The organism is Saccharopolyspora sp. NPDC049426, assembly GCF_040676935.1.
Lineage (GTDB): Bacteria > Actinomycetota > Actinomycetes > Mycobacteriales > Pseudonocardiaceae > Saccharopolyspora.
The window spans coordinates 57,672-112,171 of sequence record NZ_JBFAPZ010000014.1 but is presented as its reverse complement, the minus strand read 5'-3'; the positions used below and the strand labels follow the sequence as shown (position 1 = coordinate 112,171).

55 protein-coding genes and 1 riboswitch (2 of these 56 cut by a window edge) are annotated in these 54,500 nt (G+C 70.2%); of the genes, 22 read left to right on the top strand and 33 right to left on the bottom strand.

The window, feature by feature from the left end:
* The 6 genes in view from AB0J78_RS27100 to gvpJ are tightly spaced (at most 15 nt apart) and all read right to left on the bottom strand, a layout consistent with a single transcriptional unit that may run on beyond the window.
* Window positions 1–685, bottom strand: partial view of a GvpL/GvpF family gas vesicle protein gene (locus tag AB0J78_RS27100; RefSeq protein WP_363793763.1) — the 5' portion only. It extends 95 nt beyond the left edge of the window; only the first 685 of its 780 coding nucleotides appear in the window; the start codon lies at window positions 683–685; the stop codon falls past the left edge of the window.
* Entirely contained in the window at window positions 678–1,061 is a 384-nt protein-coding gene (locus AB0J78_RS27095) for a gas vesicle protein (RefSeq protein ID WP_363793761.1), read from the bottom strand. Before AB0J78_RS27095 ends, AB0J78_RS27100 begins: the two co-directional genes overlap by 8 nt.
* 15 nt (window positions 1,062–1,076) lie before the next feature.
* Window positions 1,077–1,511, bottom strand: a complete 435-nt coding sequence (gvpO, locus tag AB0J78_RS27090) for a gas vesicle protein GvpO (protein WP_363793759.1) — start codon at window positions 1,509–1,511, stop codon at window positions 1,077–1,079.
* A gap of 6 nt (window positions 1,512–1,517) precedes the next feature.
* On the bottom strand, window positions 1,518–1,763 hold the full coding sequence (locus AB0J78_RS27085; RefSeq protein ID WP_363793757.1) for a gas vesicle protein GvpG: 246 nt from the start codon (window positions 1,761–1,763) through the stop codon (window positions 1,518–1,520).
* A 1-nt stretch (window position 1,764) separates the two neighbouring features.
* Entirely contained in the window at window positions 1,765–2,541 is a 777-nt protein-coding gene (locus AB0J78_RS27080) for a GvpL/GvpF family gas vesicle protein (RefSeq protein WP_363793755.1), read from the bottom strand.
* On the bottom strand, window positions 2,538–2,957 hold the full coding sequence (gvpJ, locus tag AB0J78_RS27075; protein WP_363793753.1) for a gas vesicle protein GvpJ: 420 nt from the start codon (window positions 2,955–2,957) through the stop codon (window positions 2,538–2,540). Before gvpJ ends, AB0J78_RS27080 begins: the two co-directional genes overlap by 4 nt.
* A 362-nt stretch (window positions 2,958–3,319) precedes the next feature.
* Here gvpJ and AB0J78_RS27070 point away from each other — a divergent pair, with 362 nt between their 5' ends.
* Together AB0J78_RS27070 and AB0J78_RS27065 are read left to right on the top strand one after the other, a co-directional pair.
* Entirely contained in the window at window positions 3,320–4,135 is an 816-nt protein-coding gene (locus tag AB0J78_RS27070; RefSeq protein ID WP_363793751.1) for an Abi-alpha family protein, read from the top strand.
* A 79-nt stretch (window positions 4,136–4,214) separates the two neighbouring features.
* Window positions 4,215–5,450, top strand: coding sequence for a DUF445 domain-containing protein (locus AB0J78_RS27065; protein WP_363793749.1), 1,236 nt, complete (start codon window positions 4,215–4,217; stop codon window positions 5,448–5,450).
* Between the two features lie 67 nt (window positions 5,451–5,517).
* Here AB0J78_RS27065 and AB0J78_RS27060 read toward each other — a convergent pair whose 3' ends face one another.
* The gene (locus AB0J78_RS27060) at window positions 5,518–6,135 is read right to left on the bottom strand and encodes an acyltransferase (protein WP_363793747.1); all 618 of its coding nucleotides are present in this window, start codon (window positions 6,133–6,135) and stop codon (window positions 5,518–5,520) included.
* A 325-nt stretch (window positions 6,136–6,460) separates the two neighbouring features.
* On the opposite strand from AB0J78_RS27060, the gene AB0J78_RS27055 reads away from it, so the two are divergent.
* The gene (locus AB0J78_RS27055; protein WP_363793745.1) at window positions 6,461–6,622 is read left to right on the top strand and encodes a DUF4236 domain-containing protein; all 162 of its coding nucleotides are present in this window, start codon (window positions 6,461–6,463) and stop codon (window positions 6,620–6,622) included.
* Window positions 6,623–6,690: 68 nt separating this feature from the next.
* On the opposite strand, the gene AB0J78_RS27050 is transcribed toward AB0J78_RS27055, so the two are convergent.
* Together AB0J78_RS27050 and AB0J78_RS27045 are read right to left on the bottom strand one after the other, a co-directional pair.
* Window positions 6,691–6,885, bottom strand: coding sequence for a hypothetical protein (locus AB0J78_RS27050; RefSeq protein WP_363793743.1), 195 nt, complete (start codon window positions 6,883–6,885; stop codon window positions 6,691–6,693).
* A 372-nt stretch (window positions 6,886–7,257) separates the two neighbouring features.
* On the bottom strand, window positions 7,258–8,025 hold the full coding sequence (locus AB0J78_RS27045; RefSeq protein ID WP_363793741.1) for a helix-turn-helix transcriptional regulator: 768 nt from the start codon (window positions 8,023–8,025) through the stop codon (window positions 7,258–7,260).
* Between the two features lie 31 nt (window positions 8,026–8,056).
* On the opposite strand from AB0J78_RS27045, the gene AB0J78_RS27040 reads away from it, so the two are divergent.
* Complete coding sequence (locus tag AB0J78_RS27040) at window positions 8,057–8,182, top strand: hypothetical protein (RefSeq protein WP_363793739.1); 126 nt, start codon at window positions 8,057–8,059, stop codon at window positions 8,180–8,182.
* A complete protein-coding gene (locus AB0J78_RS27035) occupies window positions 8,179–8,310 on the top strand; it encodes a hypothetical protein (protein ID WP_363793737.1) in 132 nt (43 codons plus the stop codon). Before AB0J78_RS27040 ends, AB0J78_RS27035 begins: the two co-directional genes overlap by 4 nt.
* A gap of 7 nt (window positions 8,311–8,317) precedes the next feature.
* Here AB0J78_RS27035 and AB0J78_RS27030 read toward each other — a convergent pair whose 3' ends face one another.
* The gene (locus AB0J78_RS27030) at window positions 8,318–9,121 is read right to left on the bottom strand and encodes an SAM-dependent methyltransferase (protein ID WP_363793735.1); all 804 of its coding nucleotides are present in this window, start codon (window positions 9,119–9,121) and stop codon (window positions 8,318–8,320) included.
* 53 nt (window positions 9,122–9,174) lie between these two features.
* On the bottom strand, window positions 9,175–11,040 hold the full coding sequence (gene recQ, locus AB0J78_RS27025) for a DNA helicase RecQ (protein WP_363793733.1): 1,866 nt from the start codon (window positions 11,038–11,040) through the stop codon (window positions 9,175–9,177).
* Window positions 11,041–11,237: 197 nt separating this feature from the next.
* Between recQ and AB0J78_RS27020 the strand changes: the two genes are divergently transcribed.
* The 3 genes from AB0J78_RS27020 to AB0J78_RS27010 all read left to right on the top strand — a co-directional run bounded on the left by AB0J78_RS27020 (window position 11,238) and on the right by AB0J78_RS27010 (window position 14,422).
* Entirely contained in the window at window positions 11,238–12,341 is a 1,104-nt protein-coding gene (locus AB0J78_RS27020; RefSeq protein ID WP_363793731.1) for an LLM class flavin-dependent oxidoreductase, read from the top strand.
* Window positions 12,338–12,940, top strand: a complete 603-nt coding sequence (locus tag AB0J78_RS27015; protein WP_363793729.1) for an FMN reductase — start codon at window positions 12,338–12,340, stop codon at window positions 12,938–12,940. The genes AB0J78_RS27020 and AB0J78_RS27015 overlap by 4 nt, the downstream gene beginning before the upstream one ends.
* 102 nt (window positions 12,941–13,042) lie before the next feature.
* Window positions 13,043–14,422, top strand: a complete 1,380-nt coding sequence (locus tag AB0J78_RS27010) for a glutamine synthetase family protein (RefSeq protein ID WP_363793727.1) — start codon at window positions 13,043–13,045, stop codon at window positions 14,420–14,422.
* Between the two features lie 79 nt (window positions 14,423–14,501).
* On the opposite strand, the gene AB0J78_RS27005 is transcribed toward AB0J78_RS27010, so the two are convergent.
* Window positions 14,502–15,848, bottom strand: coding sequence for a DUF2252 domain-containing protein (locus AB0J78_RS27005; protein ID WP_363793725.1), 1,347 nt, complete (start codon window positions 15,846–15,848; stop codon window positions 14,502–14,504).
* A 306-nt stretch (window positions 15,849–16,154) separates the two neighbouring features.
* Between AB0J78_RS27005 and AB0J78_RS27000 the strand changes: the two genes are divergently transcribed.
* From AB0J78_RS27000 to AB0J78_RS26985, 4 genes are all read left to right on the top strand, one after another.
* On the top strand, window positions 16,155–17,336 hold the full coding sequence (locus tag AB0J78_RS27000; protein ID WP_363793723.1) for a TetR family transcriptional regulator: 1,182 nt from the start codon (window positions 16,155–16,157) through the stop codon (window positions 17,334–17,336).
* A gap of 222 nt (window positions 17,337–17,558) precedes the next feature.
* A complete protein-coding gene (locus tag AB0J78_RS26995; protein WP_363793721.1) occupies window positions 17,559–19,199 on the top strand; it encodes an acyl-CoA carboxylase subunit beta in 1,641 nt (546 codons plus the stop codon).
* Window positions 19,200–19,222: 23 nt separating this feature from the next.
* On the top strand, window positions 19,223–19,462 hold the full coding sequence (locus AB0J78_RS26990) for an acyl-CoA carboxylase subunit epsilon (protein ID WP_363793719.1): 240 nt from the start codon (window positions 19,223–19,225) through the stop codon (window positions 19,460–19,462).
* Window positions 19,463–19,532: 70 nt separating this feature from the next.
* On the top strand, window positions 19,533–21,296 hold the full coding sequence (locus AB0J78_RS26985) for an acetyl/propionyl/methylcrotonyl-CoA carboxylase subunit alpha (protein ID WP_363793883.1): 1,764 nt from the start codon (window positions 19,533–19,535) through the stop codon (window positions 21,294–21,296).
* A gap of 122 nt (window positions 21,297–21,418) precedes the next feature.
* Here the strand turns inward: AB0J78_RS26985 and AB0J78_RS26980 are convergent, their stop codons facing one another.
* From AB0J78_RS26980 to AB0J78_RS26960, 5 genes are all read right to left on the bottom strand, one after another.
* A complete protein-coding gene (locus AB0J78_RS26980; protein WP_363793717.1) occupies window positions 21,419–22,222 on the bottom strand; it encodes a class I SAM-dependent methyltransferase in 804 nt (267 codons plus the stop codon).
* A complete protein-coding gene (locus tag AB0J78_RS26975) occupies window positions 22,219–23,982 on the bottom strand; it encodes a choline/carnitine O-acyltransferase (RefSeq protein ID WP_363793715.1) in 1,764 nt (587 codons plus the stop codon). Before AB0J78_RS26975 ends, AB0J78_RS26980 begins: the two co-directional genes overlap by 4 nt.
* A gap of 103 nt (window positions 23,983–24,085) precedes the next feature.
* Entirely contained in the window at window positions 24,086–24,931 is an 846-nt protein-coding gene (locus AB0J78_RS26970; protein ID WP_363793713.1) for an arpA protein, read from the bottom strand.
* The gene (locus AB0J78_RS26965) at window positions 24,928–26,781 is read right to left on the bottom strand and encodes a CocE/NonD family hydrolase (protein ID WP_363793711.1); all 1,854 of its coding nucleotides are present in this window, start codon (window positions 26,779–26,781) and stop codon (window positions 24,928–24,930) included. Before AB0J78_RS26965 ends, AB0J78_RS26970 begins: the two co-directional genes overlap by 4 nt.
* Window positions 26,782–26,830: 49 nt before the next feature.
* On the bottom strand, window positions 26,831–27,484 hold the full coding sequence (locus tag AB0J78_RS26960) for a FadR/GntR family transcriptional regulator (RefSeq protein WP_363793709.1): 654 nt from the start codon (window positions 27,482–27,484) through the stop codon (window positions 26,831–26,833).
* Between the two features lie 201 nt (window positions 27,485–27,685).
* On the opposite strand from AB0J78_RS26960, the gene AB0J78_RS26955 reads away from it, so the two are divergent.
* Complete coding sequence (locus tag AB0J78_RS26955; RefSeq protein WP_363793707.1) at window positions 27,686–28,702, top strand: MBL fold metallo-hydrolase; 1,017 nt, start codon at window positions 27,686–27,688, stop codon at window positions 28,700–28,702.
* A 176-nt stretch (window positions 28,703–28,878) separates the two neighbouring features.
* Window positions 28,879–29,157: a DUF3040 domain-containing protein gene (locus AB0J78_RS26950; protein WP_363793705.1), complete on the top strand. Its 279-nt coding sequence runs from the start codon at window positions 28,879–28,881 to the stop codon at window positions 29,155–29,157.
* 4 nt (window positions 29,158–29,161) lie between these two features.
* Here the strand turns inward: AB0J78_RS26950 and AB0J78_RS26945 are convergent, their stop codons facing one another.
* From AB0J78_RS26945 to AB0J78_RS26930, 4 genes are all read right to left on the bottom strand, one after another.
* Window positions 29,162–29,362 (bottom strand): DUF2795 domain-containing protein, encoded by a 201-nt coding sequence (locus AB0J78_RS26945; RefSeq protein WP_363793703.1) that lies wholly within the window; start codon window positions 29,360–29,362, stop codon window positions 29,162–29,164.
* Between the two features lie 57 nt (window positions 29,363–29,419).
* Window positions 29,420–31,240: a transketolase gene (locus tag AB0J78_RS26940; RefSeq protein ID WP_363793701.1), complete on the bottom strand. Its 1,821-nt coding sequence runs from the start codon at window positions 31,238–31,240 to the stop codon at window positions 29,420–29,422.
* A gap of 180 nt (window positions 31,241–31,420) precedes the next feature.
* Window positions 31,421–31,930 (bottom strand): ATP-binding protein, encoded by a 510-nt coding sequence (locus tag AB0J78_RS26935; RefSeq protein WP_363793699.1) that lies wholly within the window; start codon window positions 31,928–31,930, stop codon window positions 31,421–31,423.
* Between the two features lie 375 nt (window positions 31,931–32,305).
* Window positions 32,306–33,556: an aspartate aminotransferase family protein gene (locus AB0J78_RS26930; RefSeq protein ID WP_363793697.1), complete on the bottom strand. Its 1,251-nt coding sequence runs from the start codon at window positions 33,554–33,556 to the stop codon at window positions 32,306–32,308.
* A 311-nt stretch (window positions 33,557–33,867) separates the two neighbouring features.
* Here AB0J78_RS26930 and ssuE point away from each other — a divergent pair, with 311 nt between their 5' ends.
* Window positions 33,868–34,428, top strand: coding sequence for an NADPH-dependent FMN reductase (ssuE, locus tag AB0J78_RS26925; RefSeq protein WP_363793695.1), 561 nt, complete (start codon window positions 33,868–33,870; stop codon window positions 34,426–34,428).
* Here ssuE and AB0J78_RS26920 read toward each other — a convergent pair.
* A complete protein-coding gene (locus AB0J78_RS26920; protein ID WP_363793693.1) occupies window positions 34,425–35,000 on the bottom strand; it encodes a TetR family transcriptional regulator in 576 nt (191 codons plus the stop codon). The genes ssuE and AB0J78_RS26920 overlap by 4 nt on opposite strands.
* Window positions 35,001–35,010: 10 nt before the next feature.
* Window positions 35,011–36,462 carry an MFS transporter gene (locus tag AB0J78_RS26915; RefSeq protein ID WP_363793691.1) on the bottom strand — a complete coding sequence of 484 codons (1,452 nt, stop codon included), beginning with the start codon at window positions 36,460–36,462 and terminating at the stop codon, window positions 35,011–35,013.
* 236 nt (window positions 36,463–36,698) lie between these two features.
* On the opposite strand from AB0J78_RS26915, the gene AB0J78_RS26910 reads away from it, so the two are divergent.
* Window positions 36,699–37,358, top strand: a complete 660-nt coding sequence (locus AB0J78_RS26910) for a hypothetical protein (protein ID WP_363793689.1) — start codon at window positions 36,699–36,701, stop codon at window positions 37,356–37,358.
* A 19-nt stretch (window positions 37,359–37,377) separates the two neighbouring features.
* Here the strand turns inward: AB0J78_RS26910 and AB0J78_RS26905 are convergent, their stop codons facing one another.
* From AB0J78_RS26905 to AB0J78_RS26895, 3 genes are all read right to left on the bottom strand, one after another.
* Window positions 37,378–38,790: an amidase gene (locus tag AB0J78_RS26905; RefSeq protein WP_363793687.1), complete on the bottom strand. Its 1,413-nt coding sequence runs from the start codon at window positions 38,788–38,790 to the stop codon at window positions 37,378–37,380.
* Window positions 38,791–38,851: 61 nt separating this feature from the next.
* Complete coding sequence (locus tag AB0J78_RS26900; protein ID WP_363793685.1) at window positions 38,852–39,652, bottom strand: exodeoxyribonuclease III; 801 nt, start codon at window positions 39,650–39,652, stop codon at window positions 38,852–38,854.
* A gap of 38 nt (window positions 39,653–39,690) precedes the next feature.
* Window positions 39,691–39,915 carry a hypothetical protein gene (locus tag AB0J78_RS26895; protein WP_363793683.1) on the bottom strand — a complete coding sequence of 75 codons (225 nt, stop codon included), beginning with the start codon at window positions 39,913–39,915 and terminating at the stop codon, window positions 39,691–39,693.
* Window positions 39,916–40,078: 163 nt separating this feature from the next.
* Between AB0J78_RS26895 and ligD the strand changes: the two genes are divergently transcribed.
* From ligD to AB0J78_RS26875, 4 genes are all read left to right on the top strand, one after another.
* A complete protein-coding gene (gene ligD / locus AB0J78_RS26890) occupies window positions 40,079–40,930 on the top strand; it encodes a non-homologous end-joining DNA ligase (RefSeq protein WP_363793681.1) in 852 nt (283 codons plus the stop codon).
* A gap of 64 nt (window positions 40,931–40,994) precedes the next feature.
* On the top strand, window positions 40,995–41,480 hold the full coding sequence (locus AB0J78_RS26885) for a 2Fe-2S iron-sulfur cluster-binding protein (RefSeq protein ID WP_363793679.1): 486 nt from the start codon (window positions 40,995–40,997) through the stop codon (window positions 41,478–41,480).
* Entirely contained in the window at window positions 41,477–42,463 is a 987-nt protein-coding gene (locus AB0J78_RS26880) for a xanthine dehydrogenase family protein subunit M (RefSeq protein WP_363793677.1), read from the top strand. Before AB0J78_RS26885 ends, AB0J78_RS26880 begins: the two co-directional genes overlap by 4 nt.
* Window positions 42,460–44,532, top strand: coding sequence for a xanthine dehydrogenase family protein molybdopterin-binding subunit (locus tag AB0J78_RS26875; RefSeq protein WP_363793675.1), 2,073 nt, complete (start codon window positions 42,460–42,462; stop codon window positions 44,530–44,532). Before AB0J78_RS26880 ends, AB0J78_RS26875 begins: the two co-directional genes overlap by 4 nt.
* Before the next feature lie 54 nt (window positions 44,533–44,586).
* On the opposite strand, the gene AB0J78_RS26870 is transcribed toward AB0J78_RS26875, so the two are convergent.
* The 4 genes from AB0J78_RS26870 to larE all read right to left on the bottom strand — a co-directional run bounded on the left by AB0J78_RS26870 (window position 44,587) and on the right by larE (window position 47,707).
* Window positions 44,587–45,021, bottom strand: a complete 435-nt coding sequence (locus tag AB0J78_RS26870; RefSeq protein ID WP_363793673.1) for a VOC family protein — start codon at window positions 45,019–45,021, stop codon at window positions 44,587–44,589.
* Window positions 45,022–45,096: 75 nt separating this feature from the next.
* Window positions 45,097–46,233, bottom strand: coding sequence for a nickel pincer cofactor biosynthesis protein LarC (gene larC / locus AB0J78_RS26865; protein WP_363793671.1), 1,137 nt, complete (start codon window positions 46,231–46,233; stop codon window positions 45,097–45,099).
* Window positions 46,230–46,892, bottom strand: coding sequence for a nickel pincer cofactor biosynthesis protein LarB (larB, locus tag AB0J78_RS26860; protein ID WP_363793669.1), 663 nt, complete (start codon window positions 46,890–46,892; stop codon window positions 46,230–46,232). Before larB ends, larC begins: the two co-directional genes overlap by 4 nt.
* Entirely contained in the window at window positions 46,889–47,707 is an 819-nt protein-coding gene (larE, locus tag AB0J78_RS26855; protein ID WP_363793667.1) for an ATP-dependent sacrificial sulfur transferase LarE, read from the bottom strand. The genes larB and larE overlap by 4 nt, the downstream gene beginning before the upstream one ends.
* A gap of 241 nt (window positions 47,708–47,948) precedes the next feature.
* On the opposite strand from larE, the gene AB0J78_RS26850 reads away from it, so the two are divergent.
* Together AB0J78_RS26850 and AB0J78_RS26845 are read left to right on the top strand one after the other, a co-directional pair.
* On the top strand, window positions 47,949–49,466 hold the full coding sequence (locus AB0J78_RS26850) for a helicase HerA-like domain-containing protein (RefSeq protein WP_363793665.1): 1,518 nt from the start codon (window positions 47,949–47,951) through the stop codon (window positions 49,464–49,466).
* A 36-nt stretch (window positions 49,467–49,502) separates the two neighbouring features.
* A riboswitch (TPP riboswitch) is annotated at window positions 49,503–49,616 on the top strand.
* Complete coding sequence (locus tag AB0J78_RS26845) at window positions 49,607–50,935, top strand: cytosine permease (protein WP_363793663.1); 1,329 nt, start codon at window positions 49,607–49,609, stop codon at window positions 50,933–50,935. (Overlaps the previous riboswitch by 10 nt.)
* 216 nt (window positions 50,936–51,151) lie before the next feature.
* On the opposite strand, the gene AB0J78_RS26840 is transcribed toward AB0J78_RS26845, so the two are convergent.
* The 3 genes from AB0J78_RS26840 to AB0J78_RS26830 form a co-directional block, all read right to left on the bottom strand.
* Window positions 51,152–52,195: a family 2 encapsulin nanocompartment cargo protein polyprenyl transferase gene (locus AB0J78_RS26840; RefSeq protein WP_363793661.1), complete on the bottom strand. Its 1,044-nt coding sequence runs from the start codon at window positions 52,193–52,195 to the stop codon at window positions 51,152–51,154.
* Between the two features lie 16 nt (window positions 52,196–52,211).
* Window positions 52,212–53,591 carry a family 2B encapsulin nanocompartment shell protein gene (locus AB0J78_RS26835; RefSeq protein ID WP_363793659.1) on the bottom strand — a complete coding sequence of 460 codons (1,380 nt, stop codon included), beginning with the start codon at window positions 53,589–53,591 and terminating at the stop codon, window positions 52,212–52,214.
* Window positions 53,592–53,653: 62 nt separating this feature from the next.
* On the bottom strand, window positions 53,654–54,500 hold the 3' portion of the coding sequence (locus tag AB0J78_RS26830; RefSeq protein WP_363793657.1) for a family 2B encapsulin nanocompartment shell protein. Its footprint extends 563 nt past the window's final position; the window shows 847 of its 1,410 coding nt (coding positions 564–1,410); the start codon falls outside the window, past its right edge — the gene reads right to left on this strand; the stop codon is at window positions 53,654–53,656.

Sequence of the window (54,500 nt, the reverse complement as noted above, 5' to 3'; positions counted from 1 at the left end):
CCAGTTCTCGGAGCTTCCCCTTGAGGCGATCTGCGCGCGCGTTGTCGACCAGGTAAGCGCCGTTGAGCACCATCACGCCTTCGTAGCCCGCGAGCTCGCGGCTTTGCGGCGGGTGGGAGCGCGATTCTTCCGCGAGCTCGACGAGCGACGCGTGCACGTCGGCCGCGTGGCGCAGCGCTTCTTGCTTCGCCTCCTCCCGTGTCCTCTTGCGGTTGCGAACCCGCTGCAGGTACGCGGCGCCGGGCCGGTCGCTGCCGAGCTCGCTCGAGTCGGCTTGACCTGCTGAGATGTCCGCATATGCCTTGACGCCCCACTCCGTTCGGCCGGAGACCTTGTCGAGCACGGTCGCGAACTTCTCCGCCCGGTGCGCGAGGCACTCGCGGACGCGGCCGTCGCTGTAGTAGACGGTGGCGAACCCCATCGGCGCCACCGGCAGGAGGTTGGAGGCGGCCTCGACGACCCTGTTGTGGTCGCGGACCGCGGTGCCCAGCCAGTCGAGATCTTCCAAGTTGCGGCGCAGCGCCGATTCGCCGAACTCGCCCTGGTCGACGTCGCTGACCAGGGCGCTCAGGTCTGCGACCTCGATCCAACGAAGAGCCGCCCCAGCGATCCCTCGCAGCTCGCGCACGAGGCTCGCTTCCTGTCCGCGAGTGATCGCGTAGACGTAGGTCAACGATTCAGCCACCACGGCGCTCCTCGTGCTCGTCGACGTCCGGGGGAGTCTCAGCGGAACCGGACTCGAGCTCGCGGACCTTGCGCTCCAGACGTCGGTTCTCGTGGACGAGGTCCCGCTGTCCCGAGGACAGCGACGGGTCGTGCTCCCACCAGTCGATGCCCATCTCCCGCGCGCGTTCCACGGAGGCGACGACGAGGCGGAGCTTGATGGTGAGCAGCTCGATGTCGAGCAGGTTGACCCGGATGTCACCGGCGATCACGATGCCCTTGTCCAGCACGCGTTCGAGGATGTCGGCCAGGTTCGCGGACTCGGGCCGGGCGGACAGGGCCCCCGCCTGCCCGGACCTCGCGGGCGGTCCTGTCCTGCCACCGTTCGGCTCTGTCATCCGGGTCCTCCTCGATCAGCGCTCGTTTCCACGCCCCCGCGCGTAGCGGTCGCGGCGGCGATAGGAGACGAGCTCGCCGCTGTGGTCCAATTCCGCCTCGTACACCGCCAGGACATCCGTGCTGTCCGGTACTCGGTGGCTTTCGACGACTTCGACGCCCACGAGCCAGCCATCGTCGGTGCGTTCCAGCGAGGTGACTCCCTCCGAGTCACGCCCGGTGAGCGCCGTGACGTGGTCCACCGCGAGCTTCGCAGCCTCCGTGGCCCCGAGCTGCCGGGTCGCCGGCTCGTCGGCAGACGCCTCCCGGCTGCCGGGTTCCTCCCGTTGCGCTGCGCCTTTCTCCTGGTCCTCTTCGCGTCGGCGACGTCGGCGCTCGGTGGGCTCCGATGCCCGGCGCTGCCGCGGGCGTTCCCTGCGCGGCTGAGCTTCGTCCCTCGCATCACCGGCCACTGCGGATCACGTCTCCTCAGTCGGGTTCTGCGCTTCCATCAGGCGGTCCAGCAGCGCCTTCTGGAGGTCGTCCCGCTGCTCGTCGGTCAACTCCCCTGCGGCGTGCGCGTCCTCAACCTTCGCCAGTTCGTTGCGCACCACTGCGGGGTCGTAGTACTCGGCCTCCGCGGCCTCCTTGAGCCTTTCCGCCACCCACACCGCGGCTCGGGCCGGTTTCAAGGGCAGGTCGAGGAACTCCGTGATCAAACCCATGTCAGTCCCCACCCACGAAGTCATACGGTGCGAGCGGGCCGATCTGGCGCAGGCCGACGCGCTCGGCCCATCGCAGTGCGAGTTCCTCGAGCGCGGCTTCGAAGTCCGGGACCTGACCCCGATCGACGAGGAAGGACACGTGCAGCGCTTCCGCTTCGCCCACCACGTCGTGGACCTGGGAGCGCAGCGCGGCCGCTTCGGTCGCTCGGACCAAGTGCTCCGCGTCGGCCTGGCGCTTGGCCGAAACCGCCTCGTGGACCAGTTCTCCCAGCCGAACTCGCTCTTCGTAGCCGACGTCCTCGGCGACGCCGCGCAGCTGCTCGCGCAGCTCGGCGATCGCGGGTTCCTCCTCAACGACTTCGCGCAGGTGCGCATCGGCCAGGTAGGTGCCGCGGACCGTGTACTGGACCGCGCCGTCCAGCTCGGCCAGCGCCGATTCGAACTCGTCGCGATGGGGCTCGAGCAGTTCGTCGGTGACCGCGTCGACATCGGTGAGGACCGAACCGAACCGCATCGGCAGCACAGTCGCATCGGCTGCGACGGCATCCAGCACCCGCTCATGCGCCAGCAGGTCCTCGGGCGTGCCCAGCGGGCGGCTGATCTCCAGGTCGCTGACCAACGCCGACAGCCCTCCGCGTGACACCGCGCGCACCTCGGAATCGCCCCCGACAGCAGGGAGGTCGCTCGGGGCGTCTTCTCGGGCACGCGTCACCCCGTACACGTACGTGCCGTGCGTGGTTTCCGCGCGGCTCTGCTGGTGGTCGGTCTCGGCGGTCATTCCTCCCGCTCCCTCCGCTTGGCGCTTCGCTTCGGTCGCGCCGGCTCCGCTTCCCGTTCGCGGCTGCTGTCGCGGAACTCGTCGACGGTGTCCTTGGCCGCCTCGATCATTCCCTTCGTCTTGCCTTGCGAGCCGCTCTCGGTGACGCCCTCCACGAGCTCGGGCAGGTCCTTGCCGCCCTTCTCGTGCAGGTCGAGGCGGTTGGTCGCCTCGGCGAAACGCAGGTAGGTGTCCACGCTGGCGATGACCACGCGCGCGTCGATGGTGATCAGCTCAATGCCGACCAGCGACACGCGGACGAACGCATCGATCACCAGGCCCTTCTCCAAGATGAGATCCACGACGTCGGCGAGACTGCTCGCCTGTTGCTTGGAAACGGCGGAACCCTGGCTCTGTTGGTTACTTGCCACCGTCACGAAAACCACCCCTCCTCGTCACGGGCCGCTCCACAGCCTCACCGGCTTCGATCGCTTCGCCGAAGAAGACCTTGCTCGTCTACTCATCCGAACGGATAGCAGAGGGCTACCCGGGTCTTCGCAGGCCACACCTCTTCGGGACAACATTCCTCGACCCCCGCAAGCGCTGTCCGGGATCGACCGCCCCGATCAGGCGGGCGGGCTCGGTGAGCTGCGGAGGAACGTGGCGCGTGCCAAGGCCGCATCCTGAGAACGACGGGACCCCGGTCTGGTCCGCACGGGGTTGGTCAGGCCATACTCCGCACGTCGCTGATCCACGTCGGAACGGGTCGCGATGAGTCGGGGTAACGGTAGGGGGCCGCGTGACAGGGGAGATCGAGCTCAGTCGGCACGCCGAGGAGCACCACGAGGCCGGGGAGGCGACGGGCTCGAACGTGATCGGCGGGCTGCTGGGGCTGGCGAGCCGGGTCGGACGCGATGTGGCGCGCACCGGCATGGACCTGGTCCGCGAACTGCCCGGTGGCGTCGAGGTGGAACGCCAGGTGCAGGCCATCGAGAAGGCCGTGTCCTCCGGCGTGCGGGTCTGGCTGGACTCGGTCGACGAACGCCAGGAGGACGAGGCGGAGGAGCCGGCCCCGGAGGTTCCCGAGGACGAGGACGTCGCGAGCGTCCACGACGGGCTGCGCGAGGCGATGTCCGAGCTGCTGTTCCGCTCAGCGACCGAGAGCAAGACCGAGGCCCGCGAATTCCTCTACGCCGGCATCCTGCGGCTGATCACCCCGGACGAAGCCCGCATCCTCGCGGGTCTCGGTGACGGAGCCGCCTATCCCGTGGTGCACGTCGCCGAACGCGCCGGCATCGGCGGGACCAGCAGGTTCGTGCTCCGCAACGGTTCGACCGTCGGTCGCGCGGTGGGAGTGGCGCTGCACGACGAGGTTCCGCTCTACCTGAGCCACCTGCACGCGCTGGGACTGGTCGAGATCGGCTCCGAGCTGGAGGGCATGGACGACCAGTACGAGATCCTGCAGACCGAGTCGCGGATCCGGGAAGCGTTGCGCTCGGCGAAGTCGACGAAGGTGGTGCGCCGCAGCGTGCGGATCTCCGAGCTGGGCGCGCGGTTCTGGCAGCGATGCGATCCGACGGTGCTGCCGGCCACCGGCGACGCGTTGAACGCGTAGCCGCGGCGGGTATGGTCGCAGCCACTGCGGTGGGGTGTGCAGGCGGTTTCGGGGTTTTTCCGGGGAAGAAGGGTGTGCGATGGGAGCGATCCTCCAGGACTTCGGGGAGCACTGGATGCTCTACCTCTCCATCCCGCTCGTGGCCGCCTTGATCGGTTACGTCACCAAGATCCTCGCGATCAAGATGATGTTCTACCCGGTGGACTTCCGCGGGAAGAAGCCGTTCTTGGGCTGGCAGGGCATCGTCCCCAAGCACGCGGCGAAGATGGCCGGGATCGCCTGCGACACGCTCACCGAACAGCTCCTGAGCCCGCAGGAGGTCGTCGAGCGGCTCGATCCCGAACGCATCGTCGCCGAGGTCGAGAAACCGCTCCGGCACGCGATCGAGGAGATCGTCGAGGAGGTCGGCTCCACCTACCAGCCCGGCGTGTGGGAGGCGATGCCGAAGATCGTGCGGCGGGCCATGATCCAGCGGGTGCAGAACGACGCGCCGCGCATGCTGGCCGAGATCATGGACGAGATCAAGTCCGATGTGGACAACGTCTTCGACCTCAAGTCCATGGTCGTCTCCGCGCTGGTGCGGGACAAGGAGCTGCTGAACCGGATCTTCCTGGAGGCCGGTGACAAGGAGTTCCAGTTCATCCGGCGCTCCGGGGCGGTGTTCGGCTTCGTCATCGGCCTGGTGCAGATGTCGGCGTGGGTGCTGTTCAAGGCGCCGATCCTGATGCCGCTGTTCGGCCTGTTCACGGGGTGGTTCACCGACTGGCTCGCACTGAAGATGATCTTCCGGCCGCAGCAGCCGACCACCTACTTCGGCCTCTTCGAGTGGCAGGGCCTGTTCCTCAAGCGCCGCAAGGAGGTCTCCGAGGCCTACGGCGACCTGATCGCCAAGGAGATCGTGACGCCCCGCAACGTCATCGAGGAGGTGATGCGCGGACCGCTGTCGGACAAGGTGCTGGCGCTGGTGACGCGCAAGGTCGACGAGGAGCTCAGCAGGCGCACCAGCATCGCCAAGCCGCTGGTGGTCTTCGCCGTCGGCGGGCGCCGCTACCAGGACCTCAAGGGCCGCATCGCCGAGATGGTGATGAGCAAGCTGCCGGAGACCATGAGCTACGTCGAGGACTACGCCGCCGACGCCATGGACATCCGCAACACCCTGGTCAGCAAGATGCAGGAGCTGGAGGCCGACGAGTTCGAGGAGCTGCTGCGCCCGGCGTTCCGCGAGGAGGAGTGGATGCTCATCGCCACCGGCGCCCTGCTCGGCTTCGCCGTCGGTGAGGTGCAGGTCCTCGCTCTGGAGTTCCTCGCGAGCTAGGTGTCGTTCGAGGAGTCGCTTCGGCGGTGCGAACCGTGTGCCGCACCTGGATCGGCTCGAACAGCGCCTAGACGGCGTCGGCCTCGACCGCGGTGTGGGTGCGGATCACGCGCGCGGGAACCCCGGCCAGCACGCTGTTGGGCGGGTAGACCCCGGCCGTCACCTGCGCTCCGGAGGCGACGATGGAGTTCTCACCGATCTGCGCTCCGGCGAGGATGACCGATCCGGTGCTGATCACGGTCCCGGAACCGATGGTCACCGGCCGCACCGGCAGCGGCCACTGCGCGGCGACGGGCACGTCGGTGAGGTCGTGGCGGTGGTGGTGATCGACGATCGTCACGCGGCTGGAGGTCCACACGTCGTCACCGAGCACCACCGACGACATCGCCAGGATCTCGGAGTTGCGGCCGAGCACGCAGCGATCGCCCAGCACGATCATCGGCTCACCGTCGCCCAGGTCGGCTCCCGGCAAACCCGCCGAGAGCACGGAGTGCTCGTTGATGATGCAGTCCGCGCCGACGTGGATGCGTTCGGCCCCGGTCAGCGCTCCTTGCGGGAACGCCAGATGGCTGCGGGGACCCATCGACCCGAACCGGCGGCCTTCCCGGGTCCGCGCGGTAATGGCGGCGCCGTTGCGCGCCCACTGCCACCAAGCCCGCGTCAGCCGGCCCATCCAACGGTTCATCTGTCGACCTCGAACAACGACGCAACCTTGCGTTCCAACAACGAGCAAGCCCTACCCAGCGGTAGGGAAGCTACCGTAACCGGCCCCGCCCCGGCCCTCGAACGCCTGTCGCGGTGTTCCGGGGCCGGACCTCGTCGCCGAAGCCGCTGACCGTCGTTCGCGCTCGGGGCGGGCGAGTGAACGTCGAAGATCGACTTTGTGGCTGGAGGTGTCCGATGTGTGATTTGCTGGGGTTTGTGCCCGGCTCGCCGCGGGTTCGGCTCGCGAGCGGTGGAAGTGACGTACTGCGGAGGTGCGAGAAATGGGATTTCACCTGCACAGGAGGGTGAGACTGGGGCCGATCTACCTCAACGTCCACAACACGCGCATCACGTCGTGGGGGTTCAAGCTCGGCCGGTTCAGCCGGAACATGACGCACGGCAAGAACACCATCGACACCCCGGGTCCGGGGCGCTACACGTTCGGCGGCAAGCGGCGGCGTCGGTGAGCTGAGTTGGGAAGAGGTGGACCGGAAGTTGGGGTCGCATTCCGGTCCACCTCAGATCGTGGGGCTTTCTACGGGGAGGCCTGCGACACCACCGCGGGGGCGACGGCGGGCGCAGACTCGGGGGCGGGTGCTGCGAGCGCCTGAGTGGTCGGGGCGATGGTGGCCATGGCCAGGACCGCGGCAGCGGCGAGACCATGCGTCAGGCGGGTGGGGTCCTCGCGGACGGACTCCGGGAGTGCTTGGAGAAGACGGCGGCGGAACACGACCTTCCTTTCGGGAGTGCAGGGATTTGTCCGGGGGTGCGAGACGGAAGCGGTCCCAACCGTTCGGGGGCTCCGGCTGCGTCGGGGACGGCTGCCGCCGTGACCGTTCCGTAACTCGCCCAACCGAAGGTAACCACGCGTAGTCGCAGCTTCAAGATGACTTCACGCGAATAGGTGGTCAGCAGGTCCACACCCCCTGATCGATTGCGTAGGGTAACTGGGGTGTTCATGTGCGACCAGCGAAAACGGCTCCGGGCGCGAGTACTCGTGACGTCAGCCACAAGAGCAAGAAGTCCCTGGTCAGCACGCCTTTTCGGTCGCGCCGGTGTTCGATCGCACGCGTTGTCCGCGTGAGCGGGGTCACCGCGCGGGTCAGGGGCTCGGGTGCAGGTCCTGGGTGCCGATGACCCGGAGGAGGTCGAGCTTCTCCCTGGCGTCGGTGCCCTCCGCGGGGAAGTAGGCCAGCAGCTTGAGGTCCGCGTCCGGGGTGAGCAGCGTTTCGCAGTTGATCTCGACCACGCCGATCTCGGGGTGGAGGAAGCGCTTCCGATCCAGGTGGCGGATTCCGACCTCGTGCCGCTCCCAGAGCTCGCGGAACTCCTCGCTGCACTCCAGCAGGTCCTCGACCAGGCTGGTGACGTCCTGCTCGCCCGCGCGTCGGGAGTAGGTCGCGCGGAGGTCGCTGACCTGGGCCGCCGAGTTGTGCGCCCAGTCCTCGTCCGGCATCCCGGCGCGCAGGCCGGGTTCGGTGAACCAGCGCCATACGACGCTGCGATGCCGTCCCCGGTACGACCGGTGGTCGCCCATGAGGGCGATGGCCAGCGGGTTCTGCCACAGGATCTCGTTGAGATCGGTGCAGATGACGACCGGGACGTCGGTGAGCCGGTCGGCCAGGCTGATCAGGCCCGGCCGGACGTGCGCGCCTGCCCGGCGCGGCGGCGGAGTCAGGCCGGCCAGGTGGAACAGGTGGTCGCGCTCGTCCAGGTCGTACCGCAGGGCGCGAGCCAGACCCGCCACGACGGGCTCGGACGGGTGCGAACCGCGTTGCTGCTCCAGGCGCGCGTAGTAGTCGGTGGAGATCCCGGCGAGCTGGGCCACCTCGTCGCGTCGCAGGCCCGAACCGCGATTCCAGGAGGGCAACCGCGAGCACAACCGAGCGCTCGTGGACCGGATGCGCGAGATCGCGGCCGAGAAGGACGCGACCGTCGCGCAACTGGCCATCGCCTGGGTCGCCCGCAGGGCGAGGACGTCCTGCCCGTCGTCGGCGCGCGACGCCGGGAGCAGGTCGACTCGATGATCGGCAGCAACGCCGTCGCCCTCGACGCGGACGACCTCGCGAGGATCGACGAACTCATCCCGCGCGGCTCGGTGCGCGGCGAGCGCTATCCGGCCGCGTTCATGGCTCAGCTCGACAGCGAGAAGTGACCTGCCGTCAGGGCTTGCGGGCGATCAGGCCGTACTGGGGAACGCTCGGCTCGGACTCGTCCGGGTTGCGCCAGCGGGCGCAGGAGACGATCCCCGGTTCGATGACCTCCAGGCCGTCGACGAACGCCGCGATCTCGTCCCCGCCCCTGGCGGTGATCGGGGGAGTGGCGTTGTCGTTCCAGAACGCCATCGCCTCGCGGTTGGCCTCGCCGTCGAGCTCGGTCGTCGGATGGCTGATCACCACGTAGCTGCTGGAGGGGATCGCCTCCACCAGCTGCTTGACGATGTCGGTGGCCTCGGTGGTGTCGGGGATGAAGTTGAGGATCCCCAGCAGCATCACGGCCATCGGGCTCTGGAAGTTCAGCGTCCGCGAGGCCGCCCGCAGGATCTCGTTCGGATGCCGGGCGTCGGCCTCGACGTAGTCGGTGCGGCCGAGCGGCGAGCTGGTCAGCAGCGCACGGGCGTGGGTGAGCACCAGCGGATCGTTGTCGACGTAGACGATGTGCGAGTCCGAGGCGATCCGCTGCGCCACCTGGTGGGTGTTGTCGGCGGACGGCAACCCCGTCCCGATGTCGAGGTACTGGCGGATGCCGGCCTCACCGGCTAGGTGCGCGACCGCGCGCTTGAGGAACGCGCGGTCGGCGCGCGCCACGTCGGCGATCAGCGGGAACATTCCCTGGATGTGGTCGCCGACCTTGCGGTCGACCTCGTAGTTGTCCTTGCCGCCCAGCCAGTGGTTCCACACCCGCGCGTTGTGCGCGACCGTGGTGTTCACGCCCCGAAGTGGAGTCCCGGCCGTCCAGTCGCTCATCTGCTCCGCTTCCGTTGAAAACCCGCTCTCCCGCGCGAAGTCTAGACGCCCGGTCACTCGTCCGGGGCGGCCAAGGCGTCGAGCACGCCTTGGCCGTAGCGGTTGAGCTTGCCTTCGCCGACACCGCTGATCGTCGCCAGTTCGTCCAACGTCGACGGTGCGACCACGGCGATCTGCCGCAGGGTCGAGTCGTGGAAGATGATGAACGGCGCCTTGCCCTCCTCGCGGGCCACCTCCATCCGCCACGCGCGCAGCTTCTGGAAGACCGGCTCGGCCTCGGGCGGCATGTCCTGCGGCACCCGCTTGGAATCCTTGGCCTTCGCCTTGGCCGCGGGCTTCTTCGCGGGTTCGGTGCGCAGCCACACCTGCCGCGGATCCTCGCGGCGCAGCACCTCGGAGCTGCTGTCGGTGAGGACCAGCGTGCCGTAGTCGCCTTCGACCGCGAGCAAGCCCTGGGCCAGCAGCTGGCGGATCACCCCGCGCCACTCGTTGTCGCTGATGTCGGCGCCCACGCCGAAGACGCTGAGCTCCTCGTGGCGGAACTGCTCGACCTTCGGCGTCTTCTTGCCGCGCAGGATGTCGATGATCTGCCCGGCCCCGAACTTCTGGTTGCGCTCCCGCTGCAACCGCACGACGGTCGACAGCAGCTTCTGCGCGGCGACCGTGCCGTCCCAGGACGCCGGCGGGTTCAGGCACGTGTCGCAGTTGCCGCAGGGGCTCGAATCCGGCTGGCCGAAGTAGTCGAGCAGCCGCGAACGGCGGCACTCCACCGTCTCGCACAGCGCCAGCATCGAATCCAGGTGCCTGCTCTGGGTGCGGCGGTGCGCTTCGTCGCCTTCGGAGTTGTCGATGAGCTTGCGCTGCTGCACCACGTCCTGCAGGCCGTAGGCCATCCACGCGGTCGAGGGCAGTCCGTCGCGGCCCGCGCGACCGGTCTCCTGGTAGTAGCCCTCGATGGACTTGGGCAGGTCCAGATGCGCCACGAACCGCACGTCGGGCTTGTCGATGCCCATGCCGAAGGCGATCGTGGCGACCATGACCAGCCCGTCCTCGCGCAGGAACCGGGACTGGTGCTTCGCGCGCACCGCCTTGTCCAGGCCCGCGTGGTAGGGCAGCGCGGTGACGCCGTTGGTGGTGAGGAACTCGGCGGTGCGCTCCACCTCGGCCCGGGAGAGCCGGTAGACGATGCCGGACTCGCCCAGGTGCTCGGTCTGCAGCAGCTGCAGCAGCTGCCTACGGGCGTCGCTCTTGGGTGCGATCCGGTACTGGATGTTGGGCCGGTCGAAGTCGGAGACGAAGTGCCGCGCCTCGGTCAGCTGCAACCGGGTGGCGATCTCCTGCCGGGTAGCCGGGGTCGCGGTGGCGGTCAGCGCGATGCGCGGCACGTCGGGCCAGCGCTCGTGCAGGACGGACAGCGCCAGGTAGTCCGGCCGGAAGTCGTGACCCCACTGGGCCACGCAGTGCGCCTCGTCGATGGCGAACACCGCGACCTCGCCGCGCGCGAGCAGCTCCAGCGTCGAGTCGAGCCGGAGGCGTTCGGGGGCGAGGTAGAGCAGGTCCAGCTCGCCGTTGAGGTAGGCGTCCTCGGTCTCGCGGCGCTGCTGGTAGCTCTGCGTGGAGTTGAGGAATCCCGCGCGCACACCCAGCGCGGCGAGCGCGTCGACCTGGTCCTGCATCAGGGCGATCAGCGGTGAGACGACGACCCCGACTCCGGGGCGCACCAGCGCCGGGACCTGGTAGCACAGCGACTTGCCGCCGCCGGTGGGCATGAGCACGAGGGCGTCGCCACCTGCGACCACGTGGTCGATGATCTCCTGCTGCGTGCCCCGGAAGGAGTCGTAGCCGAAGACTCGTCGCAGCACCTGGAGAGGTTCGGTGGTCTGGTCGGTCGCGGTTTCAGGAGACGCCACGGCGGGCATCTTACGCAGCGGGCCGGACGTCCCAGGGTGCCCACGCGCCACCGGTGAGTCGGCCCTGGAACGCGCTCGGATGTGACCTGAGTCGCCTTGGCGGAGTGCCGTGGTTCCCTGGAATACTTCGTAGGGAAGACTCGTTCACGCAAGTAGTTGAAGCTCGTACAAAAAGGCGCGGGCTCGGGTTCAGCAGGGAGTTCACAATGCAGTTCGGGATCTTCTCGGTCAGTGACGTGACGACTGACCCGACCACCGGCCGTACCCCGACCGAGGCCGAGCGGATTCAGGCGATGGTGCGGATCGCGCTCAAGGCCGAAGAGGTCGGGCTCGACGTCTTCGCCACCGGCGAGCACCACAACCCGCCGTTCGTGGCCTCTTCGCCGACGACGATGCTCGGCTTCATCGCGGCCCAGACCAAGGACCTGATCCTGTCGACCTCCACCACGCTGATCACCACGAACGACCCGGTGAAGATCGCCGAGGACTTCGCGATGCTGCAGCACCTGGCGGGCGGCCGGGTGGACGTGATGATGGGGCGCGGCAACACCGGGCCCGTCTACCCGTGGTTCGGCCAGGACATCCGGCAGGGCATCCCGCTGGCCATCGAGAACTACGCGCTGCTGCGCCGGTTGTGGCGGGAGGACGTCGTGGACTGGGAGGGCAAGTTCCGCACCCCGCTCCAGTCGTTCACCGCGACCCCGCGTCCGCTCGACGGAGTGGCTCCGTTCGTGTGGCACGGCTCGATCCGCTCGCCCGAGATCGCCGAGCAGGCCGCCTACTACGGCGACGGGTTCTTCCACAACAACATCTTCTGGCCGGCCGAGCACACCAAGCGCATGGTGCGGCTCTACCGGCAGCGCTACGAGCACTACGGGCACGGCAAGGCCGACCAGGCCGTCGTCGGGCTCGGCGGCCAGGTGTTCATGCGCAAGAACTCCCAGGACGCCGTCCGCGAGTTCCGGCCCTACTTCGACAACGCGCCGGTCTACGGCGGCGGACCGTCGCTGGAGGACTTCAGCCAGGCCACCCCGCTCACCGTCGGCAGCCCGCAGCAGGTCGTCGACCGCACGCTGAGCTTCCGCGAGAACGTCGGCGACTACCAGCGCCAGCTGTTCCTGATGGACCACGCCGGGCTGCCGCTCAAGACGGTGCTGGAGCAGCTCGACATCCTCGGCGAGGAGGTCGTGCCGGTGCTGCGCGAGGAGTTCGCCAAGCTCAAGCCCGCGCACGTGCCGGACGCCCCGACCCACCAGTCCCTGCTCGCGGCCAAGCAGCAGGAGGAGCAGAAGCAGGAGGTCGCGAAATGAGCGAGCGCGACATCGTCGTGATCTCCGCCGGCCTCAGCACCCCGTCCTCGACGCGGATGCTGGCCGACCGGCTGGCCGCGGCCACCGCGCGCAACACCCCGGTCGACGTCCGGGTCGTGGAGCTGCGGGACCACGCCACGGCCATCGCCCACAACTTCGTCACCGGGTTCGCCGGCCCGGAGCTGGAGGAGGTGCTCGAAGCGGTCCGCGCCGCCGACGGGCTGATCGCGATCACCCCCATCTTCCAGGCGTCCTACAGCGGGCTGTTCAAGTCCTTCTTCGACGTGCTCGACAAGGACGCCCTGGCGGGGAAACCGGTGGTCATCGGTGCGACCGGTGGTTCGGCCCGGCACTCGCTGGCGCTGGAGCACGCGATGCGGCCGATGTTCGCCTACCTGCACGCCGTGGTCGCGCCGACCTCGGTGTACGCGGCCTCGGAGGACTGGGCCACTGGTGGTGAGAGCACCCTGGCCGACCGCGTCGAGCGCGCGGCCGGCGAGCTGGCCGCGCTCATCGAGCAGCGACCCGCGGTCCAGGCCGCCGATCCGTTCGACGAGCCGGTCCCGTTCGAACAGCTCCTGGCCCAGCAGCAGAACTAGAAGCACCGCGCACGCCCGCTCGCACCACCGATCGTGGGGGAGCGGGCGTGCGCGCGCTGAAATCCGCTGCGGTCGGTGCGCTCCGGCGACTACCGTGGGTGGATGAGCGGTGATCGGATTCCGGCAGCGGAGCCGGCCGAGCTGGTGCCCGCCTCGGCGCGACTGCGGGCCGAGGGCGTCGAGCTGCTGGAACTGTCCTTCGTGGACAACGCGGGCATCGTGCGGGTCAAGACCGCACCGCTGGACCGGTTGTCCGAGCTCGCCCGCTACGGGCTCGGCGCCTCGCCGTGCTTCGAGACCTTCACCTTCGACGACGTGATGCTGCGCGGCACCCACCTCGGCGGTCCCGACGGCGACCTGCGCCTGATCCCCGACATCGCGCGGCTCACCAGGCTGGTGGCCATGCCGGGGTGGGCGTGGGCGCCAGCGGACAAGTACACCCAGGACGGGTCGCGGTTCGTGGCCTGCCAGCGGGCCTTCGCCGCCCGGCAGGTCGCCGCGGCCGCCTCGATGGGTCTGACGGTCTCGGCCGCCTTCGAGCACGAGTGGGTCCTGGCCGAGCCCGGTGCCGACGACTTCGTGCCCGCTGTCACCGGATCCGGTTACGGGCAGGTGCGGTTGGAAGCTCTCGCCGACTACGGGCTGGGGCTGGTGCGGACGCTGCACGAGCAGGGTCTGGACGTGCTCCAGTTCCACCCCGAGTACGCGCTCGGGCAGGCCGAGCTGTCGGTGGCGGCCAAGGACCCGGTGGGCGCCGCCGACGACGCGGTGCTCACCCGGCACACCATCCGCGCGGTCACCCGCCGCCACGGCTGGCGCGCGAGCTTCGCCCCCTGCCTCGTCCCGGAGGGCGCGGGTTCCGGCGCGCACCTGCACCTGTCGGCGCACGACTCGCGCGGGAACCTGTTCGCCGGCGGTCGCGGCCGCTACGGCCTGCAGCCGCCCGGCGAGGCGTTCCTGGCCGGTGTGCTGCGCGAACTGCCCGCGCTGGTGGCCATCGGAGCCGGCAACCCGGCGAGCTTCCTGCGGCTCGGTCCGTCCCGCTGGGCCGGCATCTGGCAGGTCTGGGGGCGCGAGACCAGGGAGGCCGCGCTGCGCCTGATCACCGGCACCGAAGGGACCCAGTCCTGGGCCGCCAACGCCGAGATCAAGTGCTTCGACGCCACTTCCAACCCATACCTGGCCGTCGGAGCGGTGGTCGCTGCCGGGCTCGCCGGTGTGCGCGAGGAACTCACGCTGCCCGACGAGATCACCGGCGATCCGGCGCTGCTGACCGAATCCGACCGCGCCGAAGCCGGGATCGAACGCCTCCCGGCCGGGCCGGAGGAGGCCGCCGACGCCCTGGCCGGCTCGGAGGTGCTCGCAGAGGCGCTGGAGCCGGAACTGCACGATGCGATCCTCACCGTCCGCAGGGGTGAAGCAGCCCGCTTCGGCGAGGCGACCCCGGACGAGCTGGCCGCCGCCACCCGCTGGACCTGGTAGGGAACGGCGCCATCGCCCTCTACGAGTCGAGGGGGTCCACCGCCTGATGTTCCAGGCCCTGCGGGCGGCCCGGTGAGGCTCAATCCGCGGTGGCGGTGACCCGACCGATCTCGCCGTTGCGGAAGGCGTCGACGAACAGGCGGTAGTCGTCGCGAACGACGTCGGCGTAGTGCAGTGCGAACTCCACGAGCCAGTCGACGAACTCCTTCTCCCGGTCGCCGACGGCGTTGAGGATCGCCTCCTCGACCTGGAAGTCGACCAGCTGGGTGTCCGACTGCGCGTCCGACACGCAGTGGATCTTCGCGATCGCGCGGCCCAGGTAGTCCAGCACCGGCACGATGTCGCTCGGCTCGGTCAGGTCGTTCCACTCCAGGTCCGACTCGTACGGCGAGAGCTCGTCGACGAGGTAGCCGACCCCGCCGATCTCGGTGTGGCCGAGCATCGGGTCGGCGTGGGCCTGCAACGCGCGCTGCGACAGGGCCGTGCGGTGCCCGTGGTGCTCGAAGTGGTCGCGGATGCGCTGGTCGGTGACCACCCGCGACGGCGCGGCCACGTTGCCCTGCTTCATCGAGAGCACGATGTCGTTCTCCAGGGCCTCGGTGGGCCCTTCGATGAGCACGTTGTACGCGGGGAGTCCGGCGCTGCCGATGCCGAAGCCGCTGGAACCGACGATGTCCTTGACCGTGTAGGCGACCTCCCGCATCCGGTTCTCCTGCGGGATGGTCTCCAGGTAGCGCGCGAACGCCTCCTCGACCCTGCCGCGCTCGGCGTCGTCGAGCTGCCGGATGTTCGGCCCTCGGCGCATCCGCCGGTCGTAGCCCTCGGCCTCGGTGAGCCGGTCGAGCAGCCCGGTGCGGCTGCGCAGCCGGGTCTGCTGCAGCAGGTCGTGGATCGTGCCGTCGGTGGTCGACAGCCGCAGCGAGTAGTCGGAATCGCCGCTCTGGGTGGCGAAGGACCGGACCTGGTCGAGGTAGGAGGTCGCCGCGCGACGCACGAACGCCACGATGTCGGTGTCGGGCAGCGCCTTGCTCCAGGCCAGCAGCGCCAGGCTCGCGGCGAAGCGCTGCAGGTCCCAGGTGAAGTGCCCGAGGTAGGCCTCGTCGAAGTCGTTGACGTCGAAGACCAGCACGCCGGAGGCGTTCATGTAGGTGCCGAAGTTCTGCGCGTGCAGATCGCCCTGGATCCACACCCTGCTGGTGCGCTCGTCGGCCCACGGGTCGGTCAACCGGTTGACGTCGGAGTAGAACAGGCACGCGCTGCCCCGGTAGAAGGCGAACGGGTCGGCCGCCATCTTGCGGAACTTGGTGCGGAACGCCGCCGGGTCGCGTTCCATGAGTTCCGAGAAGGAGTCGACGAGGATGTCGGCGATCCATCGGCGGCGGGCGTCGGTGTCGGTGACGACGAGGCTTCGAGCGAGCTCGGACATGTGGTTCCGTCCACTGTGAACAGTAGTGACAAAGAGGCGATCGCAGATTATCCGAAGATTCTCCGGTTTTCGACGACGACAAGCCCTCCACGTAGGACAAAACGGACCCCCGGTGCGATACCGATCGCCCGGATTGGCACGGCGAGTATCAGCCCGCAACCGCCCCGGCGCAACGAGAGCGGGAACAGCGGGAGACGTGCGGGCGAAGACCGCGGTTCTCGGCGCGGAGATGAGCCGAGGTTGTTCCGCTTCGCGAGGCGAAATAGCCTCGGCCGGGCACGGCACCCGGAGCGAACGGAGGTGGTGATGGCCGAGGTGGGAAGTCCTCCCGCGCGCAACACGCGGCCCCGGAACCGGCGAGCGCTGATCACCGCAGCCGCGGCCGAGCTGTTCCACCGCGACGGCTTCGACCAGGTCGGCATGAGCGACATCGCCGAGGCCGTCGGCGTCGGGTCCTCCGCGCTCTACCGGCACTTCGCGGGCAAGCAGCAGTTGCTGACCCACGTCGTGCTCGACGAGCTGCGCCCGTTCGTCGAGATCACCGCCGAGCCGGGCGACGTCGAGGACGTCGTGGCCCGGCTGGCCGCGACCGCGCTCGACCACCGGCAGCTCGGGGTGCTCTGGCAGCGGGAGTCCCGGCGGCTGCCCGAGGAGCGTCGCGACGTGCTGCGCGGCGAACTGCGCGAGGTCGCACGCGGGCTCACCCGCCTGGCCCGGGCGTTCCGCCCCGAGCTCGGCGACGCCGACGCGCGGTTCCGCGCCTGGTGCATGTTCAGCGTCCTGACCAGCCCTTCCTACCACCAGGTGCAGCTGGGGAGGCGGGAGTTCGAACGGCTGCTCGGCGAGATGGTGGTGATCATCGGCACCCGGCCGCCGCAGGAGCTCGCGCCGCGCCCGGAAGCCCGCCCCGACCAGCTGGAACGCTTCTCGGGGCGAGCCTCGCGGCGGAGGCTGTTGCTGGCCGCGGCGACCCGGCTGTTCGCCGACGCCGGCTACACCAAGATCACCACCGAGGACGTCGGCGCCGCGGCCGGGATCGCCGGGCCGAGCCTGTACAACTACTTCGCCAGCAAGCAGGAGCTGCTCAGCGCGGTGATCACCCGGGGCAACGCGTGGCTGGAGGTGGAGCTGGAGCGCACCCTGGCCACCAAGGCCGACCCCGCCGAGGCGCTGCGAGCCCTGCTGCGCTCCTACATCCGCTTCGCCTTCGACCACGGCGGGTTCATCGACATCCTGGTCAGCGAGGTCGGCCACCTGCCCGCCGCCGAACGCCACCGCGCGCGCCAGACCCAGCACGCCTACGTCGCCGAGTGGGTCGGACTGCTGTGCGAGGCGCGCCCGGAGCTGGACCCGGTGCGCTCCCGGATCCTGGTGCAGGCGGCGCTGACCGCCGCCAACGACATGGCCCGCACCGGCCCGATCCGCGACGCCGTCGCCGTGCTGCGCCTGGGCTCGGCGCTGATGCTGGAAACACCCGTCGAAGCCTGAACCGGCGCGCTACCCGCCGTTCACTTAGGGGGAGAAAGGGCAGGAGAAGCCAGCTGAACCGCCTCAGAGCGGCTAATGGTCGGTCACTTGTGGGTTTGACTCGATCAACCCCGGGCTATTAATCTCCGGCGAGACAGATCCGCCCGCCGAACCGACGGCGACAGGCTGCGCGCAGACCTGCGGATACTGGAACCGAGCAGGTAACGAGGACAGGTTGGTTGCATGAGCAGCGCGACGGAGCCGGTCGGTCAGCCGCCGGTTGATGTGCCCGACATCCACACGACCGCGGGCAAGCTGGCGGATCTGTACCGGCGGAACGACGAGGCGGTGCACGCCGGCTCGGCTCGCGCGGTGGCCAAGCAGCACGAGAAGGGCAAGAAGACCGCCCGCGAGCGCATCGACATGCTGCTGGACGAGGGCTCGTTCGTCGAGCTCGACGAGCACGCGCGGCACCGCTCCACCAACTTCGGCATGGAGGAGAACCGCCCCTACGGCGACGGCGTGGTGACCGGCTACGGCACCGTCGACGGCCGCAAGGTCTGCGTGTTCTCCCAGGACTTCACCGTCTTCGGCGGTTCGCTCGGCGAGGTCTTCGGCGAGAAGATCGTCAAGGTCATGGACCTGGCGCTCAAGACCGGCTGCCCGCTGATCGGCATCAACGACTCCGGCGGCGCCCGCATCCAGGAGGGCGTGGCGGCGCTGGGCCTCTACGCCGAGATCTTCAAGCGCAACACCCACGCCTCCGGCGTCATCCCGCAGATCTCGCTGATCATGGGACCGTGCGCGGGCGGTGCGGTGTACTCGCCGGCCATCACCGACTTCACCGTGATGGTCGACAAGACCTCGCACATGTTCATCACCGGCCCGGACGTCATCAAGACCGTCACCGGCGAGGACGTCACCTTCGAGGAGCTCGGTGGCGCGCACACCCACAACTCGCGCTCGGGCAACGCGCACTACCTCGCCTCCGACGAGGACGACGCCATCGGCTACGTCAAGGAACTGCTGTCGTTCCTGCCGAGCAACAACCTCTCCGAGGCACCGGTCTTCGAGGGCGCCGACACCGGTGCCGGGGCGATCGCGGACGCGATCACCGACGACGACCGCGCGCTCGACACGCTGGTCCCGGACTCGCCGAACCAGCCCTACGACATGCACCAGGTGATCTCCACCGTCGTCGACGACGGGGAGTTCCTGGAGGTCTCCTCGCTGTTCGCGCCGAACATCATCACCGGCTACGGGCGAGTCGAGGGCCAGCCGGTGGGCATCGTGGCCAACCAGCCCACCCAGTTCGCCGGCACGCTCGACATCGGCGCCAGCGAGAAGGCCGCGCGCTTCGTGCGGACCTGCGACGCCTTCAACATCCCGGTGCTGACCTTCGTCGACGTGCCGGGGTTCCTGCCCGGCACCGACCAGGAGTGGAACGGCATCATCCGGCGCGGAGCCAAGCTGCTCTACGCCTACGCCGAGGCCACCGTCCCGCTGGTCACCGTGATCACCCGCAAGGCCTACGGGGGCGCCTACGACGTGATGGGTTCCAAGCACCTCGGAGCCGACATCAACCTGGCGTGGCCGACCGCGCAGATCGCGGTCATGGGCGCGCAGGGCGCGGCCAACATCCTCTACCGGCGCCAGCTCGCCGACGCCGCCGCGGCCGGCGAGGACGTCGAGGCGCTGCGCGCCCAGCTGCAGCAGGAGTACGAGGACACCCTGTGCAACCCCTACACGGCCGCCGAGCGCGGCTACGTGGACTCGGTCATCCCGCCGTCGTTCACCCGCGGCTACGTGGCCCGGTCGCTGCGCATGCTCCGCGACAAGCGAGCGAGCCTGCCGGCCAAGAAGCACGGCAACATCCCGCTGTAATCGGCGAAGCAAGGAGCTATCCGATGAGCGAGCAATCCCCGCAGCGGCCGGTGCTGCGCATCGTGCGCGGCGATCCCGACGACGTCGAGATCGCCGCCGTGGCCGCGGCGCTGGCCGGCGCGGCCGCCGCCCGGACTCCCGAGGACACGCCCGAGCCCATGTCGTTGTGGGGTGACCCGGTCGCGGCGGTGCGCCACCCGGCGGGCCGCCGCCCGCTCCGGCCGGGACCGCACGGGTGGCGGGCCTCGGCCCTGCCGGGCTGAACCTCGTTTCCAGACTTGACGTTTTCCGCCTGCTCCGGCGTCGCGCCGGGTACATGAGGAGTTGACCACTGTGGACGTGACGCCGATCAGCAAGGTCCTGATCGCCAACCGCGGTGAGATCGCGGTGCGGGTCATCCGCGCCTGCCAGGACGAGGCCATCGCCTCCGTCGCGGTCTACGCCGAGCCGGACGCCGACGCGCAGCACGTGCGGCTGGCCGACGAGGCCTTCGCCCTGGGCGGTTCCACGCCCGGCGAGTCCTACCTGAACATCGACAAGATCATCGACGCCGCCAAGCGCTCCGGCGCCGACGCGGTGCACCCCGGCTACGGGTTCCTGTCGGAGAACGCCGACTTCGCCCAGGCCGTGCTCGACGCCGGCCTGATCTGGATCGGCCCGTCGCCGCAGGCCATCCGCGACCTCGGCGACAAGGTGACGGCTCGGCACATCGCCACCCGCGCCGGGGCGCCGCTGGTGCCCGGCACCAAGGACCCGGTCCCGGGCGCCGACGACGTCGTGGCCTTCGCCCAGGAGCACGGGCTGCCGGTGGCCATCAAGGCCGCCTTCGGCGGTGGCGGTCGCGGCCTGAAGGTCGCGCGCACCATCGAGGAGATCCCGGAGCTGTTCGCCTCCGCGGTCCGCGAGGCCGAGAGCGCCTTCGGGCGCGGTGAGTGCTTCGTCGAGCGCTACCTGGACCGCCCGCGTCACGTCGAGGCGCAGGTGGTCGCCGACCAGCACGGCAACGTCGTCGTGGTGGGAACCCGCGACTGCTCGCTGCAGCGCCGCCACCAGAAGCTCGTCGAGGAGGCCCCGGCGCCGTTCCTGACCGAGGACCAGCACAGCCGGATCCACGAGGCCGCGCGGGCGATCTGCTCCGAGGCCGGCTACTACGGCGCCGGTACCGTGGAGTTCCTCGTCGGCCAGGACGGCACGATCTCGTTCCTGGAGGTCAACACCCGGCTGCAGGTCGAGCACCCGGTCTCCGAGGAGACCACCGGCATCGACCTGGTCCGCGAGCAGTTCCGCATCGCCTCCGGCGAGAAGCTGCACCTCGGCGCCGACCCGGAACCGCGCGGCCACTCCATCGAGTTCCGGATCAACGGCGAGGACGCCGGCCGCAACTTCCTGCCCGCGCCGGGCACCGTGACCAAGTTCGTCGCCCCGCAGGGACCGGGCGTCCGCGTGGACGCGGGGGTGGAGACCGGCAGCGTCATCGGCGGCCAGTTCGACTCGCTGCTGGCCAAGGTCATCGTCACCGGCGCCGACCGGCAGCAGGCGCTGCAGCGCGCTCGTCGCGTCCTCGACGAGATGCAGGTGGAGGGCATGGCCACGGTCCTGCCGTTCCACCGCGCGATCGTGCGCGACCCGGCGTTCGTCGGCACCGACGGCTTCACCGTGCACACCCGGTGGATCGAGACCGAGTTCGACAACACCATCGAGCCCCACACGGGTGCCGCTGAAGCCGGCGAGGAGTCCGAGGAGCGGCAGACGATCCTCGTCGAGGTCGGCGGCCGTCGCCTGGAGGTCTCGCTGCCCGCCGCGTTCGCGGCGACCTCGGCGGCCCCGGCGGCGAAGGCCAAGCCGCGCAAGCGGGCCGCCGGCAAGGCCGGCGGTGCGGCGTCCGGCGACGCGGTCGCGGCGCCGATGCAGGGCACCATCGTGAAGGTGGCGGTTGAGGACGGTCAGGAGGTCGCCGAGGGCGACCAGATCGCGGTCCTGGAGGCCATGAAGATGGAGAACCCGGTCACCGCGCACAAGTCGGGCACGGTCACCGGCCTCACGGCCAAGCCCGGCGACTCCGTCACCCAGGGCGTCACCATCTGCGAGATCAAGTAACCCGGAAACGCGTCGTCGGCCCCGAGCAACCACCCCCGGGGCCGACAACACGTTCCACCCCTTCGAATTTCGCGCGAAATTCGAAAAGGTGGGGCCCTCGACGGGGTTGAGCAGGGGCGGGTTCAGGTGGAGGTGCGTGGGGCTTCGGCGTTGCGGGGACGTGTGAGGTAGCAGTGGGCGTGGTACCAGCCGGCTGCTTCGAGGCCTTCGGGGTCGAGGCCTCGGCGTTCGACGTCGTGGACGGCCGCCTGCTGCTCGGTGGTGTCGGCGAAGCGGCGTTGCGGGAAGGTTCCGGGTAATCGCTCGGTGACCAGGTCGTGATCGGCCAGGAGCCCGGCGATGTCGGAGTAGTCGAAGACGCGCAGCACGAAGATCGCCAGCCACAACTCGTGCGGCCGGTCGATCGCACCGAGGAGCCGTTCGAAGGTCGGCAGGCCGACGTAGCCGACGCCCCCGGTGGAGATGATCAGGCCGGTGTCGGCGACCCCCTTGACGAGTTCGGGCGAGGGATCGGTCGTTTCAAGGTTCTCGGCCCACCCGTCGGTCAGCAGGCCCGCTTCGCGGCCGTAGGCGATCGCCGGTTCCGACAGGTCCAAGCCGACGACGTCGAGGTCACCGGTGAACTCCTCCCGGTCGGCGGCGGCCAGTTCGGCGGCCGACCACCGAGCCACCGACGGAGCGGTGTAGCGGTCGAGGACCTCGCGCGGGTCCTGAGCGGACTTCAGCAGCGCCGAGTTGATGCCGTAGGAGCAGCAGACGTCCAGGACGCGCCCGGGGCGCGCCGCCCCGATCACCTCGCGGAAGATCGGGGTGGCGCGCTGCGGGATCTGGTACTCGAACCGCTCCAGCGTCGAGACGTACGCCCGGGGATCCGGCTGGGCGTAGATATCGCTGAAGTCGGCCTTGCGCTCTCCGGTCAGGCTCATGATCCGGAGCCGACGAGGTCGGTGAGCTCGTCGATCGCGCGGGCGAGCTGGTCGGCGAAGGCGGTCATCTGCTCGCCGACCGTGCGCGGCGTGCTCAGGTGCACGTTGAAGCTCTGCGGCAGCAGCACGTAGGCGACTCCGATGCAGTGCTCGCTGGTGGCGCCGAAGCCGAAGTACTGGATGTTCACCGACGGCGCGGCGCTGGTGCTCAGGTAGTCGTCGCGCATCTTCTGCCAGCCGGGCGAGGAGTACAGCGCGGGGGCGAAGTCCTGTCCCCGGCGGCCGGCGATCAGCTGCAGCTCCCACAGGTGCTGCTCGGGGGCGTCCCCGGCCTGGCACTCCTTGGCGCGCGTGACGTGCGCGTCGGCCGCGCGCCGGAACGCCTGCTCGCGGGCGGAGCGGTCGGCGTCGGGATCCTCCATCGCGGCGACGAATTCGAGGATCTCCGGGGTCACCACCCGCATCGCCTCGGTGCGGCCGTGGTGGAAGTGGCGGGTCGCGATGGACTCGTAGGTCGCCCCGGTGAAGCCCTTGGAACGCCGGTGCGCCAGCTGGAAGGCCATCTGCACGAACGCGTCCGGCGAGACCCCGAGCTCCTTGGAGCGCTCCGAGCCGAAGTCGTCGAAGCGCACGGTGCGGGTCGCGGTGGCGTCGGCGTAGGCCAGGTAGTCCTTGGCCGCCGCCTCGACCTCGCCGGAGAGCTCGGGCGAGAGGCGGAATTCCAGCACCCGGGGTTCCGGCGCGCCCTGCGGTGCCGCCCCCGAGGCCTGCGAGTGCGATTCGGCGGTGCCCGCCATCAGCGAGTCGACGAACTCGACGATGGTGGTGCCGTCCAGCAGGCAGTGCTCGCCGTTGATGCCCGCCGAGCCGTCGGGGAACACGATGAGCGTGACGCCCTTGTCGAACCAGCGGTCGGTCGGGTCTCCGGCCAGCAGCTGCTTGCACTTGCCGTCGGTGTCGGCGGGCAGCTCGTGCTCCAGCGCCAGGCAGAACAGCGCCGTCTCGATCACGTCCACCGAGCCGGTGTTGTCGACCAGCAGCGCCTCCCGGTTGGCCGCCCAGCGAGCCCGGTCGTGGCTGGTCAGCGCACCGACACCGGGTCCGCGGTCGGTGGTGGCGATGACCTGGCGCAGCGCTTCGGCGAGCTCGTCGAGGGTGTGCGGGACGCCGTCCTGCCCGATCACGTCGAGGCGGAAGGTGTTGCCGCGGAAGAACACCACGATGTGCCGGGCCTGGCTGGGCCCGGGCTGCTCGGGCGTGTTGGGCGCCCGCACCCCGTCGCGTTCGGCGCGGGGGATGCGGGTGGTGGAGAACAGGTAGCGGTGCTGCTGCATCGACAGCGGCTGTCCGCGCCGCGCCGTCGGAGGAACCGACTCGGTGTCCAGCGCCAGCTTGTGGTCGACCGACGCCGCGATGAGCCGCACGGCGCGGCCGATCTGGTCGTCGTCGGTGTCGTTGAACAGGAAGAAGAAGTTCGCGTTGAGCGCGATCCGGTCCCGGCGGCCCAGGTAGCGGTCGCGCCAGAACTCGTCCAGCCAGCTGTGCACGTCGTCCTGGCCCGCGTAGGCCGTCAGGGAGGCGTGCAGCTCCTTGGCCGCGGCGGAGTCGAGGAACTCCTCGACGGCCTGCCGGGTGGCGGACAGCTCGTCCTCGCTCAGCAGCGGCGCGCACCACTGCAGGAACCGGGCACCGCTGTCCTCGAGCGTGGGCAGCGGAACCCGGGGGAGCGCGTCCTCGTTGCCGAAAGTGCTGGTGCGCAAAGCAACCTCGATCGTCTCTAGGTCCTGTTTCGAAGTGGCGGAGCCACTCCCTCGTCCTGGTGAGCCCCGGGCGGCTCGCACCGCCGGGGCTTCGACGAACGCCTCAGTCGAGCAGGTCGTCGGTGCGGGCGGTGGTCCCGTGAGCCGCGGTCACCCGGCCGAACAGCTGCCGGGTGCGTTCCGCGGATCCCACCACCCCTGGACGATCACTGTAGGCGAAGATCGCCGAATGCCGGGCCACTTCCCCTGCGACGGCGTTGACCCGGTGCAACGCGTACCGGCCGTGGAACAGCTGCAGGTCACCCGGTCGCAGCGGGAGTTCGCGCACCCGGTCCCGCCCGCCGCCGGTGATCACTTCGGCGACGTCGGCGAAGTTCTCCGACTCGGCCGAGCGGATGTGCGGGCAGTACTCGAACACCCCGCCGGACCGGGGCTGCTGGGTGAGCATGCTGACCGCGAACTCGTTGGTGTCGAAGTGCCACGGGTGCTCTTTGCCGGGGTTGACGATGTTGACCACGAGTCCGGCCAGCGGGTCCTCCAGCGGGTGGATCCGGGGCCGTTCCAGGCAGTCGGCGAGGAAGCGCTGGAACAGCTCGTCGGTGTAGAGCCGGTGGATGAGGTGCTCGGCCGGGATTTCCTCGCGCGCCACGAAGGCGTTGCCGCGCAACGTGGTCCGCCTCGCCGGGTGCCATTCGGGCAGCGCGTCGTCGGGCGCGGTGTTGTAGACGTTGACGGTCTGCTCTTCGTAGTAGGCGCGATCGGCGATGCTCGCGCACTCGGTGCGCAGCGCCTCCCGGTGCTCGGCGGCCACGAAGTCGCGCAGCACGCTGCACCCGGATTCGCGCAGTTCCGAGCGCACGGACTCCACCGCTCGGGCCCAGCCGGGGCCGCCTGGATCGTGGAGCGGGTAGCGGGCGGTGTCGACGATGTCGGTGACCGCAACGGTCATCGGGTTCCCTCCGTGGCCGGGATGACGGGCAGCGTGATCTTCGAAGGATGCTCCGGGGAGTTGTGGATGGCAACGGGCGACAGCGCGGCGGGGAGGTCGCGCACCGTGGGCAGCAGGTGCGGAACGTCGAACGCCTGCACCGAGATCCGCAGCTTGTGGCCGGGCGGGATGACCGCGCCGGTCGGGAACACCTCGACGTCGACCGGCTCGACCTCGTCGGGTTCCATCGTGCGCTGCGCTTCCTTGGTGAACGGGTGGAACGGCTGGATCAGCTCGCCGTCGAGGTAGCGCGAGCGGGACTCGTCCAGGGCCCGGTGCGAGAGCACCTGCCAACCCCCGGTGAGCCGGTCGACCGTTCCGTCGGGTGCCACCGAGGACACCGACACCGACAGCATCCCGTTGCCGGTGGGCGTGGAGGCGTGGAGGTGGGCGTTGATCGGCCCGCGCATCCGCATCGCCTCGGTCATCGGTTCGGTCTCGAAGACCGCGCCGGAGAGGTCGTTCCACCGGTTGTCGTGGCACAGCTGGGCGATGCCGATGGCGTTGGGCATTCCCGCGGTCCACTGGTTGGTCGAGCGCGTGCACAACCCGGAGACCGGCAGCGGTGCGACGGTGCTCCGGCCCGGTTGCGGGTCGGAATCGACGAGCCCGCCGGGCAGTCCGGGCAGCGAGGTGCCGGAGAGCTGGAAGCTGCGGGCCCGCTGCTCGCCGATCCACTCGTCGGTCTTGAACCACTGCCCGGAGCCGATCTCGTGGTAGGTCAGCGGCGGGATGTCGGTGTCCAGCGACGGATCGGCCTGTCCGCGCACGTGGTGGTCGAACCAGCGCAGCTGGAGCTCCTGCAGCGTGCCGTACCCGGCCTCGGCGACGCCGTCCCCGCTGCCCTGCAGGTGGTCCCACGGGCCGAAGATCATCTTCACCGGGACGCCGCGCTGCCGCAGGTGGTCGAACACCATCGGCGTGCCGCGCTGGAACAGGTCGTACTCGCCGCCGACCAGGAAGGTGGGGACGTCGATGCGGTCGAGGACGCTCGCGGGGGAGCGCTCGGCGTAGAAGGGGCCGTCGAAGGCGGCGTTGAGTCCGAGGGTGGCCTCCAGCAGCGTCGGCGCGGTGAAGCTCGTGGTGCCCTGGACGCGGTCGAGGTACATCTGCAGCGCGTTGTCCGGCTCGGCGGGGCCGTAATCCGGTGGGATCAGCCCGGTTCCGGTGACCAGGCCCATCCACAGCGGGATGAAGCCGACGTCCAGCGCACCGCCGGAGGCGACCACGTCGCGGTAGGTGTCCACCGCCGGGACCTGCGGGAAGATCGCCTTGAGCCCAGGTGGCCGGTTGCCCGCCGCGAACAGCTGGCTGATGCCCATGTACGAGGCGCCGTGCATGCCGACCGAGCCGTTGCTCCACGGCCGTTCCGGTGAAGCCGCCCAGTTCACGATCTCGCCGGAGTCGGTGTTCTCCCGCGCGCTGAACGCCTGCCAGTCGCCCCCGGAGGAGCCGGTGCCGCGCGCGTCGACCGTGACGTGCACGTAGCCGCGCTTGACGAAGAAGTCCGGCTCACCGCCGATCGCCGCGGCGCCAGGGCCGCTGATGGCCGACTTGTTGTAGGCGGTGATGGTCAGCAGCACGGGGAACCGGCCTTCGACCGGGTTGCCCTCGGCGTCTGCCGGGCGCCGCACGTCGGCGCGCAGGACGGTGCCGTCGGACATCGGGACCTCGACGTCGGTCTCGGTCACCGAGCTCGGGTGGTCCTCGGCTCGGGCCGTCCATCCGGACGTCGGTGCGGCGTGGGCCGCGGTGAGACCGGCGAGCCCGGTCAACAGCGCGAGGAGCAGGGCCAGCAATGAGCGACGCATTCAGACCTCCCGGGAATTCCGGGAGATCAACGATCATGCGCAGCCGAGGTTACGCGGTTCGCGGGCGATTCTGCTGAGAACGCAGGTGAGCGGCCATGACTCGGCGCGCCTCGGTCGGGTCACCGGCTTCGATCGCGGCGAGCAGCCGCTCGTGGCGGGCGACCGCCCCGCGGTCTGCCTCCACCGGCAGCTCGGACAGCACCCGCATGAACGGTTCGAAGAGCAGCGGGACGAAGGCGTTGCCGGTGGCGCGCACGATCGCCTGGTGGAACGCGATGTGGGCGTTGGCGCGCGCTTCGGGGGTGCCGGCCTCGCGCATGTTCCGCAGCTGCTCGCGCAGGCGCCGCAGATCGGCGTCGGTGCGCTTGATCGCGGCGAGCTCGGCGATCCCGGACTCCAGCATCCGCCGCGCTTCGTGGATTCCGGCGACGACCTCGGGATCGGCACCGGGGGAGGTCGCGGCGCGGATCATCGGGTGAAGCGAGGTCCACTCGGCCGGTGGATTGACGTAGGTGCCGCGTCCGCGTTCGATGCGCACGACGTTCTGCACCCGCAGCGCCTTGACGGCCTCGCGCACGGTCAACCGGCTGATCGAGAACAGCTCGGCGAGCTCGGGTTCGGAGGGCAAGCAGGCGCCGGGCGGGTAGGTCCCATCGATGATCGACCCGAGAAGCTGTTCGGACAGCTCTTCCGGCAACGACACGCGGTCTCCGCCCGTTCGCGATCTGCACACCGCGAGAACCCGCGGTTCTCGCGCCGACAAGGTCAAGGTCCGCTCCCGTGTCCACAGTGGACGCGCGGGTGATCCGGATCCGGGGAGTGTACTGCACCAGTGAGCGTTGCCACACACCAACCGGTTGGTATGTGTGGTAGAGCTGGTAGATCGGGTCTCTGGAGGTGTCGCATGGATGAGTCGCGGTACGAGTGGATGGAGCCGGGGGCGTTCGAAGTGGCTCCGGGCGTGCACCGGATCCCGCTGCCGCTGCCCAACGACGGCCTCCGCGCGGTCAACGTCTACGCCATCGCTGACGGTGACTCGCTGACCCTCGTCGACGGCGGCTGGGCCCTGGAGGAGTCCCGCCAGCAGCTCGACGCCGCCCTCGCCCGGATCGGCGCCGGCGCGGGCGACATCACCCGCTTCCTGGTCACCCACGCGCACCGCGACCACTACACGCAGGCGCTCACCCTGCGCCGCGAGTTCGGCTCCGAGGTGATGCTCGGCGAGGGGGAGCGGCACACCGTCGACCGGCTGATGTCCCCGGACCACCGGTCCATGGACAGCCAGCTGGAACTGCTGGCCGAGCACGGCGCCAAACCGGTCCGCGACGCGCTGCTGGGCCTGCGCTCCGATGAGCCGCGCAACCACGTCTGGGAGAAGCCCGACACGTGGATCAACGCCGCCACCGACCTCGGACTGACCGACCGGCAGCTGCGCGCGCTGCCCACGCCCGGGCACACCCGCGGCCACCTGGTGTTCCTGGAGGAGCAGGCGGGGCTGATGTTCGCCGGTGATCACGTGCTGCCGCACATCACCCCGTCCATCGGCTTCGAGCAGGCGCCCACCGCGAGCCCGCTGCGGGACTACCTGGCCTCGTTGCGGCTGGTGCGCGGCCTGCCGGACATGCGACTGCTGCCCGCCCACGGTCCCGTCACCGACAGCGTCCACGACCGGGTCGACGAGCTGCTGGCCCACCACGACGCTCGGCTGGTGGCCACCGCCGCGGTCGTCGCGGCCGGAGCGAGCACGGCCTACGAGGCCGCTCGGGCGCTGACCTGGACCCGTCGCGAGCGCGCCTTCGACGACCTCGACGTGTTCAACCAGATGATGGCGGTGCTGGAAACCGCCGCGCACCTGGACGTCCTGGTGCTGCAGGACGAGCTCGGCGCGCAGCGCGTCGAAGGAGTTCTGCACTACTCGTAGTCTTCGGCGACGGAGCGTGATCACCGGGCGGTCATCGGCGGGCCGAAATCACCCGACTGCAGAGTAGGGGCGGCAGGCGATCGCGTGCGAGCCTGGATGAGCTCCACGGGCCGCGTGCGGCAGTTGAGGAGCGAGTACCTCGTTGGGGTCAAAGGGGACGTCACTAGGAGCTCGTCATGTTGAGCAAGCACGAGCGGGACATGCTCGCGGAGATCGAAGCGGCGCTGGAGTCCGCAGACCCTCAGCTCGCGGAGAAGTTCGAGCGGTTCGAAGGTGAGCGGAGTTGGGGCGTGATGCGCCGCGTCCTGGTGTTCACCGCGCTCACGCTGACCGCGATGCTGTCGCTGCTGTCCCTGGCCAGCGGCCTGGTGTGGACCTCGGCCGCGCTGGGCATGATCACGGCCGCCGGCGCGATCGCGGCGTGCTTCACCGGCCGCCGGCACCAGGAGACGTGACTCGTCAGTCGTGCATCGGGTGCGGCAGGGCCTGCAGCACCGTGTCGGCCTCGACGAAGGTGCCCTCGGGCAGCTCGTCGAGGCGGTCCATCTGCTCAGGACCGGCCCCGAGCTCCGCGCACTGCTGCACGATCTCCCGCTTGGTCGCCGGGAACCGGACGTGGCAGAGCACCTGCAGCATCTCCGCGCGATCGGCCAGAACCATGATTCCTCCGTTCAAGCAGTTCGCCCACCGCTTACCCGGGCCGAACGCGCGGAAACCTCAGGACGCCAGTTCGCGGGCCTTCTCGGCGATGGCCGTGGCGTCGATGCGGGCCTGGCCGAGCAGCTCCGCGGGCTGACCTGAACCGGGCATCTCGTGCACGGCGAGCGTGCGCACCTGCGCGGGGTGGTCGGTCAGCGCGCTGAGCACCGCTTCGCCGAGACCGCCTTCGGGCCAGTGGTCCTCGGCGATGACCAGCCCCGCCGTCTCGGTCGCGGCGCGCCGCAGCGTGCCGGAGTCGACGGGTTTGACCGAGTACAGGTCGATGACCCGGGCCTCGATTCCCTCGTGCGCCAGGACGTCCGCGGCCTTGACCGCCTCGTGCAGCGTGACCCCGGCGCCGACCAACGTCACGTCGTTGCCGTCGCGGAGCACCTTGGAGCCGCCGATCGGGAACTGCTCGCCGGGCGGGTAGATCACCGGCATCGCGCCGCGGCTGGTGCGCAGGTAGCTGATGCCGGGCAGATCCGCCATCGCCGTCACCAGCTGCACGGTCTGGTTGGCGTCGCACGGGTAGAGCACCGTGCTGCCGTGCACCGCGCGGAACGCGGCCAAGTCCTCCAGCGCCATCTGCGACGGGCCGTCCTCGCCGATCGCCACGCCGGCGTGCGAACCCATCAGCCGCAGATCGGCCCGGCTCACCGCGGCCATCCGGACGAAGTCGTAGGCGCGGGAGAGGAACGCCGCGAAGGTCGAGGCGAAAGCGCACCAACCGCGCACCTGCATGCCCACCGCTGCGGCGATCAGCTGCTGCTCGGCGATGTACATCTCGAAGTAGCGGTCCGGGTGGGCATCGCGGAAGAGCTCCGCGAAGGTCGAGTTCGACACCTCGCCGTCCAGCGCCACCACGTCCCCGCGCCGGTCGCCCAGCGCCGCCAGCGCCTGCCCGTAGGCCTTGCGGGTGGCCAGCTCGGTGCCCTGCTCGTAGGCGGGCAGTCCGCCGCTTCCGGTGTCGAACACGTGCGGCTTGGCGTCGGCGTCGGGCTTGGCGGGTGTGACCCTCAGGTCGCGCAGACCTCCGAGCTCGGCGATCGACTCCTCGGCGTGCGCCAGCGGTTTGCCGTGGAAACCGGGCTTGTCGGCGACCTCGGCGACCCCCTTGCCCTTCTGGGTGGCGGCCAGGATCGCGACCGGGCGGCCGTCGCCGTCCTCGGCCTGGGTCAGCGCTGATTCGATCTCGTCGAGGTCGTGCCCGTCGATCTCGATGGTGCGCCAACCCGCCGCCTGCGCTCGGGCGGAGTAGGAGGACAGGTCCCAGCCGTGCATGGTGGGTCCGGTCTGGCCGAGGCGGTTGACGTCGATGAGCGCGGTGAGGTTGTCGAGCTGCTCGTGCCCGGCGTGTTCCAGGGCTTCCCACACCGAGCCCTCGGCCATCTCGCTGTCACCGCAGAGCACCCACACCCGGTAGGGCAGCCGGTCCAGCCGCTTGCCGGCCAGCGCCAGGCCCACCCCGATGGGCAGGCCCTGGCCCAGCGAGCCGGTCGCCACGTCCACCCACGGCAGGACCGGGGTCGGGTGGCCTTCGAGCCGGCTGCCGAACTTGCGGAAGGTCAGCAGCTCGTCGTCCTCGATGGCGCCGACCGCTTTGAACGCGGCGTACTGCAGCGGCGAGGCGTGGCCCTTGGAGAAGATCAGGTGGTCGTTCGCCGGGTTGTCCGGACGGTCGAAATCCAGCCGCAGGTGTCCGTCGAGCAGCACCGCCAGCAGGTCGGCCGCCGACATCGACGAGGTGGGGTGCCCGGAACCGGCGGCCGTGCTGGCCCGAACCGAGTCCACCCGCAGCTGCTGCGCCAGTTCGGAGCGGAACATTGCCTGGTCCATGCCCCGGAAGGTGCCCGGGGTGCGGCCGTGCGAAACAAGGCCCAGGTCACCCTGCTCGCGCCGGAGCCGGTTCAGGAGCGCGGCGGAGCCGTCGTTTCAGGCGTGCGTCTCAGCCGGCACACCGTCCCCCGCGAGGTTTCCGCTACCGCACCGCCGAGCAGGGTGACCGCTCGGCGGTTCTCAGTCCAAGCCGCCGTTGCTCAGCCCGGACAGCAGGCGCTTGATGACCTCGGGGTCGACCTCGGCGGTCTCCTCGGTGTTCTGCGGTGCCATCGCGTTCTTCTTGCGGGAGCGGCGGGGGAGCGGGACGGAATCGGCCTTCACGCCGCTGGGCAGCGGCATCTCGCACCACACCAGGGTGCCGCCGGTGCGCAGCGCGGTCGCACCGCAGCGGCCTTCGGCGAAACCGGGCGCGAGCTGCGGGGGAACCGTGGCCTGCTCGTCCTGGACCTCGGCGACGAGGCTCTCACCGCTCAAGCGCAAGCGGACGGTGATGAAACCGGGGTTCTTCTGGTCGGCGGCGTCCACGGCCGCCGTCACCAGGGCGCCGGTGAGCTGCGTGGCGATGTCGGTCATCTCGCGCAGAGACCACTCGGCCAGGGAGAACCGCACGAACATCTCGGTGCAGTTCACCGCGCTCGGAAGCGCGATCAGTCGAAGGTCGTCGACTTGTGCGGTCTGAGTGTTCACCTGGTTGAGTTCCTCCGTCCGCCCCCACTGCGTCGATCACCCGGAAGCCGTATTTTGCCAACTCTACTGGGTGGCTTGTGCGCAGGGGCCCCTTTTGCTTTCGGCCTTGCCGTTCACCGATCGGCCCGGGATCGGCGGGCCGCCGCGAACATCGCAACCGCCGTCGACAGCCTTCTCCATCTGCGACGACGCACGATCTGGTGAAAAACGTACGTGACGAAAGCAGGTCGGGACCACCTCCGGACGTATCGGTTCCACAACGGGGAAGTACCGGACGGATGGCCTCTGTAATAACCGAGGGGATGAACGGCGATCGGGCGCCGCGCGTGTCGGAGCGGCCGCGCGTGTCGAGGCCGCTCCGACGACACCCGCGCGTCAGGCCAGGGCGTCGAGGCCCTCCGCGAACGCCTTGCCGATGAGGCCGATCTCGTCCTCGGTGATGATCAGCGGCGGCGAGACGGCCAGGGCCTTGCCCAGCGGGCGGACGATCACACCGAGCTCCCGGATCTTCTTCTGCAGCTTGGGCAGACCGCCCGCCTGCAGCGCCTCCGCGGTGAGCTCGACGGCTCCGAGCAGGCCGACACCACCGCGAACCTCGGCGACCGCCGGGTGGTCGGCGACGCTGCTGAGCGCCTCGTGCAGCGGCTGCTCCAGCTCGTCGGAGCGCGAGATCAGCTTCTCGCGCTCCAGGATGTCGAGGTTGGCCATGGCCGCTGCCGCGACCGTGGGGTGGCCCGAGTAGGTGGCGCCGTGGCGGAACACCCGGCCCGGCTCCTCCCAGAACGGCTCGGCGACGTGCTCGGCCACGACCACACCGCCCAGCGGCAGGTAACCACTGGTCACGCCCTTGGCGAAGGTGATCATGTCGGGCTGCAGGCCCCAGCGCTCGACGCCGAACCAGGTGCCCACCCGGCCGAAGCCGCAGATCACCGAGTCGGCGACGAAGAGGATCCCGTGCTCGGCGCAGATCTTGGCGATGGCCTCCAGGTAGCCCGGTTCCGGCGGGTAGAGACCGCCCGCGCCCATCACCGGCTCGGCGAAGAACGCCGCGATCTTCTCGGCGCCGATGCGCTCGATGGCCTCGCGCAGGCCTTCGGCGTCGTCGTGCGCGACGCGGCCGGTCTCTGGAACCAGCTGACCGAACCCGGTCTGGTTGGCCTCGATGCCGCCGATGCTGGTGCCCAGGCCGTTGGTGCCGTGGTAGGCGTTGCCCCGGCTGAGGATGTGGGTGCGCTGCGGCTGCCCGCGCTGCGCCCAGTACTGCCGCGCGAGCTTCGCGGCGGTGTCGATGGCCTCACCGCCACCGGTGGTCAGGAAGATCTTGGCGCCCGGCATCGGGGCGAGTTCGGACAGCCGCGTGGCCAGCGCCTCGGCGGGCGGGTTGGTGTAGTCGTTGAAGACGAAGTAGGACTCCAGCTCCCGCATCTGCGCGGCGGCGGCCTCGGCGATCTCGGTGCGGCCGTGCCCGACGTTGGCGTACCAGAGGCTCGCGGTGCCGTCGAGGTAGCGGCGTCCGGAGTCGTCGTAGATCCAGACTCCCTCGGCCTTGGTGACGCAGAAGCTGCTGCTCTTGACCTCGAACATGTCCGCGAACGGGTGCCACAGCGCGGTCTGGCTTGATGACATGAATCCTCCTTCGTAGTTCATCCGACAGCTTCGTCTTCCGGACACCTCGATGGCCAGAGCTGCGCAACGGGGAGTTCGGCTCCCGGTGTCCGCCAGATGAGATCAGGCGACCGTTCGTTGACACCGCGAGCGCACCGCCAAGACGATGGGATCCGTGACCACTCCGAGACTCAGCAGGCGGATGCACGTCGACTTGCGGCGCGTGACGGCTCAGGGCTGTCGCTCCTGACGAAACCACGAAGTCAGGGGTGACGCCGCATCCGGCCGAACCCGGTAACGGTCCGCAGCGGACCAGATTCAGGGAGCAGCTCGTGTCCACCGTCCTGGTCATTTCCGGAAGCCCGTCGCGCACTTCGAAGACGGAGAAGATCGGCGAGCACATCGCGCAGCGGCTGGCCGCGGCTGGGCGCACCACCGAACACCTCCGGGTTCGGACCCTGCCCGCCGAGGCGCTGCTGAGCGCCGACGTCTCCGACCCGGCCATCTCCTCGGCGGTCGAGCAGGTGGCGGCGGCCGACGGCATCGTGCTGGCCACGCCCACCTACAAGGCCGCCTACTCGGGTCTGCTGAAGTCGTTCCTGGACCTGCTGCCGCAGTTCGGCTTCGCGGGCAAGGCCGTGCTGCCGCTGGCCACCGGCGGCAGCGTCGCGCACGTGCTGGCCATCGACTACGCGCTGCGCCCGGTGGTCCACTCGCTGGGCGCCCGGCACGCGGTGCAGAGCTTCTTCCTGCTCGACAAGCACCTCTCGCTGGTCGATGAGGAGCTCGCCGTGCACGACGACAGCGCAGGGCCGCTGGCCGACGTCATCGAGCAGTTCAGCAAGGCGCTCGACGGCATCCCGCACGCCACGGTGCTGGGGCGCTCGGCCTAGAGCGGACCGTCGATCCACCGCTGGATCAGCGGTGCTGTGAGGGCCACGAGCTCTTCGGTGGGCTCGGCGCTGATCGCCTGGGTGCGCAGCACCAGGCGCGCGGCGCCGAGCCCCATCAGGTGGCTGCACACCAGCTCGGCGCGCAGTCGCGCCCGGGGCCCGTCGAGCCGATCGGCGAGCCGGGTGACCAGCTGGGACTCGAAGTTGTCGCGGAAGCGGCCGCCCGCCGGGCGCGACGAGGTGAACACCGCGCGCACGAGAGGATCGCCCTGGGTGCGATCGTGGTAGTCCAGCAGCGTGCGCACCAGGTGCTCGCCGAGGTGCGGCAGCTCGCAGTCCAGCAGCCGCTCGGCGTCGTGCTCGAAACCCGAGGCCTGCGCGAACAGCTCTTCCTTGCTGCCGAAGTACTTGACCACCAGCGCGGCGCTGACGTCGGCGTCCGCGGCGATGTCGCGCAACGTCACGTCGGCGTAACCGCAGGAGGAGAAGCGCCGCCTCGCCATCTTCAGGATGGTTTCCCGCGTGGCGCACGCATCGCGGCGCTGCTCCTCGATCGACCCCGTGGTGGGCATGCACCTCAGGCTAGCGCGAGCCCCCCACCGCGAAGGCCACCCGATGGGTAACAGCCTCGTACCGAGGTGGTGCCGGGGTCGCCGCGGCGATCAGCGCGGCCACCAGACCCGCGCCGCCGGCGACCACGAACACCCAGGAGTAGGCGTTGATCGACGGGTAGGTCCCGCCGGCCACGTGCACCAGGGAACCGGTGGTCAGCGCGACCACGATCGCGCTGCACCCGGAGGTGCCGATCGACCGGGCGAGGCTGTTGAGCGCGTTGGCGGCGGCGGTCTCGGTGGTGGGCACCGAACGCATGATCAGCGCGGGCAGCGCGCCGTAGGCCAGGGCACCACCGATCGAGGAGATCGTCAGGTTCACCACCACGACCGACAGCGGGTCGTGCAGCATCGAACCGCCGAGGTTGCCCAGCGCCAGCACGCAGGCCCCGAGGATGAGCGTGGTGCGCGGACCGTAGCGGCGGGAGATCCGGGCCGATACGGGGGAGAACAGGCCCATCGCAGCACCGATCGGCAGCAGGACCAGGCCCGCGACCACCAGCGACAGGCCGTATCCGTAGCCGGTCTCCGGAGGGGCCTGCAGCAGCTGCGAACCGACCAGGAAGCCGGTGAACATCGCGATGCCCACCAGCACGGACGCGATGTTGGTCAGCAGCACGGTCGGCCGGGCCGACACCCGCAGGTCCACCAGCGGAGCGGCGGTCCGCAGCTCGTAGGCGCCCCACAGCAGCAGGACGACGACCGCGCCGGCGAGCAGGCCGAGCACCAGGGCGCTAGACCAGCCCCACTCGTTGCCCTTGGAGATGGCCAGCAGCAGGCAGGTCAGCGCAGCCGAGAGCCCCAGCGCGCCGACGAAGTCGAACTTCCCGCCCGTGCGCAGGGTCGATTCGGGCACCACCCGCAGGATGAGGGCGATCTCGACGAGGGCGAAGACCATCGCCCCGGCGAACAGCCAGTGCCAGCTGAGCTCCTGGGCGACCACGCCGGTGATGGGAAGCCCGACCGCACCGCCGATGCCCAGCGTCGCGCTCATCAGCGCCACTCCGGAGCCCACGCGCTCCTCGGGCAGCTCGTCGCGCATGATGCTGATGCCCAGCGGCACCACGCCGACTGCCGCGCCCTGCAGCACGCGGCCGACCAGCACCGCGGTGAAGTCGTCGCTGACCGCTCCGATCGCGCTGCCCACCGCCATCGTGGCCAGGGATAACAGCAGCATCCGGCGCTTGCCGTACATGTCGCCCAGTCGTCCGGTGACCGGCGCGCAGACCGCGCCGGCGACGAGCGGGGCGGTGACCAGCCAGCCCGCGTTGGCGGCCGTGGTGCCGAGCAGGTGGGGGAACTCGGGGAGGAGTGGGACGACCAGGGTCTGCATCAGCGATACCGCGATCCCGCACGAGGCGAGCACGAGGATGACCACTTTCGAACTGCGCGTTGCGGACGAAGCGGACCCGGCGACGCTCATCAGACTCCTCACTCCCAGCGTGAACTCGTGTTCACCACATGAGTAAACCTGTGTTCACCACTGGATGCAAGGCGCCGTATGTCCGATTTTGCGTGGTAGTCACGAAATTTCACCCACTTGAAGTCCACAGTGGACACCTAACGCAGCGCCTCTCGGTCGAGCCCTGAGGGCTCCAGGTTGTAAACCTCAGGTTCACACTGATACTGTGAACCGATGGTTTACAGGAAGGAGGAGTCATGTCGGCGCAGGAAGCGGCTCGGCTCGTCGAGCACTTGGCCGCGGAGGCGAGCGTGGAGGTCCACGATCCCGGCCCCAAGGGCTCCGACGTGGGCGATGAGCAGCAGCGACGGGCGGCATCGCTCGCGCGGTTGCAGGCGGCGCTGGCCACCGAAGAGCTCGTGGCCGAGGCCGCGGCTCAGCAGACCGAGGCGGCGTCGGCCGAGAGCGTGTGGCTGGGCGCGAGCCTCGCCGACCTGAGCGCGGTGACCGGCAGGACCCGGCAGGCCGCGCGCAAGAGGTGGCCGGAGCTGGGATCGATCCACCGGCGCCGCAAGTGGCTCGGCAACCACGTCGATGACATCGCCCACATGGCGGGTCTGCTCGCCGCGCACGCCGAGGACCTGGCTCCGAGCTGGGGCCGGGGTGAGTTCATGAAGCACGCGCGGCTGCTGCGCGAAGGGCTCGACCGGTGCACCGAGGACTTCACCGAGGACGCGACAGTCGGCGGCGACCCGGCGCGACGCTGGCGGGACCTCGACGCGCTCGTCGGCACCACGATGCGCCGGATCATCGAGACCGCAGGCGAGCCCGCCACGCCCGAAGCGGGCTTCGCCCTGCACGGCGCCACCGGCGTCCTCGGCTACTACGACCACGCCACGGCCGCCGACCGCGACTGATGCGGCGGCCGTGGCCGGGTCAGAGCCGGGGGAGGACGGCGGCGTGCTGAGTCGCTCGCTCGAACGCGTGGGCGATCTCCAGCAGCCGTCGTTCGCCGCGGTGCGGGGCCACCAGCTGGAGGCCGACCGGGAGGCCCTGCGGGGTGAACCCGGCCGGGACCGAGATCGCGGGGCAGCCGGTGGCCGAGATCCAGTACGCCGAGCGCATCCAGTCGAGGTAGGACGGCATGGTCACGCCACCGATCTCGGTGGGGAACTCCAGGTCGATGTCGAACGGCGGCACCTGGCTCACCGGGAGCGCGAGCACGTCGAAGCGGCCGAAGAACGCGCGGACCCGGTGGTAGAGCTCGGTGTGGAGCCGTTCGGCGCGCCCCACGTCGACACCGGTCAGCGCTCGTCCTGCGTCGATGTTGTCGCGCAGGCTCGGCTTGATCCGGTCCGGGTGGGCGTCGCGGAGCTCGCCGAGGGCCAGCTCGAACTGCCAGGCCCGCAACGTCCGGAAGACCTCGTCGGCGCCGGTCAGGTCGGGCGCGGCCTCCTGCACGACGCCGCCGATGTCGGTGAGCACCTGCGCGGCCGGTTCCAGCACCGCGCGCACCTGCGGGTCCACCACCAGCTCGCCGCCGAGGTCCATCGAGAACGCCACCCGCAGCCCGGCCAGGTCGGTCTCCAGGGAGCCCTGGAACACCGAGCCGGGCTCGCTGATCGCGATCGGGCTGCGGTCGTCGGGCCCGGCGATCGCCGAGAGCATCAGCGCCACGTCGGAGACGGTGCGCGCCATCGGGCCCTGCACCGACAGCGTCGACCACGCCGCGAGGTCCGGCCACGTCGGCACCCGGCCCGGTGCCGGCCGCAGGCCCACGACGTTGCAGAACGACGCCGGGTTGCGCAGCGAGCCGCCCATGTCGCTGCCGTCGGCCAGCGGCTGCATCCGGCAGGCCAGCGAGGCCGCCGCGCCACCGCTGCTGCCGCCCGCCGAGCGGTCGAGCGCGTAGGGGTTGGCAGTGGTGCCGAAGACCGGGTTGAAGGTGTGCGAACCGGCTGCGAACTCGGGCACGTTCGTCTTGCCCATCGCGATCGTGCCCGCGGCCTTGAGCCGTTCCACGACGAGCTCGTCGCGGTCCGGGACGTGATCGGCCAGCAGCGGTGAGCCGTAGGTCGTGCGGAGGCCCGCGGTGTCGTGGGTGTCCTTGTGCGCGATCGGCAACCCGTGCAGCGGACCGACCGGAGCGCCGGAGGCCAGCCGCTCGTCGGCGGAGGCGGCAGCGGCCAGCGCCCGTTCGGGCTCCAGCGAGACCAGGGCGTTGACCTTCGGGTTCAGCAGCTCGATGCGGTCCAGGTGGGCCTGCATCACCTCGCGCGCCGAGACCTCCCGCGCCCGGATCAGCGCGGACAGGTCGGTGGCGGTGCGGTGGCAGAGCGATTCCGGCACGTCTGGCTCCTCCTCGGCGTGGTTCGCCACGCAAGATAGCCGCCCGGACGTGCCGGCTGGATCAGCCCAGGTCGAGGTCGACGACCACCGGGGCGTGATCGGAGGTGCCCTTGCCCTTGCGCGCGTTGCGATCGACGTAGGAGTCGGTGACCGCGCTGGTGAACGCCTCGTTGCCGTAGGCGAGGTCGATGCGCATGCCCTGGTTGTTCGGGAACCGCAGCGCCCGGTAGTCCCAGTAGGTGAACGGCACGTCGTACTTCAGCGCCCGCGGGTACACCTCGGTCAGGCCGGACTCGGTCAGCGCGGTGAGCGCCTTGCGCTCCTCCGGGGTGACGTGGGTGCTGCCCTCGAAGGCGGCGATGTCCCACACGTCCTCGTCGTGGGGGGCGATGTTGAAGTCGCCCAGCACCGCCCACGGGCGGTCGGCGGCCAGCTCCTCGACCGCGGTGGCGCGCAGCGCGTCCAGCCAGCGCAGCTTGTAGTCGTAGTGGGCGTGCCCGACCTCGCGTCCGTTGGGCACGTAGACCGACCAGACGCGGACCCCGCCGCAGGTCGCGGCGACCGCGCGGGGTTCGGGCGCCTCGAACAGGGAGCCGTCGGACTGGAAGCCGGGCTGGTCGAGCAGCCCTCGGCGGACGTCGGTCAAGCCGACGCGGGAGAGCACGGCGACGCCGTTCCAGCGGCCGGTCCCGTGCGCGGCGATCTCGTAGCCGAGTTCACCGACCTCGTCGAACGGGAAGGCGTCCTCGGCGCACTTGAGCTCTTGCAGGCACAGCACGTCCGGCTCGGCCGTGCCGAGCCAGTCCAGCAGCTTGGGCAGCCGGGCTCCTACCGAGTTGACGTTCCACGTGGCGATCCGCATGGCGGCAGCTTGGCACAGCCCTCTGACGGCCGGACCGGCTAGGGGGCGACGTTCTGCTCGCCGGCGTATTGGTAGCGCCACACGCCGTCGGCGCGTTGGTCACGCCGGTTGTAGCAGGCGTAGGGCGAGCAGGGGTCTTCTCCGTCGCGGGGCGAGGGGAAGGCGAACTCGCCCATGGGTAAGTCCGCGTCGACGGCGGGGATGATGAACGATCGGCCGTCCTCCGGGCCGCCGATGAGCTCTGCGCGCACGTGCTGCTCCATCGAGATCTCCTTGCTCGGCGTTCGCCGCAACTCGCTTACAGCCAATAGGAACAAAAAGAACGGCCGCCGGTTCCCGTTGTCACCCGAATGTTTTAACGGCGTGCTGCGAACGCTGCTCACGTCCAGGTGAATAGGGGTCCCGATGCCTGGGTACTGCACTGCCATGCCGCGAAACGACACGCAGGACCGCACCGGACCGTCCAACCCGGACAAGGTCCTCTACCCGCAGGACTCCTTCAAGAAGCAGGACGTGTTCGACTACTACCGGGCGGTGTCGGGTCAGCTGATCGCGCACGCGCGGGACAAGCCGGTGACGCTGCGCCGGTTCCCGGACGGGATCGGGGCGGAGGGCTTCTTCCAGAAGGAGGCGTCGAGGCACTTCCCCGACCGGATCCCGCGCGCTTCGGTTCCGCAGCGCAGCGGCGAGCCTCCGGTGCACCACGTGCTCGTCGACGACGAGGAGACGCTGCTCTACCTCGCCGACCAGGCGTGCCTGGAACTCCACATCGCACTGTCCACAGTGGAGGACCTGGAACGTCCGGTGCTCGCGGTGCTCGACCTCGACCCGCCGGAGGACGTCGGCATCGCCGCGCTGCGGGAGGTGGTGCGCACGATGTGCCGGTGCTTCGCCGACGAGGGGTTCGCTCCGCACGTGCAGGCCACCGGCGGCAAGGGATTCCACGTCGCGGCACCGCTGGACGGGGACCGCGGGTTCGACGAGGTCCGCTCCCAGGTGCGCGAGATGGCAGAGCGCGCGGCGCGCGACGATCCGCAGCGGCTGACCACCGAGCAGCGCAAGAACAAGCGCGGCGACCGGATCTTCCTGGACACCAACCGCAACGCCTACGGCCAGACCATGATCGCCCCGTACTCGCTGCGGGCACGCCCCGGAGCACCGGCGGCAACCCCGCTCGACCTCGACGAGCTCGGCCGGGCGAACCCGCGCTCGTACGGGTTGAGCAACATGGCCCGCCGCCTCGCCCAGAAAACCGACCCGTGGCGCGACCTGCACTGAGCGGTCGTGCATGGGTCGGTGCGGGTTCGGGTAAGCGAGGTGGACGCACGACGTTGGAGGGATCGTGGACGCCGACATCACCCTGTTCGTGGACGGCACCGAGCACCGGCTCACCGTGGACACCCGCACGACCGTGCTCGACGCTCTGCGCGAACGACTCGGGATCACCAGCACGAAGAAGGGCTGCGACCACGGCCAGTGCGGCGCCTGCACCGTGCTGCTGGAGGACCGGCGGGTCAACAGCTGCCTGATGCCCGCCGTGGCGCACGACGGCGCTCACCTGCGCACCGCCGACGGGCTCGGTGAGCCGCACCCGGTCCAGCGCGAGTTCATCCGGCACGACGCCTTCCAGTGCGGCTACTGCACGCCGGGCCAGGTCGTCTCCGCGGTCGGTGCGATCGACGAGCTGGAGGCCGGCGAACCCAGCGCGGTCACGGCGGAGGGCGCGGACCTCGCCGGTGAGATCCGGGAGCGGATGAGCGGCAACATCTGCCGCTGCGGCGCCTACGCCAACATCGTCCGTGCCGTCGGCGAGGTGGTGACCCGATGAGACCTTTTCACTACGAGCGCGCCAGCGACGTGGACTCGGCCGTGAGCGTGCTCGCCGAGACGCCCGGAGCCGAGTACCTGGCCGGTGGCACCAACCTCGTGGACCTGATGAAGCTGGAGGTCGCCGCGCCGGAGGTCCTCGTCGACGTGCGGAGGTTGACCTCCGACCGGATCGAGGACCGCGCCGGCACGTTGCGCATCGGTGCCTCGGTCACCAACAGCGGGCTCGCCGCGGATCCGCTGGTGCGGCAGCGCTTCCCGGTGCTGTCCCAGTCAGTGCTGGCGGGCGCCTCCCCGCAGCTGCGCAACCTCGCCACCACCGGCGGAAACCTGTTGCAACGCACCCGCTGCGGCTACTTCCAGGACGTCACCACGCCGTGCAACAAGCGCGAACCCGGCAGCGGCTGCTCGGCGCGCGAGGGCTTCCACCGCGAGCACGCGATCCTGGGCGCCTCCCGCGAATGCGTGGCCACCCACCCCTCGGACATGGCGGTCGCGTTGGCCGCGCTCGACGCCGTGGTCAACACGGTCGGCCCCGGCGGAAGTCGCCGCATCGACCTGGTGGACCTGCACCGCTTGCCCGGTGACGAACCGCAGCGCGACACCGTGCTCGAGCACGGCGAGCTCATCACCTCGGTGGACGTGCCGCCGCTGGACTTCGCGGTGACCTCCCGCTACCGCAAGGCCCGCGACCGCACCTCGTTCGCGTTCGCGCTGGTCTCGGTGGCGGCCGCCCTCGACGTCGCCGACGGGGCGGTCCGCGACGTGCGGCTCGCCCTCGGTGGGGTCGCGCACAAGCCCTGGCGGGCCACGCACGCCGAGCAGGTGCTGCGCGGCGTGCCCGCGACCGCTGAGCATTTCCGCCGTGCCGCCGACGCCGAGCTGGAGGCGGCGGATCCGTTGCCCGGGAACGATTTCAAGGTGGATCTGGTGCGCAACATGATCACCGGAGCGCTCGCTGACCTGGCGGGGGTGGCGAGATGAGCACCGCCACCCGAATCCTCGGAGCCCCACTCGACCGCCTCGAAGGGGAGGCGAAGGTCCGCGGCCGCGCGCTCTACGCAGCCGAGCACCCGGTCGACAAACCCGTGTACGCCCACCTCGTGCAGTCGCAGATCGCGCGCGGGCGCATCACCACCATCGACGCGACCGCGGCCCTGGACGAGACCGGCGTGCTCGACGTGGTCACCCACCGCAACGCTCCCGAACTGGCCTCCACCGATGACGCCGAGCTCGCGGTCCTGCAAACACCGCAGGTCGGCTACCGGGGGCAGCCGATCGCCGTGGTGCTCGCCGAGTCCTCCGAAATCGCACGCGCCGCAGCGAGTCTCGTGCGAGTCGAGTACGAGCAGGACGAGCGCGATGTGGACCTCGACGCCGACCGCGACGACCTCGTGCCGACCGACGACGACGTCGATCAGGGCGAGCTCGACGCCGCGCTCGCCGGGTCGGCGATGGCGCACGACGCGGTCTACACCGTGCCGCAGGAGCACCACGTCGCGATGGAACCGCACGCCACCACCGCTGCGTGGTCCGAAGGCGAGCTCACCGTCTACGACGCCACGCAGGGCGTGCACTGGGTGCGCGACGCGCTCACCGAGCTCTTCGGCGTCGACGCCGAGAACGTGCACGTCCTCGCACCGCACGTCGGCGGTGGGTTCGGGTCCAAGGGGCCCGCGCACGCGCACCTGGTGGCCGCCGTCCTGGCGGCCCAGCGCGTCGAGCCGCGCCCGGTGAAGCTGGTGCTCACCCGGCAGCAGGTCTTCCCGATCGTCGGGCACCGCGCCGCCACGATCCAGCGCGTGCGGCTCGGCGCCGACTCCAGCGGACGCCTCACCGCCATCGGCCACGACGTGATCGCTCAGGACGCCCGCCTCAAGAGCTTCCCCGAACTGGCCGGAAAACCCACGCGCACGATGTACGCCGCACCGAACCGCCGGATCACCCACCGGCTGGCGCAGCTGGACCTGCCGGTGCCGACGTGGATGCGGGCACCGGGAGAGTGCCCCGGGATGTACGCGCTGGAAACGGCGATGGACGAGATGGCCATCGCCTGCGGGCTGGACCCCATCGAGTTCCGCATCCGCAACGAACCCGAGGCGGACCCGGACACGGGGCTGCCGTACTCCAGCCGGAACCTGGTCGCCTGCCTGCGCGAAGGTGCCCGCAGGTTCGGATGGGCCGACCGCGATCCGGTTCCGGGCGCGCGCCGCGACGGCGAGTGGCTGGTGGGCACCGGTGTCGCCGCCTCCACCTATCCGGTCAACTCGCAGCCCGGCACCCAGGCCACCATCCAGGCCCGGCCCGACGGCCGGTACCGGGTGCTGATCGGTGCGGTCGACATCGGCACCGGCGCCTGGACCGCGTTGACCCAGCTCGCCGCCGACGCCCTCCGCGCCGACGTCGATCAGGTCGTGCTCAGCATCGGCGACACCGACCTGCCCTGGGCCTCCGGGGCGGGCGGTTCGACCGGGATCACCTGCTGGGGCTCGGCGATCGTCGACGCCGCGCGCAGGCTGCGCATGGAGCTGCCCGACGGCGAGCCGGTGCCCGAGGAAGGTGTCGAGGTGACTGGTCGGATGCCCCACAACCCGCATCAGGGCACCTACGCGATGCACAGCTTCGGGGCTCAATTCGCCGAGGTGCGGGTGAACGTCGATACCGGCGAGGTGAGGGTGCCGCGCATGCTCGGCATCTTCGCCGTCGGCCGCATCGTCAACGCCAAGACCGGCGCCTCGCAGCTCATGGGAGGCATGACGATGGGCCTGTCGATGGCCCTGCACGAGGAGGCACACGTCGATCCGCGCTACGGGCACGTGATCAACCGGGACATGGCGCAGTACCACGTCGCGGCCTGCGCCGACGTCGGAGACGTCGAGGTCGACTGGATCGACGAGGACGATCCTTACGTCAACCCGATGGGCACCAAGGGCATCGGCGAGATCGGCATCTGCGGCACTGCGGCCGCCGTCGACAACGCCGTGCACCACGCCACGGGAATCCGCGTCCGGGACCTGCCCATCACGCCGGACAAGCTCGTCGGGCGCCTCTAGGAGGAATTGCGTTGCTCGGCGGTGCCAGTGGCAGTTCGGTGATCGCCCCGGCCGTCAGCTCTTCTTCAGCTCCTCGGCGAACATCACGAGGATGCCGCTGGGGCCGCGGACGTAGGTGAGCTTGTAGACGTCCTCATAGGTCGCCACGCCGCGAAGCGGATGGCATCCGTGCTTCGCGGCTGTCGCGAGGGCTTCGTCGATGTCGTCGACCGAGAAGGCGATGCGGTGCATGCCGATCTCGTGGGGACGAGTGGGCGCCGTCTCGATCGCTTCCGGGTGGATGTACTCGAACAGCTCGACGTGCCCGCCGTCCGGTGTCTCGAGCATGGCGACGTTGGCGTGGTTGCCGTCGAGGCCGACAGCGGTGTCGGTCCACTCGCCGCTGACCGTGGTGCGGCCGACGACCGTGAGTCCGAGATCGGTGAAGAAGGAGATCGTCGCTTCGAGATCGCGCACGGCGATGCCGACGTTCTCGAACTTGATGGCCATGCCTCGGATGGTACCGAGCCGGTCCGACAGGCTCCGGTGACGAACCGGGATTCGACTGAACGGGTTCGCGGGTCCTCAGTCGCGCGCCTCGTCCAGGGCCATGTCGGTGACGGTGCGCAGCGGCAGGCCGAGGGCCTTCGCCGCGGCCGCGACGTCGTCGTGCTCGGGTTTGCTGCGGTGCGGACCGTGCTTGACGCGGATCTGATGCCCCCGCACGGAAACGGTCGTGGTGCGGCGGGGGAGCGCGGTGCGCTGGACCTCGTGCCGACGGGTGCCGAGCGTGCCGGTCTCCGCCAGCACGATCCCGGTCAGCGCCGCCTCGACACCGGGGGCGCACAGCACGTGCAGCACGTGGGCCGGGCGGGACTTCTTCATCGTCACCGGGCTCGTCCACGCGTCGGCGGCCCCGGCGTCGAGCAGCCGTTCGACCACGTGGCCCAGGGATTCGCCGGTGACGTCGTCGACGTTGCACTCCACCACGACCATCGTCTGCGCCTCCGAGGGGGAGGACCCCAGCGAAGCCGACAGGACGTTCGGGCGTTGCGGGAAGCGCTTGGTCCCGGCCCCGTAGGCGGTGGCGCCGAGCGTCATCGCTGGGGGAGGGGTGAAGCGGGTGCCCATGGCCGAGACCAGGGCCGCGCCCGTCGGGGTGACCGTTTCCCCGGCGAGGTCCGCGCCGACCACCGCCGCGCCTTCCAGCAGGCGCAACGTCGCCGGAGTGGGTGCGGGGAGCACTCCGTGCGCGCAGCGGACCGTGCCCGAGCCCAGCGCGATCGGAGCGGAATGCACTGCGGTGACCGACAGTTCGTGCAACGCCGCCGCCACCCCGACGGTGTCCACGATGGTGTCCAGCCCGCCGACCTCGTGCAGGTGCACCTCCGCCGGATCGCGGTCGTGCAGCCGGCCCTCCACCCGCGCGATCGCTTCGAGGGCGAAAACCGCCATCCGCGCCACGGGTTCCGGCCGCGCGCGGGAGGCGAGCTCGATCAGGTCCGCCGCGTGCCGCTCGGGCACGTCGTCGTCGGCGGAAACGACCGCCTTGGTCGCCGCGATCCCGTCCACCTGGACCTGCTCGGTGTCCAGGGACCACCCCCGCAGGCCGGTGGACTCGATCGCCGCCCGCACCTCCTCCAGCGGGGCGCCGAGTCCGAGCAGCGCGCCCAGCAGCATGTCGCCGGAGAGCCCGGTCGCGGGGTTGAGCCAGAGGATCATCGCCGGGCCACCGCGGCCAGCCGGTGCGCGGCCATCGCGGCGGAGAACCCCGAGTCGATGTTGACCACCGTCAACCCGGCCGCGCACGAGGTGAGCATCGCCAGCAGCGCCGTCACGCCCTCCAGCGCGGCGCCGTACCCGGTCGAGGTCGGCACCGCGATCACCGGGCACGACACCAGACCGCCGACGGCGCTGGCCAGGGCGCCCTCCATGCCCGCCACCACGACCACCGCGTCGGCCTGCTTGAGGTCCTCGCTCGCGGCGAGCAGCCGGTGGATGCCGGCCACACCGATGTCGCGGACCACGTGGGTGCGCAGGCCGATCGCGGAGGCGACCGCGTCCGCCTCCGCCGCGACCGGCCAGTCCGATGTGCCCGCCGTGGCCACGCACAACCGGAAGTCCCGCTGTTCCGCCGGTCGCCACACCAGCAGCCGCGCTGTCTCGTCGTAGTCGCCGCCGGGCACCCGCACCGCCGCCGCGACCTCGGGCTCCACCCTGGTGACCAGGACCGGGCCGGTGCTGCGGGCCAGCAGCTCGGTCACGATGCCGGTGATCTCCTCCGGCCGCTTGCCGGGCCCGTAGACCACCTCCGGAAGCCCCTGGCGGGATTCCCGGTCGGTGTCGACCCTGGCGTAGCCGAGATCGCTGAAGCCGGTCATGACGCCGTCCGGGTGGGCAGCAGCGGAAGCAGCACGTTCATCCGGCCGCTGGAGAAACCGGCCATGTCCAGCGCGCAGAACTCGAAGCCCGCCTCCCGGCCCGCGGCGTCGAGCTCGGAGTGGTGCGCTGCCGCGCGGTCGATGTCCTCGGCGGGCACCTCCAGGCGCGCCACCGTGCCCTGACCGTGCGCGCGGACCCGGCACACCGGGAACCCCAGGGCGTGCACGGCTTCCTCCGCCCGCTCGATGCGGGCCAGCACCTCCGGGGTGACCGGATCGCCGTAGGCGACGCGGGAGGCCAGGCACGCTGCCGCCGGTTTGTCCGCAGTGGACAGACCCAGCTCGGCGCTGGCCTCGCGGACGTCGGCCTTGGTGAGCCCGGCGTCGACCATCGGCGCGATCGCGCCGCGCTGCGCCGCCGCGCGCTGACCCGGCCGGTGATCTCCCAGATCGTCCACATTGGTGCCCAGCGCGATGCTCGCGCCCATCGTCGCCGCCAGCGGCTCCACCGCGTCGAACAGCGCGGACTTGCAGTGGTAGCAGCGGTTCCCGTCGTTGGCGGCGTACTCGGGCCGGTCGGCCTCGTCGGTGCAGACCTCGACGTGGGCGAGGCCGTTCTCGCGGGCGAAGCGCTTGGCCCGCTTGCGCTCCTCGGCGGCCAGGCTCGGGGACACGGCGGTGACCGCGAGCATCCGCGCTCCCAGCTCCTGGTGCGCCACCACGGCCAGCAGCGCCGAGTCCACGCCGCCGGAGAACGCCACGACCAGGGAATCCTCGGTTCTGACGCGCGCCCGCAGGCGGTCCAATCCGGTCACGACGCACTCCTCACGCACGCTCGCTCACAGCCATGTGGTCCGACCAGACTCTAACTCCAACGAGCGACGCATCCCATGCCGTCGAAGGAGATCTTTCCGGTGGTCAACGAGCCTTTTGGTGGCTCGTTCGGGGTGCTAGTGCGGACGCGCCCGCATGTCCCTCGACCGAGTGGTGCTCCCCAGCTCGGCGGCCGGATCGACCTACCTTCCGAGGGGAACGTGCCGACGGGAGGAGACTGCGGTGACCGACAACGACGCCGCCCAGCAGATCGCGGCCGGATACAGCTCCGGCGGAGCCGCCGTCGACCTCGGGGCGGTGGTCATCGACAACGAGGCGGACGCCGCGGCCCAGGTGCGCATCCCGCTGGCCACGCTCAACCGGCACGGCCTGGTCGCAGGAGCGACCGGCACCGGAAAGACCAAAACGCTGCAGCTGCTCGCCGAACAGCTCTCCGACGCCGGGGTGCCCGTCGTGCTCGCCGACATCAAGGGCGACCTGTCCGGGCTCGCCCAGCCCGGCGAGGGCGGCGAGAAGCTCACCGCGCGTGCCCAGGACGTCGGCGACGACTGGGAAGCCGCGTCCTACCCGGTGCAGTTCCTCTCGCTGGGCACCGGCGGCCGCGGGGTGCCGATCCGGGCGTCGATCACCAGCTTCGGGCCGGTGCTGCTGGCCAAGGTGCTCGGGCTCAACGCCACCCAGGAATCCACCCTCGGGCTGATCTTCCACTGGGCCGATCAGCGCGGACTCGCGCTGCTGGACACCAAGGACCTGCGGTCGGTCATCCAGTACCTGACCAGCGACGAGGGCAAGCAAGACCTCAAGGGCATCGGTGGTGTCTCGGCCGCCAGCGCGGGGGTGATCCTGCGGGCCCTGTCGAACCTGGAGGCCCAGGGCGGGGACGAGTTCTTCGGCGAACCCGAGCTGGAAGTGGCCGACCTGCTCCGGCAGTCCGAGGGCAAGGGCGTGGTCAACCTGCTCGAGCTCGACGACGTGCAGACCAACCCGGTGCTGTTCTCCACGTTCCTGATGTGGTTGCTGGCCGAGCTCTTCGAGGAGATGCCCGAAGCCGGTGACCTGGACCGGCCGAAGCTGGTGTTCTTCTTCGACGAAGCGCACCTGCTTTTCAACGACGCCTCCAAGGCGTTCCTCGACCGCATCGAGCAGACCGTGAAGCTCATCCGCTCCAAGGGAGTCGGCGTCTTCTTCTGCACCCAGCTGCCCACCGACCTGCCCAACCCGGTGCTCTCGCAGCTGGGCGCCCGCGTCCAGCACGCGATCCGCGCCTTCACCCCCGAGGACCAGAAGGCGCTGTCCAAGACCGTCAAGACCTACCCGACCACCGAGCACTACCGGCTCGACGAGGCGCTGACCAGCCTCGGCATCGGGGAGGCGATCGTGACCGTGCTGTCGGAGACCGGAGCTCCGACACCGGTGGCCTGGACGCGGCTGCGCCCACCGCGCTCGCTGATGGGCACCATCGGCGAGGACGCGGTCCGCACCTCCGCCCAGTCCTCCGACCTGCACGCCAAGTACTCCGAGACGATCGATCGCGAGTCCGCCTACGAGAAGCTCGCCCAGAAGGTCGCCGAGCCGGCCGCTCCGGAAGGGCAGGTCCCGCAGCAGAAGGGTGCGCGCGAGGAAGCGGGGATGTTCCAGAAGGCGATGGAGAACCCCGCCGTGCGCTCGTTCTTCCGCTCCGCCGCCAGCGCCGTCGGTCGCGAGGTCACCCGCGGGCTTTTCGGCAACAGGAGGCGCTGACCGACCCCCTTCACTCGATCAGGTATGGTCTGCCCGACTTATCCACGCGGGAGCTCGGGCGGATCGGGCTGAGAGGGTGGCACGCAGCGCGCCACCGACCGCAGAACCTGTCCGGATAATGCCGGCGTAGGGAGCTGTCGATGGCGCTTGACGTCGAACGGTCCGAAGTTCCGAACACCCTGGACGAACCGGCCCCCAGAACGCTGGGCGTGCTCGACCAAGGAGCCTTCTGGGGCAACCTCGGCGTGAGCCTGCTCGGCTTCAGCGGTGCGCTCGCGGTGCTCGCGCCCGCCGGGGTGCCGCAGCTGTCCTTCGCGGCTGCGGTGACGGCCACCGTCGTCGGGACCGTGCTGGGCAGCCTGATGGTCGGCATCGCGGCCATCCCCGGTGCCCGCACGGGCGCACCGGCGATGATGCTGCTGCGCGGCCTGTTCGGCACCCGGCTGTCCTACGTGCCGACCGTGCTCAACATCCTCCAGCTGGTCGGCTGGGGGACCTTCGAACTGCTGGTGATCGCCCAGGGAACCGAGGCGCTGTTCGGTGGCGGACCGCAGTGGCTGTACGTGCTCATCGCCGGGGCCCTCACCACCGCGCTGACCTTGCGCCCCCTGGGCGCGCTGCGGTTGCTGCGCCGCTACGTGAGCATCGCGGTGCTCATCGCGATGGTCTACTTCTTCGTGCAGCTCCTGCGCCAGCCGTTGCCGCCGATGAACGACGGGTCCTGGGAGGGGTTCTGGCCGGGCGCCGACGCGGCGCTGGCCGTCGCGGTGTCCTGGCTGCCGGTCGCCTCGGACTACTCGCGGCACTCGCGGTCGGCGAGCGGCGCGTTCACCGCGGCGACCGTCGGCTACTCGGTCACCCAGATCGCCTGCTACCTGCTCGGTCTGCTCGGTCTGGCGCTGGTCGGGTTCGACGGGGACAAGGCGTTCGACCCGCTGCTGGCGGCGCCGCTGGGCGTCCTGTTCTTCGCGGTGCTGGTGCTGCGCGAGGTCGACCAGTCCTTCGCCGACACCTATTCGACCGCGGTGTCCATCCAGAACCTGCGTCCCAGCACGGATCGGCGGCTGCTGAGCCTGATCGTCGGTGTGGTCAGCACACTGGCCGCGCTGACGATGGACATCGAGCAGTTCTCCAACTTCCTGCTGCTGATCGGATCGGTGTTCGTGCCGATGTTCGGCGTGCTGGCGGTGGACTACTTCTACAACGCCCGCAACCGCGAGTGGGACGTCTCGGCGCAGGCCCCCTCCCGCTGGGGGATGCTGATCGCCTGGCTGCTGGGCTTCGCGACCTTCCAGCTGATCAACCCCGGCGAACTGGGCTGGTGGACCGAGTTGTGGACCGGCGCCCGCGAGGCCATCGGCTTCACCGTTCCGACCTGGATGAGCGCGGCCCTGACCTCGTTCGTCATCTCCGCGGTGGCCGCGGGCATCATCGGCCTGCTCGCCCGCAGCCGCCGGAAGGCCTCCTGAAAGCTGTTGAGGAATTGCTTCGCGTAGCGGTGCGGGTAGCAGAACCTGCGGCGGTGCTGGTTGAGTCCCGCACATGAAACAGCGGCTCCGCCGCATTCCTGAACAGCTCTTGGACCGGGTGGTTCGCGTCGAGGCGAACCACCCGGTGACCGGGGACGGCTCCAGCCAGGAGGGGCGGCGGTGGTGGCTGGAGCCGTCGTTTCCGGGCGCCGGGATTCAGTGGTCCCGGCGCGTCACCAGGTGGGCCAGTGCGGTGAGCGCTTCCGCCGCGTCCTCCTCCGGCTCCGCTCTGCGGAGATCAGTCAACGCCGCGGCGAGCAGTTCATCGGCCTGGGCCTGGCTCCACGCCCGCCCGCCGGCGAGCGTGACGAGCTCGGCGGCCTGGGCGAGCTCGCCGCTGACCAGCGGCTGCTCCCGGTAGTAGAGGGACGCCAGCCGCTGGCCCGCGCTGGAGCCCGAGGTCAGCGCGGAGACCACCGGCAACGTCTTCTTGCGGGTGCGCAGATCGGAGAACACCGGTTTGCCGGTCATCGCCGGATCGCCCCAGATCCCCAGCAGATCGTCGATGTGCTGGAACGCCAGTCCCAGCTTCTCGCCGAAGCTGCGCATCCTGGTGATCTGCTCCGGTGAGCCGCCGCCGTGCAGCGCGCCGAGCGCGCACGCGCACCCCAGCAGGGCACCCGTCTTGTCACGGGCCATCCGCTGGCACGCGGCGACGTCCACGTCGGCGCGCGTCTCGAACTCCAGGTCCGAGTTCTGCCCGTCGATGAGAGCGAGCGTCGCGCTGCTGAGCATCCGCACCGCGCTCGCCGCCTCCGGGTGCTGCGACGAGGCGAGCACATCGGCCGCCAGGGTGAGCAACGCGTCCCCGGCCAGGATCGCGGTGGCGTTGCCGAACACCGTCCACGCCGTCGGTCGATGTCGGCGCGTGACGTCGCCGTCCATCACGTCGTCGTGCAGCAACGAGAAGTTGTGCACCAATTCCACGGCCACCGCGGCGGGCACCGCGTCGGCCGGATCGCCACCGACGGCCGAGGCGCCGAGCAGCACCAAGGTCGGCCGCATCGCCTTGCCGCGGTCGGCGCGCACCGGGTTTCCGCGCTCGTCGAGCCACCCCAGGTGGTAGCCGGCGACCTGGCGCATCCGGTCCGAAAGCCGATCCACCGCCGCTCGCAGCGCCGGCTCGACCATGGTTCGGCTGCTGGTCAGCGCCTCGAAGGCCTGACCGGCACGGTTCTCGTCCTGCTCCAACGTCGTCATCGCGGGTTCCCTTCGCTCAGCGGGTTACTTCGACGTTCTCCAGGACGCCGAGCGCGTCCGGGACCAGCACCGCGGCGGAGAAGTAGGCGCTGACCAGGTAGGAGAGGACCGCCTGTTCGTTGATGCCCATGAAGCGCACCGAGAGCCCGGGCTCGTGCTCGCCGGAGATCCCGGTCTGGCGCAGCCCGACGACGCCGCTGTCGTCCTCGCCGGTGCGCATGCACAGGATCGAGGTGGTGCCCTTGCCGCTGATCGGGATCTTGTCGGTGGGCAGGATCGGCACGCCGCGCCAGGCCTGGACCGCGTGTCCCTCCACCTCGGTGGTCTGCGGGTACACGCCGCGCTTGTTGCACTCCCGGCCGAACGCGGCGATGGTGCGCGGATGCGCCAGGAAGAACCGCGACTTCCTGCGTCGTGAGAGCAGTTCGTCGAGGTCTTCCGGGGTGGGTGGCCCGGTGCGGGTGTGCAGCCGCTGCTGCAGGTCGGCGTTGTGCAGCAGGCCGAAGTCGCGGTTGTTGAGCAGTTCGTGCTCCTGACGCTCGCGCAGCGCCTCGACGGTGAGCCGGAGCTGTTGTTCGGTCTGGTTCATCGGCTGGTTGTAGAGATCGGCGACGCGGCTGTGCACGCGCAGCACGGTCTGGGCGACGCTGAGCTCGTACTCGCGCGGTGCGAGCTCGTAGTCGACGAACGTTCCGGGCAACGCGGTTTCGCCGGTATGTCCGGAAGCCAGCGCGATGTCGATCTCACCGCGCTTGTTGGTCGCAGGTGCCGGCGAGGCGTACTCGGCGGCCACGTGCGCGCGCAGCTCGTCGAACTGCCTGGTGACCTCGTGCAGCGCCACGCGGTCGAGGGTGAGCACGATGCAGGGCGTGACCGCGCGGTAGGTGCTGTCCCACGTGGACTGCGCGGTCGCCAGCACCTGGGAGCCGAAGAACCTGCCGCCTGCCAGCGTGTCGGTGACGGAGTCCTCGCCGTACTCGCCGGTGCGGATCTTGTCGACCTTGCCGTGCGCGATCAGCACCACCTCCGTCGCCGGGTTCCCGCGCACCGAGATCAGCTGGCCCGGCTCGTAGTGGCGCTGCACGAACCGGTCGGCGAGCGCGCTGAGCGCCGAATCGTCGTCGTAGCCGCGCAGCAGCGGCAGTTCGGTGAGTTCGCGGGGGATCACGCGCACCTGGTCGCCGTTGTTGGTGAAGTTGATCAGGCCGTCGCCGGAGGCGCAGGTCAGCCGCCGGCTGACCCGGTACGTGCCTGCCTCGATGTCGACCCACGGCAGCATCCTCAGCAACCAGCGCGAGGACTTGCCCTGCATCTGCGGCTGCGTCTTGGTGGTCGTGGAAAGCCTGCGCGCAGCCTGCGTGCCCAGGCTCAGAGCAGGGTTCTCGGTGGCGGTCAAGATGTTTCAGCTCCTCTGATCGGGGAGAGGTGCGGGCCGGCCCGCTCGGCCGGCCCGCGCGTTCAGCTCTCGCGGCCCAGTTCGACGTGCTCGAGCACGCCGAGCGCGTCCGGAACCATCACCGCCGCCGAGTAGTAGGCGCTGACCAGGTAGGAGATGACCGCCTGCTCGTTGACCCCCATGAACCGCACCGACAACCCGGGCCGGTACTCGTCGGGAAGGCCGGTCTGGTGCAGACCGACCACGCCTTGGTTCTGCTCGCCGAGCCGCATCAGCAGGACCGAGCTCGTGCGCTTGTCGCTGACGTGCAACTTGTCGCACGGCAGGATCGGCACGCCTCGCCAGGCGGGGACCTGGTGCCCGCCGAGGTCGATGCTCTGCGGGTACAGGCCGCGCTTGCTGCACTCCCGGCCGAACGCGGCGATCGTGCGCGGATGTGCCAGGAAGCAGCCGGGTTCCTTCCACACCAGCGTCAGCAGCTCGTCCAGGTCGTCGGGAGTCGGAGGTCCGGTCCGGGTGGGGATGCGCTGCCGCAGGTCGGCGTTGTGCAGCAGGCCGAAGTCGCGGTTGTTGACCAGCTCCTCCTCCTGGCGCTCGCGCAGCGCCTCGATGGTCAGCCGGAGCTGCTGCTCGGTCTGGTTCATCGGCTGGTTGTAGAGGTCAGCGACGCGGCTGTGCACGCGCAGCACGGTCTGGGCGACGCTGAGCTCGTACTCGCGCGGTGCCAGCTCGTAGTCGACGAACGTGCCGGTCAGCGACGGTTCGCCGGAGTGGCCCGATGCGATGTCGATGTCGGCCTCGCCGTGCGGGTTGTGCGGCCGACCGGGCCCGGCGAGGGCCTGCCGGACGTGCTCGCGCAACGATTCCGACGAGCCGTTGAGCTCCTGGAAGGTTCGCCGGCCGAGCGAG

What these genes read in the sequence shown, in the direction of transcription:
- AB0J78_RS26995 (WP_363793721.1), top strand. Translation starts at nt 17,559, where the DNA reads ATGAGCAGCGCGACGGAGCCGGTCGGTCAGCCGCCGGTTGATGTGCCC.
- AB0J78_RS26945 (WP_363793703.1), bottom strand. Translation starts at nt 29,362, where the DNA reads ATGGTTCTGGCCGATCGCGCGGAGATGCTGCAGGTGCTCTGCCACGTC.
- AB0J78_RS26940 (WP_363793701.1), bottom strand. Translation starts at nt 31,240, where the DNA reads ATGGACCAGGCAATGTTCCGCTCCGAACTGGCGCAGCAGCTGCGGGTG.
- AB0J78_RS26980 (WP_363793717.1), bottom strand. Translation starts at nt 22,222, where the DNA reads ATGAGCCTGACCGGAGAGCGCAAGGCCGACTTCAGCGATATCTACGCC.
- recQ (WP_363793733.1), bottom strand. Translation starts at nt 11,040, where the DNA reads ATGCCCGCCGTGGCGTCTCCTGAAACCGCGACCGACCAGACCACCGAA.
- AB0J78_RS26845 (WP_363793663.1), top strand. Translation starts at nt 49,607, where the DNA reads ATGGCGCTTGACGTCGAACGGTCCGAAGTTCCGAACACCCTGGACGAA.
- AB0J78_RS26840 (WP_363793661.1), bottom strand. Translation starts at nt 52,195, where the DNA reads ATGACGACGTTGGAGCAGGACGAGAACCGTGCCGGTCAGGCCTTCGAG.
- AB0J78_RS27060 (WP_363793747.1), bottom strand. Translation starts at nt 6,135, where the DNA reads ATGAACCGTTGGATGGGCCGGCTGACGCGGGCTTGGTGGCAGTGGGCG.
- AB0J78_RS27010 (WP_363793727.1), top strand. Translation starts at nt 13,043, where the DNA reads ATGAGCGGTGATCGGATTCCGGCAGCGGAGCCGGCCGAGCTGGTGCCC.
- AB0J78_RS26870 (WP_363793673.1), bottom strand. Translation starts at nt 45,021, where the DNA reads ATGGCCATCAAGTTCGAGAACGTCGGCATCGCCGTGCGCGATCTCGAA.
- AB0J78_RS27015 (WP_363793729.1), top strand. Translation starts at nt 12,338, where the DNA reads ATGAGCGAGCGCGACATCGTCGTGATCTCCGCCGGCCTCAGCACCCCG.
- AB0J78_RS26955 (WP_363793707.1), top strand. Translation starts at nt 27,686, where the DNA reads ATGGATGAGTCGCGGTACGAGTGGATGGAGCCGGGGGCGTTCGAAGTG.
- AB0J78_RS27065 (WP_363793749.1), top strand. Translation starts at nt 4,215, where the DNA reads ATGGGAGCGATCCTCCAGGACTTCGGGGAGCACTGGATGCTCTACCTC.
- larB (WP_363793669.1), bottom strand. Translation starts at nt 46,892, where the DNA reads ATGACCGGCTTCAGCGATCTCGGCTACGCCAGGGTCGACACCGACCGG.
- AB0J78_RS27080 (WP_363793755.1), bottom strand. Translation starts at nt 2,541, where the DNA reads ATGACCGCCGAGACCGACCACCAGCAGAGCCGCGCGGAAACCACGCAC.
- AB0J78_RS26970 (WP_363793713.1), bottom strand. Translation starts at nt 24,931, where the DNA reads ATGACCGTTGCGGTCACCGACATCGTCGACACCGCCCGCTACCCGCTC.
- AB0J78_RS26990 (WP_363793719.1), top strand. Translation starts at nt 19,223, where the DNA reads ATGAGCGAGCAATCCCCGCAGCGGCCGGTGCTGCGCATCGTGCGCGGC.
- AB0J78_RS27095 (WP_363793761.1), bottom strand. Translation starts at nt 1,061, where the DNA reads ATGACAGAGCCGAACGGTGGCAGGACAGGACCGCCCGCGAGGTCCGGG.
- AB0J78_RS26875 (WP_363793675.1), top strand. Translation starts at nt 42,460, where the DNA reads ATGAGCACCGCCACCCGAATCCTCGGAGCCCCACTCGACCGCCTCGAA.
- AB0J78_RS26950 (WP_363793705.1), top strand. Translation starts at nt 28,879, where the DNA reads ATGTTGAGCAAGCACGAGCGGGACATGCTCGCGGAGATCGAAGCGGCG.
- AB0J78_RS27000 (WP_363793723.1), top strand. Translation starts at nt 16,155, where the DNA reads ATGGCCGAGGTGGGAAGTCCTCCCGCGCGCAACACGCGGCCCCGGAAC.
- AB0J78_RS27030 (WP_363793735.1), bottom strand. Translation starts at nt 9,121, where the DNA reads ATGAGCGACTGGACGGCCGGGACTCCACTTCGGGGCGTGAACACCACG.
- AB0J78_RS26895 (WP_363793683.1), bottom strand. Translation starts at nt 39,915, where the DNA reads ATGGAGCAGCACGTGCGCGCAGAGCTCATCGGCGGCCCGGAGGACGGC.
- AB0J78_RS27020 (WP_363793731.1), top strand. Translation starts at nt 11,238, where the DNA reads ATGCAGTTCGGGATCTTCTCGGTCAGTGACGTGACGACTGACCCGACC.
- AB0J78_RS26920 (WP_363793693.1), bottom strand. Translation starts at nt 35,000, where the DNA reads ATGCCCACCACGGGGTCGATCGAGGAGCAGCGCCGCGATGCGTGCGCC.
- AB0J78_RS27005 (WP_363793725.1), bottom strand. Translation starts at nt 15,848, where the DNA reads ATGTCCGAGCTCGCTCGAAGCCTCGTCGTCACCGACACCGACGCCCGC.
- AB0J78_RS26930 (WP_363793697.1), bottom strand. Translation starts at nt 33,556, where the DNA reads ATGTCATCAAGCCAGACCGCGCTGTGGCACCCGTTCGCGGACATGTTC.
- AB0J78_RS26880 (WP_363793677.1), top strand. Translation starts at nt 41,477, where the DNA reads ATGAGACCTTTTCACTACGAGCGCGCCAGCGACGTGGACTCGGCCGTG.
- AB0J78_RS26915 (WP_363793691.1), bottom strand. Translation starts at nt 36,462, where the DNA reads ATGAGCGTCGCCGGGTCCGCTTCGTCCGCAACGCGCAGTTCGAAAGTG.
- AB0J78_RS27035 (WP_363793737.1), top strand. Translation starts at nt 8,179, where the DNA reads ATGATCGGCAGCAACGCCGTCGCCCTCGACGCGGACGACCTCGCGAGG.
- AB0J78_RS27040 (WP_363793739.1), top strand. Translation starts at nt 8,057, where the DNA reads ATGCGCGAGATCGCGGCCGAGAAGGACGCGACCGTCGCGCAACTGGCC.
- AB0J78_RS26910 (WP_363793689.1), top strand. Translation starts at nt 36,699, where the DNA reads ATGTCGGCGCAGGAAGCGGCTCGGCTCGTCGAGCACTTGGCCGCGGAG.
- AB0J78_RS26900 (WP_363793685.1), bottom strand. Translation starts at nt 39,652, where the DNA reads ATGCGGATCGCCACGTGGAACGTCAACTCGGTAGGAGCCCGGCTGCCC.
- ligD (WP_363793681.1), top strand. Translation starts at nt 40,079, where the DNA reads ATGCCGCGAAACGACACGCAGGACCGCACCGGACCGTCCAACCCGGAC.
- AB0J78_RS26965 (WP_363793711.1), bottom strand. Translation starts at nt 26,781, where the DNA reads ATGCGTCGCTCATTGCTGGCCCTGCTCCTCGCGCTGTTGACCGGGCTC.
- AB0J78_RS27085 (WP_363793757.1), bottom strand. Translation starts at nt 1,763, where the DNA reads ATGGGTTTGATCACGGAGTTCCTCGACCTGCCCTTGAAACCGGCCCGA.
- larC (WP_363793671.1), bottom strand. Translation starts at nt 46,233, where the DNA reads ATGATCCTCTGGCTCAACCCCGCGACCGGGCTCTCCGGCGACATGCTG.